This is a genomic window from Vibrio profundi, assembly GCF_043642225.1.
Taxonomy (GTDB): Bacteria; Pseudomonadota; Gammaproteobacteria; order Enterobacterales; family Vibrionaceae; genus Vibrio; species Vibrio profundi_A.
Genome location: NZ_JBHZSF010000003.1, coordinates 252,171 through 309,841 on the forward strand (window position 1 = coordinate 252,171; position 57,671 = coordinate 309,841).

Sequence of the window (57,671 nt, forward strand, 5' to 3'; positions counted from 1 at the left end):
AACCAATAGCGGGTTGGTGAAATAGCTGAAATTCCATTGGCCACTCAATAGTTGGAAATGGCTGCTCAGTTCACGCTGAAACGTTTTTGCATTTTTTTCTGATGCGTACGAGAAGAAGTAAGCACGTGGTGCCATACGGTTCTCATGTAAGTTCAGGAAGTTTTCCCAGTTGTTCACGTTGCCTCTCTCTCGGCCTATTTGAATGCTAGCCGACGTTCTTATGCGTAATTGGGTCGTAGTGAATACGAGTATTTTTTGGACTGAAGTAATTATTAGTAAAAGTTTTACTAAATGAAATTAGTGAAAACGTTTTACTTTAACTTCATCACGTTTTTCGAGCGAATTTCTAGGTTCGATGTGATCGAGATAGAAGAATGTCATTTGGTTGGAATTTGGGATGGAACGGGTAAGGAATATGCAATAAGGGGAATTAAAAAAGCCACAGAAAGAATCTGTGGCTTTTGAGGGAGTTACCGCTTTAGTAGCGTAATTATTTGGTTGTGTCCCTTAGCTTCAACTTGCTAGGAACATAGACTCGTAAAGGGATCGTGCGGCCATCTCTTGGTTTCTCTAGCAATAAGTTAACCCCTTGAATCCCCATCATCTCTGAGTGAATTCTTACTGTCGATAGAGAAGGAAAGGTGAACTTAGCCGTTGGAATATCGTTAACACTGATCAGTGCGATATCGTTTGGAATGTTAAGTCCGTGCTCGTGAATGGCACGTAAAACGCCAATCGCAATTGAATCTGAGGCAATGAATAATGCCTTAGGGTAGTCACCCGTTGCGAGCATTTCTTTAGCCAGCTTGTAACCTGATGAACTCGAAAAGTCGCCACGGTAAATGTCTTGCTCACTCACGACTTGCTTTAATTGTCCATATTCAGCAAATGCGACTTCGCGAATGTCTGGTGTATCGACGTCATCTTGCCCGCCAATAAACCCAATGCGTTGGTAGCCTTGCTCTACGAAGAAGTTGGTGATTTCTTTGCTGATGCGCGCGAGGTCGATATCGACTGAATCGTAAGGCTGGTTATGGTCGGTAAAGTCTACGTAACAGATGTTGTCGGTCAGCTTTTTCGCCTGCTCTAACACTTCTGGCGTTGTGCGGCCGACTAGCAAAATACCACTCACATGGTTTTTCTCTAAAGATATTTTGCTTTCATAACAGCTAGTTAATTCAACTTTGAGCTTGTCACATTGTGTTTCAATGCCATGTCGAATCGATAGGTAATACGGGTCGTTAACCTCGGCATCTTGCTTATAGTTGTATAGCGCAAGAAAGTGGTGATGTTGTTTTTTGTTTGATACCGCTTTACGAGAACTACTGGTTTTGTATTCGAGCTTTTCAGCAATTTCAAAGATACGCCTTTTCGTTTCTTCCTTAACGCTTAGGGTCGGATCATCATTGAGTACCCGTGAAACGGTTGCGAGTGATACACCTGCTTCAGTTGCTATATCTTTTAACGTTGCCATTTTTACATCCTGTTATTTGGTGCTAAAAATTCACGCATCTTATAAATGCGTTGTTACACCTAAAGTTTTTATGCATCTATTGTAATCAAACTGAACATGATTGCATTAACTTTTAGTAAAATTTCTCGAATTAATCAGCATGTTTTATTAATTACATTTCAATAATTTAAATCCTTTTAATTCAATAAGTTAGTTTTAGATTGTATTTGTGTTGTGATTGATATTTATACAGCAAGTGTTGGTGAGTTTTGTGTAAACGTTTACACAATGAGGGATCGATCACAGATCATTTTAAGATTTGGTTGCTACAATTTCACGTATTGAAGGCATTGTTGCCTTGGTATCTGAGACTAAGAGAGGCGTATAGTGAAAGTTCTGGTAACGGGCGGAATGGGTTATATCGGAAGCCATACTTGTGTGCAGATGATGCAAGCCGGAATGGAACCGATCATCGTAGATAACTTATGTAACAGCAAAGAAGCAGTACTGCAGCGCATCGAAGCTCTGACTGGTGAAAAGCCCACTTTTTATTTCGGTGACATTCGCGATGAAGCTTTTCTCGATACGGTTTTCTCTCATCACGATATTCAAGCGGTGATTCATTTTGCAGGCTTGAAAGCCGTTGGCGAATCGGTCGCTAAGCCTTTGGAGTATTACGATAATAACGTTAATGGCTCTCTGGTTTTGGCTCGTTCTATGCGTAAAGCCGGAGTGAAAAGCATTGTCTTTAGCTCGTCAGCGACCGTGTACGGCGACCCTGAAACTGTTCCAATTACTGAAGACTCCCCAACTGGCGCTACCACTAATCCATACGGCCGAAGTAAGTACATGGTCGAGCAATGTTATTCCGATCTATTTGCGGCTGAAGGCGATTGGAGCATCACATTATTACGCTATTTCAACCCGGTTGGCGCTCACCCTTCAGGCACGATGGGCGAAGATCCACAAGGTATTCCAAATAACCTGATGCCGTTTATTGCTCAGGTGGCTGTTGGTCGCCGAGATAAGTTAGCTGTCTTTGGAAACGATTACCCAACACCGGATGGAACGGGAGTTCGCGATTACATCCATGTTATGGATTTAGCCGATGGTCACGTTGCTGCTTTGCAAGCGGTTGGAGAAAAAGCAGGTTTGCACATTTACAACTTAGGTACAGGTAAAGGTTCAAGTGTACTTGAGATGGTCGAAGCGTTTGCCAACGCCTGCGATAAGCCAGTTCCTTATGAAATTTGCCCACGTCGCCCGGGTGATATTTCGGAATGCTGGGCGAGTACAGCCAAAGCCGAGCAAGATTTAGGTTGGAAAGCGACGCGTTCTGTCGCGGATATGACGGCAGATACATGGAACTGGCAATCAAATAACCCCCAAGGCTATTCCCCTACGTAATTGGAGCCGCAGCGTTGTTAGCAGCGCTTACCAATTCCAATCACATAGAAGATCTATGCTCATGGACATTGGAAAGCTTGCTGCCTAGCTGCAACTTCAATTTCTTTGGTGAATGCAGATGAAGAAAGAGACCTGATATCTCGTTCCTCGATACTGAAATGATGAACTCAAATGCCATTCCCTAAAGCGAGGAATGAGCGTGATAGGCAATTTCCTTGTAGAAGAATTATTTGTCTTGGTGAATTGACCAAGGTACACAATTTAAGAGTAATGTAAGTATGTCAAAAGTTGAATTTAACCCAGTTGACCACCCTCACCGTCGTTACAACCCACTGACCGGCCAGTGGATTTTGGTTTCCCCGCATCGTGCTAAACGTCCATGGAGTGGCCAAGATGAGAAGCCATCCACCGAGCAACTGCCTGCGTACGACAAAGAGTGTTTTTTGTGTCCGACTAACACTCGCATCTCGGGTGATGAAAACCCAGATTACGAGGGTACTTACGTATTCAGTAACGATTTCGCGGCGTTGATGCCAGATTCGCCTGATGCGCCAGAATCCGATAATCCGCTATTTAAAACACAAGGTGTTAGAGGGCTAAGCCGCGTTATCTGCTTCTCACCGGATCACAGCAAAACTTTACCAGAGCTGCCCGTTAATAAAATTCGTGGCGTGATTGATACTTGGAATGAACAAATTGAAGAGCTAGGTAAAGACTACCTGTGGGTTCAAGCGTTTGAAAACAAAGGCGAGACCATGGGCTGCTCTCAGCCTCACCCACATGGCCAAATCTGGGCGAACAGCTTTTTACCAAACGAGATTGAGCGAAAAGAGAAGCTGTTAAAAGAGTACTTCGCGCAACAAGGTTCGAATCTTCTTGTTGATTATGTAGAAGCAGAAATGAAAGACGGCTCTCGCACTGTGGTTGAAACTGAGCATTGGATTGCCGTCGTGCCTTACTGGGCGGCATGGCCGTTCGAAACCATGTTGCTACCTAAAACGCATATTCGCCGCATGAGCGAATTAACTGACGAGCAGCGTGATGATTTAGCGGTCGCGATTAAGAAGCTAACCAGCCGTTACGACAACCTGTTCCAATGCTCTTTCCCTTACTCGATGGGTTGGCATTATGCCCCATTCTTTGAAGAAGGCACGGATATCGATCATTGGCAATTACACGCTTTGTTCTATCCACCATTGCTGCGAAGCGCTTCGGTACGTAAGTTCATGGTCGGCTACGAAATGCTCGCAGAATCGCAACGTGATCTAACGGCAGAGCAAGCTGCACAACGTCTGCGTGATTTGAGTGACGTTCATTACAAAGAGCAGTAATCGCAAAGAATTAAAGTGGTGCCATAAAGGGGCCATAACTAATTGAACAAAGAGTTTAAGCAGAGAGTTTACTTATGTCTGATCTAATCCAAAACGTGAAAACATCTTTTGAGCAAGTCCTTGGTTACCAAGCGACTCACATCGTTCAAGCACCAGGTCGTGTGAACCTCATTGGTGAACATACCGATTACAATGATGGTTTTGTCTTACCGTGTGCCATTAACTACCAAACTGTAGTCGCAGCAGCCAAGCGTGAAGACAACATGGTACGCGTCGTGTCGGTCGACTACGGCAATGCCGCCGATGAATTCGATTTGACCGAAGAGATCACCTTTCAAGAAGACAAGATGTGGGCGAACTACATTCGTGGCGTAGTGAAATGCCTAAAAGGTCGTGGTTTTGAATTTACCGGAGCGGATATCTCTGTCACAGGTAATGTACCTCAAGGGGCGGGATTAAGTTCTTCAGCTGCACTTGAAGTGGTTATTGGCCAAACTTTTAAGGTGCTATATAACCTTGAGATATCGCAAGCGGAGATAGCGTTAAATGGTCAACAAGCGGAAAACGAATTTGTTGGCTGTAACTGCGGCATTATGGATCAAATGGTGTCTGCTGAAGGTCGAGAAAGTCACGCGATGCTTTTGGATTGCCGTAGTCTTGAAACTCAGGCGGTATCAATGCCTGAAGATATGTCCGTGGTGATCATTAACTCAAACAAGAAGCGTGGGTTAGTCGACAGCGAATACAATACGCGTCGTGAACAGTGTGAAGAAGCGGCTCGTATTTTTGGTGTGCCTGCTTTACGTGATGTAACGATAGAAGAGTTTAATGCAAAAGTTACAGAGCTAGATGAAATGGTGGCGAAGCGTGCTCGCCATGTTATTACAGAAAACGACCGTACAATCAAAGCGGCTCAAGCGTTGCGTAATCATGACATGAAGCGCATGGGAGAGTTGATGGCTGAGTCTCATGTTTCTATGCGTGACGATTTCGAAATTACTGTTCCAGAGATTGATGCGCTTGTAGAAATGGTTCAACAAGTCATTGGCCATGAAGGCGGAGTTCGAATGACTGGCGGCGGTTTTGGTGGCTGTATTGTGGCCTTGGTAAAACCGGATAGAGTCGCTGCAGTAACGGAAGTGGTAGAGTCTAAATACCATGCTGAGACAGGCTTGCATGCATCCATTTATGTTTGCCAAGCCAAAGATGGTGCGGGCCTGGTCAAGTAGCCACGATTTAAATGGAGGGAGGGCCGTTGTGCTTTCCCTCTTCGTTATGCTGTTGAATAAGAGTGAAGTGGGACAAGGCGATATATGTCTGAAGATACGCGAGTTTCAAATTTGGCTGAGTCGATGACTCGTGATATGGCTGCAGATGGTCACGCAGCAAATGTTGTTGTGCTAAGAAATAGTCACGGCATGACAGCGACTTTTATGGATATAGGGGCAACTTGGTTAAGTTGCACGTTACCGATCAATGGCGATGCTCGTGAAGTCTTGCTTGGGGTGTCAAATCTTAAAGACTTCTACGCTCAGCAATCTTATATGGGTACGACGGTAGGGCGATACGCGAATCGAATCGCGCAAGGTCAGTTTGAAATTGATGGCGTTCACTTTCAGGCCTCCACCAATCAAGCGGGAAATGCGCTTCATGGAGGGACGGAAGGGTTTGATAAGCGACGTTGGGATCTTGTCGAGCAAACCAAACAAACCGTCGTTTTCTGCTTAGAATCTCCGGATGGAGACCAAGGATTCCCTGGAAATTTGAGTGTGTCGGTTCGGTATGAATTGAATGAAGACAACCAAGTCTCTATTCACTACTTTGCTAAAACGGATAAGTCGACCATAGTGAACCTAACTAACCATGCCTACTTTAATTTATTAGGGGCAAATGACGGTTTTGATTGTTTAGGGCACACTGTGAGCGTCAATAGTCAGCAATATCTGCCGACGAATGAAGTGGGGATTCCATTGGGGGCGCTACATTCGGTTGTCGATACCAGTTTCGATTTAACGGAGCCGACGGTTATCGGTGAGCAACTGTTGACTCATCCGCAGCAAAGAGTGGCAAAAGGGTACGATCACTCATTTTTATTAAATGAGCAATGCAAGCAAGGTGCTTGTGCTGCTAAGGTAAGCACACCTGATGGTAGCGTTACCTTACAAGTTTTTTCTAGCAAGCCTGCTATGCAGCTCTATACTGGTAATTGGTTAGCGGGAACACCGAATCGAACCAAAGGAAGTTACCAAGATTATGCGGGCTTAGCTTTGGAAACCCAGTTCTTACCAGACTCACCTAACCATCCGGAGTGGAGGCAAGAAAGTTGTATTCTGACACCTAGTCAAGAATACGCGTATACCACTTGCTATCAGTTTGAATTTTCGGGGGATTCTTCGAACTAATTCTGCTTCGAGCTCAAATTGGTCAAGCTAATTGTGGTTACAATTAGTTGTGAGGCTGATAAGAAAAGCCCCAACAGATCTTTATGTTGGGGCTTTCTTTTATCTGCTATTTGAGCAAATCTCATATTTGAGTTGCTCTTGCCGTTACACCTTATCTTTCATCCATTCCATCACGAAATCTGTAAACGCGGTGAGCTTTGTACTTTGACGTAACTGCTGAGGGTACAAAATATACACACTGCTTTTCGAGATAAAATAATCGCCGAGCACTTGAACGAGCTTTCCCGACTTAAGGGCGGGCTCAACCAAATAGCAGGGCATTTTAATCACGCCTTTTCCTTGTTCAGCGGCTTTCAACAGTAAGAAGTTATCGTTGATCAAGGTGTCCCCTTGTGTCTCGATGGTAATGCTTTTGTTCCCATCAAAAAACTGCCATGTATTGAGGTTTGGGTCACACATGCAGTTGTGGTGTTGCAATTCATCCGGGTGCTGAGGTGTGCCTCTATATGCCAAGTAATCAGGAGAAGCGCAGCAAATGTGTTGATACGGCATAAGCTTCTTGGCCACCATATTTTCAGGTGGGTTAGATGTGGCTCGAATGGCTAAGTCAAAATGGCTTTTGGCGAGATCTTCTCGGTTATAGCCAACATCTAAATCAAATTCTATGTCGGGGTACTTCTTTTGAAAATCTCGACATATATCGACGAGGAATCGGTGGCTAAAAATAGTCGGAGCGGTGATTCTTAGTAACCCGTTTACTTCACTTTTGGTGTGGTCTAACTCTTTTTCCATCTGAACAATCGACTCATTAATGGATTGCATTTTGGCTAGGATCTTTTCACCAGCGGGGGTCAGGCGAACACTGCGAGTCGAGCGGATCAGTAAACTGGTTGCGAGCTCTTTTTCGAGTTGATTGATCTGTGAAGAAAGGTAACTGCGAGAGATCGATAAATTGTCGGCTGCTTTTGAAAAACTCAGCTGCTTGGCGACTTCGCCGAATAAAGCATAGCGCTCAAATCGTTTGTGCATCTTATGCATAAAGGGGGCTCATAAAAATCAACGTTACTTCGTTATCGTTCAGTATAGGAAATTAAAGAATTGTTATTGTACTCTATATCGAATTATCTTTTCTTGTTTTCGGGTTTAATCAGCTTACTGGTGGTGCGTATACTGGCATCAGAAACGTAAACGGCTAGGTATTTAGCGGATACAAAAATAGGGGATTACCGTGCAAGAACAACATTCAGTATTTTCACCTTTGATTCAAGGTTATTGGCGCATGGCCGAATGGGGGATGACGACTCAGCAACAGTTGTCTTTTCTGAAGCAACACATTGAGCTAGGAGTGACCACGGTTGATCATGCCCCCGTTTATGGTGGCAATGCCTGTGAGCGTATGTTTGGTGAAGCTTTGGCATTAGATCCTACGGTGCGTGACCAAATTAAAATTGTGTCGAAGTGCGGTATCTACCCAGAGCAGACAAGCACAACGAACCCGCGCGTGTCACATTACAATAGTAGTAAAGACGCGATTCTAACTTCTGTGGACGAGTCTTTATCACGCTTGCAAGTTGAGCGTCTCGATGTGCTGCTACTGCATCGCCCTGACTTACTTATGGATGCAGATGCAGCAGCAGAAGCGTTTGCAACTTTGAAAGCGCAAGGCAAAGTTGAGCACTTTGGTGTGTCCAACTTTACGCCAGCTCAGTTCGAGTTACTTCAATCTCGTTTAGACACGCCACTGGTCACCAACCAAGTCGAGATCAACCCAGTTAACCTACAAGTTACCGAAGATGGCACACTGGATCAGCTGCAGCAAGCTCGTGTCACACCTATGGCATGGTCTTGTTTAGCGGGTGGACGCATTTTCAGTGAAGATAGCGAACAGATGTTACGTTTACGTCAAACCTTGGCTGGGGTTGGCGAAGAGATAGGCGCAACGTCGATTGACCAAGTTATTTTTGCTTGGGTAAGAAAGCTGCCATCGAACCCTGTTCCTATTTTGGGGAGCGGAAATATCGAGCGAGTACAAACTGCGGTAGCTGCGTTGGAGTTAACACTGACTCAAGAGCAGTGGTATCGAATTTGGGTTGCGTCGAAAGGTCATGGCGTTGCCTAACCTGAATTAAAACTGAAAATGGCATTACCCCGTGGTAATGCCATTTTTGTACGCAGATTTGCGTAACCTTGGGAGCAAGTAACGCCCTTCAGTGCTTGGTTAGACTTTTTCTACTGAATTTCGACGCACTAGAGTCGGCGAGAACTTCATCGTGTCGCTCGTGAGTGACTCTTGTTTAGCCCGGCTAATCGCTAATCGCGTGGCCTTTTCAGCCATCATCTGGATTGGGTAGCGAATTGTGGTCAGTTTAGGGTGGACGTAGCGAGCGATTAACCCATCATCGAACCCCACAATCGACATCTTTTCCGGCGCTTGAATGCCATTTTCATCCAGTACTGACAACGCACTGGCTGCCATATAATCGTTATAAGCAACAATTCCGGTGATAGGTAAAGACTTGGTCAGTAAGTTCGTCATCGCGTATTCGCCACCTTCGTTGCTTGGCTCTGCGTATTCAATATAGCTAGGCGATAACTCGATATTATGATCGTTAAGTGCCGCTAGGTAGCCTTCGACTCGTTGTTCCGCATCTTCAATTTCGTGAGACGAGGCAATGCAGGCAATATTGGTATGGCCGTGGCGGATGAGGTATTCCGTCGCTAGGTAAGCGCCTTTATGGTTGTCCAAGAATATACAGCGATCTTCTATTTCTTGAATGTGGCGATTGATAACCACTAAACCTTTCACTTCTTTGGCATAACCAATCAACTCTTGATCCGATAACCCTTTGGAGTGGATAACAAGCGCATCACAACGGCTATTGATCAATAACTCAATCGCTTGTCGTTCTTCTTCCTGATTGTGATAACCATTGCCAACCAAGATGTGCTTGCCATTCTCACGAGCCACATTGTCGACCGCTTTTACCAAGGTACCAAAGAAAGGGTCGGACACATCGCCGACCAAGACGCCAACGGTATTGGTACTTTGGCTGACTAATGCTCGAGCATTCGCGTTGGGACGGTAGCCTAATTTTGACATTGCTTTGGTGACAGACTCAATCGAGTTTGCACTTGCCTTTGGTGATTTATTGATCACTCGGGACACCGTTGCGACAGAGACTCCTGCCTCGCGGGCGACATCTTTGATAGTTGCCATGGTTAACCTCTAAACTGAACTTTGTTCATTAAACACTGGCTGTGTAACTAAGGCAATCATCCTCTTATTTTACTTCCAGTTTTGAGATCTTTACCGCTTGTAATTAATGACCTTAATGGTAGTGTAAACGTTACTTATTTTTACTAAATTTTACTTAACTTTGCTGTTTGAATAATTGAGAGGAAAGAATGGATACAATTGCTTACGGTGACTTCGCGAAATTAGACATTCGTGTCGGGAAAATCAAAGAAGTAACTCGACATGAAAATGCTGATAAGTTGTACATTGTTCAAATTGATGTAGGCGATAAAAGTCTACAGACAGTGACAAGCTTAGTGCCTTATTACACTGAAGAAGAACTGATGGGGAAACAGGTGGTGGTCTTGTGTAATCTCGCGAAGGCAAAGATGCGTGGTGAGACGTCTGAGTGTATGTTGCTGTGCGCAGAAACTGATGATGAATCTGAAAGTGTGCTGCTGACACCAGAACGTTTGATGCCAGCAGGCGTTAAAATCGTTTAATTTGCTGTGCGAACGCGAGACACCAACTGATCAATAAGCGGTTGATGATGCTGAGCAACGCCCGCTAAATTCCCATATTTAGGCTGGTGGCGATCATCTTCGAAAGGGTGATGCCAGCCTTGTGTGTGCTCAATAAAGTGTCTCGCAAAGTTTTCAGATACTTCCAAACATCCAGCTAGTACTGTATCGACATAAGTTTGCATGATTGGGCTATTGGTACACGGAGCTTCAGGCTCATCTTTCACGTAGACCCAGATAGAATGGGCGGTGTTAAATGGAATGTCAGATTCAATATCATCCGCGGTAATTTGAATTCGGTGATAGCCTTTTTCACGACGATCAAACTCCGCCAATGCTAGCTCATCAATTTCTAGCAGTACTCCATTGACCTGACCATTACCTTGATTGACCACAAGTGGTGACAACACATAACTGTCGTCGATTTTTCCCCAGTGGCGCACTAAGCCATGAGCAATGACTGGAATGGCTTGCCCTGTTTGTCCGGTTAGCTGCCTCGATGCCGAATTGATTAAACTTCCGTACCCAAAAATATACATAACACCCCTTGTCATACTGGCTAAAATCATAGTGTGAACACCCCATTATTACGCGTTGATGGGGCGGACTACAATCGCCAGTTTGAGTCTGTTGCTACCTATTGTGTCATATTGACAGCTTCTAGTTTGTCATATTGACTCTATTTTGAAAGGTGAACTTGGCTTTTTCATTGATATATAAGACTTTTTATTGTTGGCTCGGAACATGCATTGTTAGTAACCATGATGTTCTAAGTGATGAGCAATGTGAAAGACATCACTGATTCAATGAATAGTATTTGGAGTGGGTTTGTTAAATATCACTGATAAAAGCGTTGAAGATAAAATTCCTGCGTATCTGCGTTTAGGGTTCCGTCCGTTTTTCTTTTTAGGCAGTGCTTACGCCATAATTGCCATCGTAGCTTGGGTTTGGATGTTCCAAAATGGTCAGCCAAGTGCATTGCAAGTCCCAGCATTGTGGTGGCATGTTCATGAAATGCTGTTTGGGTTCTCAATGGCCATCGTGGTTGGTTTTGTATTAACGGCGGTACAGACTTGGACTGGCGTCAATGGGACAAAGCATTATCGGCTTGCGGCATTAGTAGCTTTATGGCTCGCTCCGAGAGTTTTATTCTGGACGCCTGCACCGTTATGGCTTATCTCATCCATAGAGGCGATCTTCTTAATGTTTGCCGCTTACGAAATTGGTTTTCGCGTCGTCAAAGCGAAAGGCTGGAAGAACCTGTTCTTTGTGCCTCTTTTTGTTTTGGCCGTGGTCGCGAACTTCGCGAGTTATGCCGCCATTAAAGGGATGCCACCTTTCCCGGCGTCTGCAGTGTGGCAAGCCATGTTGTGGTGGTTTACCTTATTGCTATCAGTAATGGGTGGGCGAGTTATTCCATTCTTCACGGCTCGTAAGTTTAACTTTGAGAAAGCGCAACCACTTCCAGCTTTAGAGTGGGCAGCCAACTTAATGCTAGTTGGGCTGTTTGTCTTGAGCTTCTTCCCACTTACGTTCAGCCAATTTGGTCAGCCAATGATGGTGCTCGCGGGCATCTTCCAATTGGTGAAGTTTGTTCGTTGGAAACCTTGGTTAACGCTTTCTGAACCATTAGTGTGGGCGCTTCATACTGCTTACGTTTGTATCCCTTTAAGCTTATTGCTGAGAGGCTTGCTCGATAACCCATTTGCCAACCACAACATGTTGCACCTATTCGCTATTGGCGCTTTAGGTGGATTGATCTTAGCGATGATTGCACGCGTGACCATGGGGCACACCGGAAGAGCGATTTATAAAGGGCCGAACATGGCGCTACCATTTTTCGCGATTTTGTTAGCGGCATTGGTGCGCAGTGTAGGTGTGGCTTTCTTCCCAAGCTATTTTATCGAAATGGTTAATATCAGTGCTGCGCTGTGGGTGTTCGCATTTGTGATGTTCATGAGACATTTCGCCATGATGCTACTCACACCTCGGGTTGATGGTCATCCAGGTTAATCGATAGAGAAGGGAAGCAGGTGCTTCCCTTTTTTTTCGGTGATTAATGGATGCACTCACGGACTTTAGCGATAAGGTCTTCTTTCACATAAGGGGCAATGAAACTCGCTTCGATGGCATTGATACTAAATTGCGCGAGCTCTTGATGTGATAAAGAGTGCGCTTGTGCAACGGCGGCGAAGTTATCATTCATATATCCACCAAAGTAGGCTGGGTCGTCTGAATTGATGGTCACACATAAGCCTTTTCTAAGTAGTTCTACAATATTGTGTTGCTGCATGGTTTCAAATACTTTGAGTTTCGTGTTTGAAAGCGGGCACACGGTCAGTGGAATCCGCTTCGCAGCCAGTTCTTGGACAAGTGCTTCATCTTCAGAGCACCTCACCCCATGATCGATACGGGTGATGCTTAACATCTCTAAGGCGTCACTGATGTTTTGAGCTGAACCTTCTTCACCAGCGTGCGCGACCGTTAAAAAACCATGTTCAATGGCTTCTTGAAAAACGTGCTTAAATTTTTCTGGAGGATTTCCTTGTTCAGAAGAATCTAAACCGACGGCAATGATTTTATCTTTGAAAGGTAGAGCTTGCTTTAATGTTTCAAAGGCGGCCCCTTCATCAAGGTGACGTAAAAAACACATGATGAGTTGGCTACTAATACCTAACTCGTGGTCGGCTTTTTGTAATGCTCGAGTGATACCGTTAACTACGGTTTCGAATTTTATGCCTCGCTCGGTATGAGTTTGTGGATCGAAAAAGATTTCGGTGTGGACCACATTGTCTTGTTGGCATTTAAGAATATATGCCCAAGTTAGGTCAAAAAAATCTTGTTCATGGATCAGCACTTCTGCACCCTGATAATAAATATCTAAGAAAGACTGAAGATTATGAAATTGGTACGCGTCTCTTACTTCTTGTGGGGTTTTAAATGGAATGGAGACGTTATTACGCTTTGCCAGTTCGAACATAAGCTCAGGCTCTAGCGTTCCTTCAATATGCAGATGCAGCTCAACTTTCGGTAGATTTTCAATAAAGCTATCCATAGCAACTCCTTAGCTATTTTTGTTATTGGGAGTAGGGTTGTTCGTCTTACTTTCACAAGGGTTAAGTTGTGATAAATAGGTATACCTATCAGCATAGTTCATCTGACTTTTTTTGATAAAAATCGAACGAATACGGAGACTTAATCAAAAGGTAATCCACTACATCACCTTATTGAGGGATTTTCGTGGTTTTGTAGTGTGATCCGCTGCAAATATTTGCAGCAATATCTATGGAATTGTGCTCTAATACCGCGCTTACCAAGGGATGGTGTTAAAGATGCTCAGCTTAGATGGAGTTATCAAAGTTGACCGATCCCTTAATGATCTCCCTTAGGAAATGAAGAACATGTCTAAGAACAAAAAATTTGATGTCCGCCTTTCAGAAAAACGCAATGGCTGGTGTGCAGAAATCACTCGTCAAGTGACATCTCGCTCTACAAAAGTGTCTAAGCGTGAAACGGGTTTTGAAACTGAAGCTCAAGCGAAAGAGTGGGCAGAGAAAGAACTGGTTTCTTTCGTACAAAACCAAGCTGAGCGTAACGAACGTAAAGCTGAACAGCGTAAAGAGCGTGATGAATTACGTCATGCAAAAGAGCTAAAAGCAGAGCAAGCCCGTGAAGCACGCGCAAAAGCTCGCGCAGCGGATGAGTTTGACGCTGAATAATCGCATCAATAGCATTAAAAGAAAGCCCTGATTAGTCAGGGCTTTTTTGTATTTGAAAGGTTTGTCTCAATTAGCGGTTTGAGCGATTAGTTATTGAGTTCTGTTAGCCAATCAATGTCCGCTACTTCTTCAATATAGCTCTCAACACTCTGCTCTACGTCGTCATCATCTTGCTTGAAGTAGGCGATATGAAATACAGCATCTCCCTCATTAACTAAAGGCAGAGTTTGTTGGCCAATGACGATTCCGCCTTTCGCCGTTTTCATTTCAATCTCTTGATGGCCAAGAGGTGAACTGATGTAGGCAATGGTTTGTCCTGCTTCGACCTTTTCTCCTAAGCGCACCATATTTCTTACGATGCCGTCTGCTTCCGCTCGAATCCAGCTGGTGGATCGACAAATCACCGGAAGAGGAAGCTTCTTACGATTAGCACGCAGCATACCGATTTCTTTCATTACTTGATGAACGCCAAGATAACCCGCGCGTATAGCCAAATGATCAAATCGTAATGCTTCCCCACCTTCATAAGTTAAAACGGGAATGCCCAGTTTTTCTGCTTCGCTGCGAAGTGAGCCGTCACGTAGGGCAGAATCGATAATCACAGGTGTCGCAAACGCATTCGCGATACGTAATGTTTCTGGGTTCGACAGATTGGCTCGAATTTGTGGCAAGTTCGTTCTGTGAATCGCACCTGTGTGTAAATCCAATATGTAGTCGCACTGCTTCACGACATTTTCGAAAAAGGTATACGCAATACGCGATGTTAATGAGCCTTTTTCACTACCGGGGAAGCAACGGTTAAGGTCGCGACGATCTGGCAAATAGCGAGATTTATGTATAAACCCAAATACGTTCACAATCGGTACCACAATCAGCGTACCTTTCAGCTTTTTAGGATCGATCGCGTTGGTGATCTGCCTAGCGATCTCTACTCCGTTTAATTCATCCCCGTGGATGGCGGCGTTGACCATTAAGGTTGGGCCAGGTTGGCGTCCATGGATTATTTCTATTGGGATAGAAAGCGGTGAATGAGTATAAAGTTGTGCCGCTTTTAGTTCTATGTCTAGCCTTTGTCCTGACTGCACTGTGTAGCCAAGTAACTCAAACGGTTGATTAGGTTTAATTCTTGCCATGGTTGATCTCTAACTAAAGTCTTGCAAATGAAGATGCAGCCAATGTTCAGATAGGCAGTTCGTGACTGTGGCTAACTAAGATTGAGCAGCCTGCGAAATGTATCAATCGATTATTTTTAGACCTAATCAATTTATTTCTTGTGACGATAACGCATTTTTATGGTGGCTATATTGTGGGAAGCGTGAGTGACAGAGTTGTTGAAGGTTGGAGTGCTTTCTGTGTGAAACATTAAGTGGGTGAATAGGTATGACTGGTGTAGTGGTAAGTTGGGTGAATGTGATTTCTCATTTATGAGAACTTGATTTTCCCATGACATTTTCATGATTGACACTATGCAATTTGGCGCTAATATCCCGCGCCAATTCGACATTGTTCGAAATTAGATACTAGGTTCGATTTTAATTATTAGAGGTCATCATGAAAAAAACTATCGCTAAGATTGTCGCGTTATCCGTTGCCGCTATGGCGCTGTCAGGTTGTGTCGGTAGCAATGCCGTTACCGGTTACCTAATGAAGTTCAACTTGAAAGCTGTCGATAACCGTTATGCTCGTGGTGGTCTTAACATTCTTCTAGCGCCAGCGTACGGTCTTACCGTGGCAGCGGACTACTTAGTATTTAACTCATTAGAGTTTTGGACGGGCAGTAACCCATTAACAGGTGCACCGCATATCTTCGATTCAAAAGTCGACACTATGCTCGATATTAATGACCAATTAGATAAGTCATTAACGGAAGCGCCTGTTGGTCCAATCACCCAAGTTGATATGATCGATAAAGGTCAAATGCAGCAAATTGATGAAAACACGATTCAAATGGACATTACTTACCAATCTGGTGAGCGTGCGACGTTGATCGGTGTTCGTGATGGTGAAATGGTTACGTATTTCATTGATGGTGAAGTGGTTGCTCAAACTTCAATGGAAGAGCTTGAAAGATATGCGGCTACTCGTGCATAACCCGGCGAGCTAAAGAGGCTTTAAGCCACCTAAATAATCAGACCTAATAAAAACAGGCACTCAATGAGTGCCTGTTTTCTTATTAGAACAATTTGTAGCTAGAAAGGTTATGCCTTTTCAGGGATAGCTTCTAGTAATGCGACCATTTGGTTCCAGAACAGCTCTACAGTGTCGATCTTCACTTTCTCGTCAGGCGAGTGAGGGAATTTGATCGTAGGGCCAAAAGAAACCATATCCATATTCGGGTACGGTTCTTTGAATAAGCCACACTCTAGACCAGCATGAATAACCATGATGTTTGGCTTGTGTCCGTAGATGCCTTCATACATGTCACGGAAGATGTGCATGATTTCAGAATCTGCATCTGGCTTCCAACCTGGGTAAGCGCCTGAAAATTCTATGTTTGCGCCTGCAAGTTCAGCAACGGAGTGAAGCATGCTCTCAACTTGAGAACGACCAGAATCGATCAGTGAACGAATTAGGCACAGTACAGTAATTGTATTTTCTTCTGTAGTAATTACACCAACGTTCAAAGATGTCTCAACAACACCTTCAATTTCGTCGCTCATGCGAATCACGCCGTTTGGACATGCGTTCAAGGCTGCGATGAAGCGCGCTTGCTCTGCCTGAGCCATTACGCCTTGCTCGGCCGTCACTTCTTCGTTGAACGTAACGATGCTGTCTTCAATTTTGCCAAGCTCAGTAGAAAGAAGCTCAGTATAGAAGTTATATAGAGAAGCTAGCTTTTCTTGATTCTCTGCAGGTACTGCGACAGTAACGAAACCTTCGCGTGGAATGGCATTACGTAAGCTACCACCTTTGAATTCAATCAAACGTAGATCAAGCTCTTGTGCGTGACCTGCAAGGAAACGAGCAAGTAGCTTGTTTGCATTTGCGCGACCCGTATGGATATCACAACCAGAGTGACCACCTTTAAGGCCTTTTAACGTTAGCTTACGAGTAACGTAGCCAGCTGGAATTGCGTCGCGAGTGATGTTGAATGTCATTGCGCCGTCAATGCCGCCAGCACAACCCATGTAAACTTCACCTTCTTGCTCTGAATCTGTGTTTAAAAGGATATCGCCTTCTAACCAACCCGCTTCAAGGCCAAAAGCTCCGGTCATGCCTGCTTCTTCATCGACAGTCAGTAGAACTTCTAGTGGACCGTGTTTGATTTCATTTGATGCGAGTACTGCTAAGCAAGAAGCCATACCCATACCGTTATCGGCACCCAAAGTTGTACCTTTCGCAGTTACCCATTCGCCGTCAATATAAGGTTGAATAGGATCTTTGGTAAAGTCATGAACCGTGTCTTCGTTCTTTTGAGGAACCATATCGATGTGTGCTTGTAGCACAACACCTTTTTTGTTCTCCATTCCCGGTGTTGCAGGCTTTTCAATGAAAACGTTACCCGTTGGATCGCGGCGAACATCTAAACCTTGCTCTTTAGCCCAAGAAATAATGTACTGAGCTAATGCTTCTTCATGCTTTGAAGGGTGTGGGATAGAGCAAATTTTATCGAAAAACTGCCAAAGTGGAGCAGGGGATAAGTTGCTAATTTCAGAATGGAATTCAGACACGGATGACTCCTGTTGTGTTTAATAGCCATATCATTGGCGAATTCATTACCCATTATTAGAGTAATGAACTACATATGAAGATCTAACTTTGTGGGCGACAGCATATCATTACCGCGGTGGGACGAGTAGGGATTCTCTAGGGGAAATGTTTCAATTTTTGAAAGCACCTCGCATCAGAACTAAAGAGAAAGACACCGAGTAATCGTTTGCTTGCATAAAAACCACCTACCAAGCGTTTTTTATTGTCATTTTTGTAATTAACTTTCAGTTTTGGTGTGTGTTTTGAGTATTTTTTAATTTATTTGTGATGCGCATCAAATAAAACTTGTAATCTTTTTTCGTGGTAGGTATATTAACACCAACTTCAGAGAGAAGAGTAAATGCTCAAAGGATGAGTCCGTTTTATCGCCTCCATGGAACTGAGAAATCAAAATTGTATTTAATTGATTTAATAAGGTGATAGTTATGAAAGGTTTACCATCTGCAATGTTCTGGCTTAACAACTCTGTTTACACTGGCAACTTTGCATACCCAACAAGCTTTGGTTACTAAGACCAAGTGCATGTGACTTGAACGTTATGTTCACCCCTATATATTGGAATTTTTTTACAACCGTATTGGTTGAGTAATTCTACCGCCACTCAAATTGAGTGGCGTTTTTTTTGCCTGCAATAAATGTCGCCTACTTTTTAATCTCCGATTCGCAACTTTAATTGTTATTACTATTTCTGTTGAAGAATAGTGGGCTTTTACTACGCTTATCCGTTCTATTTCCCGGACTAATTACCTACTAATTTGCCTCGCGGTATAAAAAAACACCATGTAACTCACCTCGACTAAATCTCGTTTTGTTATTGATTTTATTTAAATTTTTAATGTTGAGTAGAAGGTTTTAATCGTGTGGTTTCATAGTGCTCTACAATTAATATCGATTAGAGCCTTAATTCTATCTGGAATTTGTTATTTGATAACTTTATAATCCGAGGCCAATCGATTACGCAACCGTTTACTTTTTACCCTTATAGGATTCGATTATGCTCGAAAGGCTATTCAAACTCAGTGAACATGGCACAAATGTGCGCACTGAAATCATTGCAGGTATGACTACATTCCTAACAATGGCTTACATCATTTTTGTAAACCCAGCGATGCTGTCTGATGCAGGAATGGATCATGGTGCTGTGTTTGTTGCAACGTGTTTAGCTGCGGCTATTGGTTGTTTCATTATGGGTTTCGTTGCGAATTACCCAATTGCTCAAGCTCCGGGTATGGGGTTAAACGCCTTCTTTACTTATGCCGTTGTTCTAGGCATGGGCCACACTTGGCAAGTTGCACTGGCTGCGGTATTTGTTTCTGGTGTGCTATTCATTTTATTAAGCGTGTTTAAGATCCGTGAATGGATCATCAACTCGATTCCTATGTCACTACGTACTGGTATCTCTGCTGGTATTGGCTTGTTCTTAGCTTTCATCGCGCTGAAGAATGCAGGCATCGTTGTAGATAACCCAGCAACACTAGTATCTATGGGGGCGATAACGTCAGTACCTGCAGTATTAGCGTCTATTGGTTTCTTCCTAACCATTGCTTTAGTTCATCGTGGTGTGAAAGGTGGCGTGATGATCGCTATCCTAGCGGTAACGGTTCTTGGCCTTATCTTTGGTGACGTTCAATACGGTGGCATCATTTCTGCTCCACCAAGTATTGCCCCAACTTTTATGCAGCTAGATTTCTCTGCTGTATTTGAAATCGGTATGATTTCAGTGGTATTTGCATTCTTGTTTGTTGACCTATTCGATACAGCCGGAACGCTGGTTGGTGTAGCTCAAAAAGCAGATCTTATTGGTAAAGATGGAAAAATCCCTCGCCTAAACAAAGCATTACTTGCTGACTCTACGGCTACAACTGTAGGTGCTATGTTAGGTACTTCAAACACAACTTCTTATATTGAGAGTGTTTCTGGTGTTTCTGCTGGTGGTCGCACTGGTTTGACAGCAGTTGTGGTTGGTATTTTCTTCTTACTTGCATTATTCTTCTCGCCATTAGCGGGTATGATTCCAGCATATGCGACAGCAGGTGCACTTTTCTATGTAGCAATTCTTATGCTATCTGGTCTGGTTAGCATTGACTGGCGTGATCTTACAGAAGCTGCGCCAGTTGTCGTGACGTGTCTATTGATGCCACTGACTTTCTCTATTGCAGAAGGTATTTCTTTAGGTTTCATTGCTTACGCGGCAATCAAACTAGCAAGTGGAAAAGGCCGTGACGTATCCATGAGTGTTTGGGTAATGGCTGCAATCTTTATTTTGAAATACGTTTTAACTGCTGCTTAATTCGTAAACCAACAAGCTTATAACTATTAGGTTTAAAAACTATGTCGACTAAATTCATTATCTCTTGGGACAACATGCAAACATATTGTCGCCAACTAGCTGAAAAACAAATGCCAGCTGAGCAGTGGAAAGGTATCTGGGCGGTAAGCCGCGGTGGTTTAGTACCAGGCGCTATCTTGGCGCGTGAGCTAGGTATTCGTTACGTTGATACTATTTGTATTTCAAGCTACGACCACGATCATCAGCGCGACATGACAGTAGTTAAAGCTCCTGAAGGTGACGGTGAAGGTTTCTTGATCGTTGAAGACTTAGTAGATAGTGGTGACACTGCACGTAAACTACGTGAAATGTACCCTAAAGCGAAGTTAATTGCTGTATGTGCTAAGCCATCTGGTGCTGATTTGCTAGACGACTACGTAGTCGATATTGCTCAAGACACATGGATTGAACAACCTTGGGATACAGGCATCAACTTCGTTGAGCCAATTAATCGCAAGCAAAAGTAAGCGTTAGCTATTATTTATTGAAAATGACCCTCCATCGGGTCATTTTTTTTTATATGATTAGGCAAACACCTAATCAAGAAAGCCCATGTCTGAAGAAACTAGTAAAAACCTTTCTGAAACTCTGTTCGTCAAACACAAACAAGCCAAAGAAACTTCGATGCTGACGCATTACATGCCGAGTTCAGAAGAGTTGCTTGACGAAAAGATGAAGCAAGATAACCATTCATGGTATCGAAATCTACGTCGATTCCAGTGGATATGGCAAGGTGTGGACCCCATTGAACAAGAAGCCGTCTTGGCTCGAATCGCATCCTCCACCAACTCTCGTACCACTGATGAGTGGTTAGATACCGTGATGGGTTATCGCACAGGAAACTGGGCGTATGAGTGGACCAGAGTGGGAATGCAGCATCAGAAAAAAGCCAATGATCTAAAAGGAGAGGATGCAGCGAATGAAATGTTTTCGGCATCTTTGTGTTTTAGTATCGCTGGCTACCCGCATTTAAAGAACGATAATCTTGCGATCCAAGCGCAAGTGCTTGCCAATGCTGCTTATGATGAGGCAACAAGGCTGACTGATTTTGTTATCAAACAAATAGAGGTGCCTTATAAAAATAAGAAGATTAGAGCGAACCTGCATTTATCGGATACCTCTAAACCTCAACCTGTGGTCATTGTGAGTGCTGGATTAGACAGTTTGCAAACCGATATGTGGCGTTTGTTTAGGGATTATCTTGCTCCTAAAGGCATTGCGATGATGACTGTTGATATGCCGTCGATAGGGCACAGTTCTCATTGGAACCTCACCGAAGATTCCTCTTGCCTCCATCAAGCCATTCTTGATGAACTACCACGTATTCCTTGGGTTGACCACTTTAAAGTTGGACTATTTGGCTTCCGCTTTGGCGGAAATGCAATGGTGCGCTTGTCCTTTTTAGAGCAAACTAAAGTGAAAGCATGTGTATCGTTAGGCGCTCCGATCCACGATGTATTGGCGAACCCTAATAAATTAAAAGCAATGCCAAAGATGTACTTAGATGTGCTTTCTTCTCGTTTAGGCAAAGCGCCCGTCGATATTCATAGCCTTTCAGGGCAAATGATGGCTTGGTCATTAAAAGTACAAGGATTGCTCTCTAACAGTAAAACGCAAGTACCCATTTTGGCATTGTCATTAGAGGGGGACCCGGTCTCTCCGGAAAGCGATAATCGGTTGGTGGCGCTGTTTAGTCAGTACGGTAAGGCTAAGAAAATTAGTGCAAAATCGATCAGCAAAGGTTATGAGCAATCCCTCGATTTGGCGATAAAGTGGCTTGAGGACGAATTATTTAGGTGACATTTCTCCTAAATTAGTTAAGCATGATATACGTATGCTATAAGTATATGATCCTTGGTAAAAAACATAACTACCGCCAAGGATAGTCATTCTTAACATTGAAACGGAGATTCAATATGTCAGAAGTGGCAAAAAATCCAACTCATTATCGTTTGTTGTCTGCGCTAAAGGCCATTGGGCCATATCTACGTGAACCTCAGTCTGAAGAAGGTCACTATCTTTTTGATTGCTTATCTGTATGTGTGAATGATAAAAAATCACCAGAAGAACGTGAGTTCTGGGGATGGTGGCTAGAACTTGACAAGTCGGAAGATGGATTTTCGGCGAAGTACAATGTGGGTAAATACAACTTAGCCGGCGATTGGGACTCTCAATCACTACCGAAAAAGGCGGTAGCAGAAGTAAACCGTACACAAGAAGCATTTCATCAGAAACTCGTCGACGTACTTTCTAGTCAGTTTGAACTTGACGTGACTCTGGATAAAGAGTCTGTTGAATTCGTCTGATTTCGACCCTAAAAGCTAGCATTTCTAGCTGTATTCCTACCAAACGAATAAAAAGGTGCTAAATAGCACCTTTTCTACTTGTGAATTGATGTTTTGATTGCTAAAACATCACCTCTTAACGGTTTTTTATTTAAAAGACTTCATGACATCCAATCATCAAAGCGGGACCACAATGCAGGCTAAAACTGTTGTTGTAAAACTGGGTACCAGTGTCTTAACTGGTGGAACCTTGGCGTTAGATCGAGCTCATATGGTAGAGCTTGTGCGTCAATGTGCTGAATTAAAAAAACAAGGCCACTCTGTGGTCATGGTTTCGTCTGGCGCAATTGCAGCTGGACGTGAGCACTTAGGCTACCCCGCACTCCCCAACTCAATGGCGAGCAAACAGCTGCTTGCTGCAGTTGGGCAAAGCCAGTTGATTCAAGCATGGGAGTCATTATTTGCTATTTATGGCCTTAAAATTGGCCAAATGTTACTAACTCGTGCCGATCTCGACGATAGAGAGCGTTTTTTGAACGCAAGAGATACCATTAATGCGCTTGTTGAAAACGACATTATTCCAATCGTTAACGAGAATGATGCCGTGGCGACGAATGAGATTAAGGTGGGTGACAACGATAACCTATCTGCTCTAGTGGGGATTTTATGTGGTGCAGACAAGTTATTGCTGCTAACAGACCAAAAAGGCCTGTTTACTGCTGACCCACGAAAAGACCCACATGCTGAACTGATCAAAGAAGTGAAAACTATCGATGATACATTGCGTAAAATTGCAGGTGGCAGTGGGACCACTCTTGGCACTGGTGGTATGGCAACCAAACTGCAAGCTGCAGATATTGCTCGTAGAGCGGGCATTGAAGTGATCATTGCAGCTGGTAGTGCTGAAAATGTTGTATTTGACTCGTTAAGCGACAATCCGCAGGGCACTCGTTTTCTGCCTTTAGAAGAAGCGCTTGAAAACCGTAAGCGTTGGATTCTGGCAGGGCCCGCTTCAATGGGCGACATCGTCATTGATGATGGGGCTGTAAATGCCGTTATTAATAAGGGCAGCAGCTTGCTGGCCAAAGGTGTAGTGAAAGTGAGCGGCCAGTTTTCGCGTGGTGACGTTACCCGAATTACAGATAGCCAAGGAAAGGTTATCGCTCGTGGTATCTCTAGCTACTCAAGCCAAGACTTAGCGAAAATTACAGGGAAACACAGTAAAGATATTGGTGAAATCTTGGGTTATGACTATGGCTCAGAGGTGATTCACCGTGATGATCTCGTTGTTATCCAAGAATAAATTCAAGAACACTTAACAAATTTAGGGAGAGTTAAACGTGGATTTAACCAATATGGGTATTGCAGCGAAAGAAGCTGCATTTCACCTCGCAACTGCGTCTACCGCACAAAAAAATAAAGCATTGGCGATTATCGCGGATGAATTAGAAGCAAACTCAAAAGCAATCTTAGAAGCGAATGCTAAAGACATCGAACTCGGCCGTGAAGCTGGTTTAACAGAAGCACTGCTTGACCGTCTCCTTCTTAACGAAGAGCGTCTAACAGGCATCGCTAATGATGTCCGTAATGTTATTAGCCTGAATGACCCTGTGGGCAGTGAAATCGACAGTAAAGTACTTGAAAACGGCATGTCTTTATCTCGCCGTCGTGTACCTTTAGGTGTTGTTGGTGTGATCTATGAAGCTCGCCCGAATGTAACGATTGATATTGCTGCGCTTTGTCTGAAAACCGGTAATGCCAGTATTTTGCGCGGTGGTAAAGAGACCTTCTTCTCGAATATGGAGTTGGTGAAAGTTATCCAATCGGCACTAGAAAAAGCTGAACTACCAGCAGCCTCTGTACAGTACATCGAGAAGCCGGATCGTGAACTTGTGTCTCAGCTACTTAAGCTGGATGACTACGTTGATATGATCATTCCGCGTGGTGGTGCTGGACTACACAAAATGTGTAAAGAAAACAGTACTATTCCAGTGATCATCGGTGGCTTTGGTATTAGTCATATTTTTGTGGATGAAAGCGCTGACTTAGAGAAATCGTTAGATGTCGTTGAAAACTCAAAAGTTCAACGCCCTTCAGCGTGTAACTCATTAGATACTTTGTTGGTTCACAAAGACGTTGCTGCAGAGTTTTTACCAAAGCTTGCTGAACGTTTTGCCGATAAAGTGACGCTTGTTGCTGAGCCAAAGGCAAAAGCTTTGTTAGGCAACGCGAAGTCGCTGAGAGACGCTGGCGACGGTGATTTTGATACCGAGTGGCTAAGCTACACTTTGGGCGTTAAAGTTGTCGATGACGTTCGCGGAGCAATTGATCACATGCGTGTTCATAACGCGAGTCACTCTGATGCGATCATGACAAATAGCCTACAGAGCTCAGAGTTATTCATTAATTCGGTGGGTTCTGCGGCTGTTTATGTCAATGCGTCAACGCGCTTCACCGATGGTGCTCAGTTTGGACTAGGTGCAGAAGTGGCCGTGTCTACTCAAAAATTGCACGCTCGTGGTCCAATGGGCTTGGAAGAACTGACTAGCTATAAGTGGGTTGGAAAAGCGGATTATTTAGTTCGAAGTTAAACCTGTTTCAGTGAAGTTTTGCGTAGCAAGAACGAAAGAAAAAGCCTCAAGCAATTTGGAGCTAATCTTACTGAGCGGAGGTTTGCTTAGCTCAATATAGTGAGCAGTTAACAAAACTTGATGCGTAATCTTAGTAAAGGGCCTTAAAAGGCCCTTTTTCTTTCCTAACGTTTGGCAATTCCGTTACAATATTAACAATTGTTTGGGAGGTGATATGCATTGTCCTTTTTGTTCTGAGAACGACACTAAAGTAATTGATTCAAGACTTGTTGCTGATGGGCACCAAGTGCGTCGTCGTCGTCAATGCTTAGCATGTAGTGAACGTTTTACGACGTTTGAATCCGCAGAATTAGTCATGCCAAAGGTGATTAAATCCAATGGTAACCGCGAACCGTTTAATGAAGACAAAATGGTTGGAGGCTTTCAAAGAGCCTTGGAAAAACGCCCGGTAAGTGCAGATTCTATAGAGCTTGCAATTAGCACGATAAAATCTCAATTGCGTGCGACAGGGGAACGTGAAGTTCCAACGGGTATGATTGGTAACCTAGTGATGGACCAATTAAAAGAACTCGATAAAGTCGCGTATATTCGCTTTGCTTCTGTTTATCGCAGCTTTGAAGATATTCGAGAGTTTGGTGAAGAGATCGCCAAGCTAGAAGATTAAGTCTCTCGAAGGTTAAATCACGATTTTCATGCCTAAATATACCCCCTTAGATTTTCAAATGATGTCGCGAGCGATTCAACTCGCTAAACGTGGCATCTATACCACAGCACCTAACCCAAATGTGGGTTGTGTCATTGTTAACAATGGCCAAATTGTTGGTGAAGGTTATCATCACAAAGCGGGTGAGCCTCATGCTGAGGTTCATGCTCTTCGTATGGCTAAAGAGCAGTCGGAAGGCGCGACAGCTTATGTCACGTTAGAGCCTTGTTCACACTACGGCCGAACACCTCCTTGCGCAGAAGGCTTGATTAACGCCAAAGTCGCGAAAGTCATTTGTGCGATGGAAGATCCTAACCCTAAGGTCGCGGGACGTGGAATTTCTATGTTGCGTGATGCTGGAGTAGAAGTTGAAGTCGGACTGCTTGAGCAAGATGCGATTGCACTGAACCCTTCGTTTATTAAGCGCATGCAAACAGGCATGCCATTTGTTCAAGTAAAGATGGCAGCGAGCTTAGATGGGCAAACCGCTCTTGCTAATGGTAAGAGTCAGTGGATTACATCGAAAGAAGCGCGACAAGACGTACAGAATTACCGAGCAAAATCTGGTTCAATACTGTCTACGAGTCAAACTGTCATTGAAGATAATGCTTCATTAAATGTTCGCTGGACAGAGTTACCGGTTAGCTTGCAGCAGAGCTACCCTGCTGAGTTAGTCAGGCAGCCAGCACGAATTATCTTAGATCGCAAAAATGAACTTCATGCTGACCTTAAGCTTTTTCACTTAACCACTCCGATTATGCGTGTGGCAGAGCAAGAAGCGGATATTAACATTGGTCTAGATGAGTGTGGTCAGCTGAATCTCCGTGAGCTGTTTTCTGAACTCCCTAAGCGCAATATTGACCATGTTTGGGTCGAAGCAGGGGCAACACTCGCAAGCAGTCTGATAAAACAACAACTCGTCGATGAGTTGGTGCTTTATCTCGCTCCTAAATTAATGGGGAGTGACGGACGAGGTTTATTAGGGACTTTAGGTCTGACTGACATGTCGGACGTACTTGACCTAGAAATTAAAGATGTTCGCCAAGTTGGCCAAGACATTCGCATTGTTGCTCAGCCGTTATGGAAAGCATCAGAGATAAATTAAGAGTAAGAAGATGTTTACAGGAATTGTGGAAGCGGTAGGTACACTAAAAGCGATTTCTCCGCGTGGAGAAGATATTACTATTACCGTGAGTGCTGAAAACTTAGATATGTCTGATGTTAAGTTGGGCGATAGCATTGCGACCAATGGTGTGTGTTTAACTGTGGTTGAGTTTAACGAAAACAGCTACAGCGCAGATTTATCATTAGAAACGTTAAAAAGAACAGGTTTCGTTGATTACCAAGCTGGCGATAAAGTGAACCTAGAAAAAGCCATGTTACCAACAACTCGTTTTGGTGGTCATATCGTTTCGGGTCACGTGGATGGTGTTGGCGAAATCATTGAACGAAATCAAGTGGGTCGCGCCGTTGAGTTTTGGGTAGAAATGCCGTCAGAACTATCAAAATACGTTGCTCAAAAAGGCTCAATTACCGTTGATGGTATTAGCTTAACGGTAAACGATTTAAGAAAGAATGCATTCAAATTGACGATTGTTCCTCATACATCGTCTGAAACCACTATCGATCAGTTCCAAGTCGGTCGAAAAGTGAATCTTGAAGTGGATGTACTTGCTCGCTACATGGAGCGTCTTCTACAAGGTCAGCAAGAAGAGTCGCAACCAGAGTCAAAACTGACAATGGAATTCTTGCAGCAAAACGGTTTTGCGTGATCTCCTCCGTTTAGACCAATGTGAAACTCAATTAAAGTAGGTTCTAGGAAGCAGAACCTTTCAATAGGAATAGAGCAATGCCAATTAGTACTTCTCAAGAAATTATTGATGATATTCGCCAAGGAAAAATGGTTATCCTTATGGATGATGAAGATCGTGAAAATGAAGGCGATCTGATCATGGCGGCAGAGCACATTACGCCAGAAGCGATTAACTTCATGGCGACTTACGGTCGTGGTTTAATTTGTTTAACGATGACTAAAGAGCGTTGTGAACGTTTAGGATTGCCTCCTATGGTTCAAGATAATAATGCTCAATACACCACAAACTTCACCGTTTCTATTGAAGCGGCAGAAGGCGTAACGACTGGCATTTCAGCTTCAGATCGCGCTGTAACCGTTCAAGCAGCAGTGGCTAAAGATGCGAAAGCGGCAGACTTAGTCCAACCGGGACACATTTTCCCTCTGACTGCGCAAGAAGGTGGTGTGTTAACTCGCGCTGGTCATACTGAAGCGGGTTGTGATTTAGGACGCCTAGCGGGTTTAGAACCGGCTTCTGTGATCGTGGAAATCCTTAATGACGACGGTACGATGGCTCGTCGTCCTGACTTAGAAGTGTTTGCTGAAAAGCACGGTATCAAGCTAGGTACCATTGCAGACTTGATTGAATACCGTAACAACACCGAAACGACGATCGAGCGCGTTGCTCAGTGTCAACTGCCTACCGAATTCGGCGATTTTGAATTAGTGACATTCCGTGACACGATCGACAACCAGATTCACTACGCGATGGTTAAAGGCGATGTAAAAGACTCAGCGCCGCTAGTACGTGTTCATTTACACGATACATTTACCGATCTATTGCATTCAGACCGTAGCACAGAGCGCAGCTGGACTTTAGATAAAGCAATGCAGCGTATTGGCAGTGAAGGTGGGGTGCTGATTATTCTGGGTAACGAGGAGTCAACAGACTCTTTGATACACAAAGTGAAAACCTTTGAAGCACAAGACAAAGGTGAAGCCCCGACAATGGCTAAGAAACAAGGCACTTCACGCCGTGTTGGCGTAGGTTCGCAAATTCTAGCGGATCTTGGTGTATCTGATATGCGTTTATTGTCTTCTAGCTCAAAACGTTACCATGCACTTGGTGGTTTCGGTTTGAATGTGGTTGAATACGTGTGTGAGTAAAGAATTGAGAAAAGCGGTTTTCGCTTTTCTATAGATATAAAAGGAAGCGAGTGGCTTCCTTTTCCATTTTTAATAGTAATTTCAAAGAGACAAGTTGCCAGGGGCTAGAAACTTAAATATCCATTAGATATTGCTCACAGTTTTATGCTAGAATCCGGCGATTCTCACTTGATGAACATAGTTAAAGGAAGGCTTATGAAAGTGATCGAGGGTGGCTTCCCAGCGCCAAATGCAAAAATAGCTATCGTTATAGCTCGTTTCAACAGTTTTATTAACGAAAGTCTACTTTCTGGTGCAATCGATACTTTAAAACGTCATGGACAAGTAAGCGAAGACAACATCACTGTTGTTCGTTGTCCTGGTGCCGTTGAACTTCCACTTGTTGCTCAACGCGTAGCAAAAACAGGTAAGTTCGATGCGATTGTATCTTTAGGTACAGTTATCCGTGGCGGTACGCCACACTTCGACTATGTTTGTAGTGAATGTAATAAAGGTTTGGCGCAAGTGTCTCTGGAATACTCTCTTCCAGTAGCGTTTGGTGTTCTTACTGTTGATACGATCGATCAAGCTATTGAACGCGCAGGAACCAAGGCTGGTAATAAAGGTGCAGAGGCTGCACTAAGCGCACTTGAGATGATCAACGTTCTTTCTGAAATCGATTCCTAATGGGGGCCAGTGTGAAACCAGCCGCACGTCGTAATGCACGTCAATTTGCTCTACAAGCAATTTATTCTTGGCAAATAACTAAAGAAAATGTTGCCACAGTTGAAGAACATTTCTTATCTGGTGGTAAGTATGATGAAGAAGAGCATCATGCTGCAGAACCTGCTCTAGCTATGCCAGAAACAGACGTTGCATATTTCCGCGACCTACTGACTGGTGTTGCTCTAAGCCACATGGAACTAGATAGCAAACTTCGTCCATTCGTATCTCGCCCAATGCAAGACTTGGATCTGATGGAACTTGCTTTATTACGTCTTGCTATGTACGAGATGACTCGTCGTGAAGATGTACCTTACAAAGTGGTTATTAACGAAGCTATCGAGCTTGCAAAAGTATTTGCAGCGGAAGACAGCCATAAGTTCGTTAATGGTGTGCTTGATAAAGCTGCACCACACGTACGTAAGAAGTAACCCTTCGTATATCGAATATAAAAGGTCAGCATATGTGCTGGCCTTTTTTGTGTTTAAAAACTAAGTAAAATAACCACTTACTTAAACTAAGAGTTAGGGATTGACGTTATGTCTGGCGAATTTAACTTAATTGAAAAATATTTTGTTAACCGACAACCTCAACGTAAAGACGTATACCTTGCCGCAGGGGATGACTGCGCATTGGTTAAGCCTCCAAGCAATGTTCATATTGCAATTAGCACCGATACTTTGGTCGCCGGTACGCATTTCTTGGCGGAGGCTGATCCTAAGTGGGTAGCACATAAAGCACTCGCTTCGAACATTAGTGATTTAGCTGCGATGGGCGCAACTCCTGCGTGGGTCTCTTTCGCCTTGACCATGCCAGAAGTGGATGAAGAATGGTTATCACCTTTCTGTGAGTCATTTTTTAAATTGGCAGACTATTTTGGTATTCAACTAATTGGTGGTGATACAACGAAAGGTCCTCTGAGCTTAACATTAACGGTGCAAGGGTTCGTCGCGGAAGATAAAGCATTGCGCCGAGACGGTGCAAAAGTGGGGGACTGGATTTATGTCACCGGGAACTTGGGTGATAGCAAGGCCGGACTTGATATTATTCTTGATGGTGACCTAAAGAGTAGACCCGCGGCCAGCCAGCTAGAAGAACGCCATTTTATGAGTACTCCTAGAGTTCTCGTCGGGCAAGCTTTATGTGGCGTCGCATCATCGGCAATTGATATTTCAGATGGCGTTATAGCTGATCTAAAGCATATCCTAAAGCGCTCTCAAGTAGGGGCAAGTATCGATGTGAGTCAATTACCTATCTCTGAAGAGCTCTTGGCTTTTACGGGCTCTGAATCGGCGGCTCAGCAATATGCGTTAACAAGCGGTGAAGAGTATGAACTTTGTTTTACCGTACCTGAAGAGCAGCGAGGGTCATTAGAAAGTGTGTTGAACCACACTGGAACTCCGATTACTTGTATTGGTCAAATTAGACCAATAGATCATTTCGAATTACACAATAATGGCAAACCACTTAACTGGGATTTAAGCGGTTTCGATCACTTTAAGGCTTAACGATGTCTAATCCACTCTCTTTGATTTCTTTGAAAAACCCATGGCACTTATTAGCGACAGGTTTCGGCAGCGGTTTGTCTCCGATTATTCCTGGCACTATGGGTACTTTGGCGGCGGTACCGTTATATCTATTGCTTGTTCAACTTCCTTTATCCGCCTATCTAGTAGTTGTGTTGATCAGCTGCGTTATTGGCGTGAAAATTTGCCAAGTAACCTCTGATGATATGGGAGTGCACGATCACGGTTCGATTGTTTGGGATGAGTTTGCTGGCTTTTGGATCACGATGAGCCTTGTGCCCATGCTAAATATTCCAACAAATGATTGGAAGTGGCTCATTACTGGCTTTGTATTGTTCCGTTTTTTCGATATGGTTAAGCCTTGGCCTATTGGGTGGCTTGATAAACGCGTACATGGCGGCTTAGGTATCATGATTGATGATATCGTTGCTGGTGTGATGGCGGGTGTTGCGCTTTACGCGGTGGCCAAATTCTCAGGTTGGTTAGTTTAATCACTTACATTCTTATATCGAAAATAAAGTAAGGTAAACAAATGTCTAAAAAGGTTTATTGCATCGCTCAGTTTCTGCCAAAAGAAGGCAAATTGGATGAATTGTTTGAAGTGCTTAAAGCGCTAGAACCAAATTCGATGCGTGAAGATGGCTGTATCCAGTACACAGTGACACGTCATATCCTAAGCTCTTTTGCTGAAGGTGAGAGCTTCCCAATTGCATTCAACGAAATTTGGGTGGATAACGAAGCGTTTGAAGCGCACTGTCAACGTTCTGAAATTCAAGAGTTCTTCCAACAACAGTGTGTTGCAGAAGACGGCTTAGTTGAGAAGTTCAACGTTTGTGTATATTCCGATGAGCCAAACAACTACGACGCACCTCAGTTCAACAATAAATAATGACGCTCGCTACACCAGCTTAAGTTGTTGGCAAAGAAAGAAAAAAGGTTGACCATTGGTCAACCTTTTTAGTTTTTATCTTTTGCGTAATACTATTTAGCGAGGTATTGCTCAATCGAACGTTGGATACCAACAGCATCAAGGCCTAGCTCTTGGTGAAGCTCATCTTGAGTGCCTTGAGGAACAAACTTATCAGGCAAACCTAAGTTCAATACTGGCATAGGCAGCTTCTCTTGCATCAAGAACTCTAGTATGCCAGCACCAGCACCACCGGCTATCGCATTTTCCTCAATTGTGACTAATACGTCATGAGTACTAGCAAGTTGTTTGATCAACTCTTCATCCAGAGGTTTAACGAAGCGCATATCGGCAACCGTTGCATCGATAGCGTCTGCTGCTTGTAAGGTATTCTCTAAGAAAGTACCGAAGCTTAATACAGCAACTTTAGCGCCATCTTTCGCTTTAGAACTTTCACGAACAATACGGCCTTTACCAATTTCTAATACAGTGAAAGTGTCTTGAATTTCAACACCCATACCGCCACCACGAGGGTAACGAACGGCACTCGGCCCGGTATGTTGGTGGCCTGTGTACAGCATTTGACGACATTCGTTTTCGTCACTTGGTGCCATGATCACCATGTTTGGAATGCAGCGCATGAAGCTTAAATCAAAAGCACCTTGGTGCGTCTGACCGTCTGCACCCACCAGACCTGCGCGGTCAATGGCAAACATGACTGGTAAATCCATGATGGCGACATCGTGGATCAGTTGATCATAGCCACGCTGTAAGAACGTCGAGTAGATAGCGACAATCGGCTTATTGCCCGCAATCGCCATACCGGTCGCGAGCGTCACAGCGTGTTGCTCGGCGATAGCGACATCAAAGTACTGTTCTGGGTACTCTTTTGAAAAGCGAACCATGCCAGAGCCTTCACGCATAGCAGGGGTAATCGCCATCAGCTTAGGATCTTGTGCGGCCATATCACAAAGGAAGTCACCAAAGATCTTTGAGTAAGTCGGCTTAGAACTGCTACTTTTAGGCAAGCTAGAGTGTGCAGGATCGAACTTAGGTACACCGTGGTAACCGATTGGATCTTTTTCAGCCGGCTCGTAGCCTTTGCCTTTCTTCGTCATAATATGCAGGAATTGTGGGCCTTTTAGCTCACGCATATTCTTCAGTGTTTTGATCAGCTCGTTGACATCGTGACCATCAATTGGGCCGATGTAATTGAAGCCGAGTTCTTCAAACATAGTGCCTGGAACAACCATGCCTTTTAAATGTTCTTCAGTGCGACGAACCAGCTCTTTAATTGGTGGAACACCTGAAAGAACTTTCTTGCCGCCCTCACGAATTGACGTGTATAGGCTGCCAGAAAGCACTTGAGCCAAGTGGTTATTTAATGCACCAACGTTCTCTGAAATCGACATTTCGTTATCATTTAAAATGACGAGCATGTCGTTATGGATATCACCCGCGTGGTTCATTGCTTCAAAAGCCATACCTGCGGTAATTGCACCATCTCCGATGATGCTCACAACCTTACGGCCTTTGCCTTCTTTCTCTGCACTGATTGCCATACCAAGCGCAGCACTTATCGAAGTTGAAGAGTGTCCAACGGACAAAGTGTCAAATTCACTTTCTTCACGCCACGGGAAAGGGTGAAGCCCACCTTTCTGACGAATTGAAGGCAATCGGTCACGGCGACCAGTCAGGATTTTGTGAGGGTATGCTTGATGCCCAACATCCCAAACCAATTGGTCAAAAGGTGTGTTGTATACGTAGTGAAGAGCAACAGTTAATTCAACTGTGCCTAAACCAGATGCTAAATGTCCGCTAGATTGACTAACGGAGTTGAGCAAATAGCTACGTAGCTCATCACATAGCTTAGGAAGCGTCTCTTTTGGAAGCAGACGCAATTCCTCTGGCATATCTGCCAAAGCAAGTGTGGGGTACTTTGAAATATCAAGAGTCATAGTATTGCGCGCTTATTGTCTTAGTTCTTGCGCTCGATGACGTATCGGGCGAACTCTTCGAGTAACTGAGTATTGTATGGGATTGCGTTCAAAGCTTGAAGCGCTTCATGTAACAGAGTGTGAGCTTTTTCTTGAGCGCCCTCTAATCCTAGCAAAGAAGGGTAGGTGCTCTTGTTTAATTCTTGGTCAGAACCTTGTGGTTTACCTAACGTCTCTGTATCGCTAATGATGTCTAAGATGTCGTCTTGAACTTGAAAAGCAAGGCCAATGGCGTCAGCGAATTTATCCAACTGAGGCAGGATATCTATTCCTTTTTGGCCTGCAGCCAATGCGCCTAGTCGGATGGCGCATTTCATGAGCGCCCCGGTTTTGTTTCGATGAATCTCTTCTAATTCATCTAACGAAACAGAACGATTTTCAGCTGCGAGATCAAGTGCCTGACCAATACACATTCCTTGAGCGCCAGAGGCTTCTGCAAGAGCTTGTACCATTTTAATCCGACAAGTTTCACCGTGTTCATTTAACTCACCTTCAGCAAGGATGGTAAATGCTAATGTTTGGAGTGCATCACCAGTTAAAATGGCGGTCGCTTCATCAAACTTTATGTGGCAAGTCGGGTGACCTCTGCGTAACGCATCGTCATCCATAGCGGGTAAATCATCATGAATTAGTGAATAGGCGTGAATGCATTCGATAGCGGAAGCTGGCGTGTCGAGTGCTTCTTTAGAACAGCCAAGCATCTCCCCAGTGATATAAACAAGAAATGGACGTGCTCGCTTACCTCCCAATAGTAAACCATAACGCATTGCGTTAATCAGAGGCTGTTTTTGGTGAGGGAGGCGGTCAAGCCATAGATTTAATTGGTCGTTATTACGTTCTTGATAAGACGTTAAAGTCTCGATCATAGGGGATCTCATACAATTATTTATTCTGGTTGCGGATTAAAGTCACTAAGCTCTGCATTTTCATCGTTTTGCAGCAGGATACTAACTCGTTGCTCTGCATCGTTTAGTTTGCTTTGTCCAGCACGAGCGAGTGCGATACCACGCTCAAATTTTTTCAGCGCATCATCTAAGGCTAGATCACCATTTTCTAGTTGATCAACCAAGCCATCGAGTTCTTCAATTGCCGCCTCGAAAGACATATTTTCTGGTTTCTTAGTCGCCATAATAATTCTGCGTTAGTAAAGATGAACGAACGTTACCTTAGGGCGTTAAGATGGTCAAATTTAACCAATAAAAATTGTTAGAAAATTGGTATAAAGACGGTCATTAATGGAAGGGACAATCAAATTTACAACTTGGAGCTCTAAACTAAGCTTAAGGAAGAGTAAGCTAAGGAGTAAATTGGTAATAGCCATAGAAAAATTGTGCTACTAACATCAAGATTTAACTAAAAGATCTTCTTTACTTGCCGATAAGAAGATTATTCTCAAAGAAGACGCATAAAACAGCATGAGGAGTGCTTTGTGGATTTAGCAACCCTATTAGGTCTAATTGGCGGATTCGCCTTCGTAATCATGGCAATGATTCTTGGTGGTAGTATTGCGATGTTTATCGACGTGACTTCCATCCTTATCGTTGTTGGTGGTTCGATATTCGTAGTGTTAATGAAGTTCACCATGGGCCAATTCTTCGGTGCCGTCAAAATTGCCGGTAAAGCGTTTATGTTTAAGTCAGATGAGCCAGAAGATCTTATCGCGAAAGTGGTTGAGATGGCTGATGCAGCACGTAAAGGTGGCTTCCTTGCATTAGAAGAAATGGAAATCACGAACAGTTTCATGCAAAAAGGCATCGACTTACTGGTTGATGGTCACGACGCTGACGTGGTTCGCGCGGCACTGCAAAAAGATATCGCACTGACCGATGAACGTCATGAGCAGGGTGGTAAAGTATTCAGTGCATTTGGTGATGTAACCCCAGCGATGGGAATGATCGGTACTTTGGTTGGTCTGGTTGCGATGCTTTCAAACATGGATGACCCTAAATCGATTGGCCCAGCAATGGCGGTTGCACTTTTAACGACACTTTATGGTGCGATCCTATCGAACATGGTTTTCTTCCCTATTGCTGACAAACTGGCACTGCGCCGTGATCAAGAAACGCTAAACCGTCGCTTAGTGATGGATGGTGTGCTTGCGATTCAAGATGGTCAGAACCCGCGTGTAATTGATGGTTACTTGAAGAACTACATCAATGAAGGTAAGCGTATTCTTGATGGCGATGGCGACTAAGTAGGGCTTAAGGTATGGAAGAAGAAACTCCCTGTAAATGTCCCCCTCCCGGCCTTCCGTTATGGATGGGAACCTTTGCCGACTTGATGTCGTTGCTGATGTGTTTCTTCGTACTTCTGCTTTCGTTTTCGGAAATGGACGTACTGAAGTTCAAACAGATTGCAGGCTCGATGAAATTTGCCTTTGGTGTACAAAACCGCTTGGAAGTGAAAGATATTCCTAAAGGTACCAGCATTATTGCGCAAGAATTCCGTCCTGGTCGCCCTGAGCCGACACCCATTGATGTCATCATGCAACAGACCATCGATATCACCCAGCAGACATTGGAATTCCATGAAGGTGAGTCCGATAGAGCGGGCGGTACTAAGCGCGATCAAGGTAAGTTAACGGGTGGTCAATCCCCTGATACTTCGACCAAGAATAACCAGAACTCCGAATCAGAGATGCAGCAACAGCAAGCTGAAGCTCAGTCTCAAGAGATGGAAACCTTGATGGAGAGTATTAAAAAAGCGCTAGAACGTGAGATTGACCAAGGTGCGATTGAAGTTGAAAACTTAGGTCAGCAGATTGTTATTCGAATTCGTGAAAAAGGGGCGTTCCCATCAGGTTCGGCGTTTTTACAACCTAAGTTCCGTCCTTTGGTAAGACAGGTCGCTGATCTTGTCAAAGATGTGCCGGGTATTGTGCGAATTTCGGGTCACACGGATAACCAAAGATTAGATTCGGAACTGTACCGTTCTAATTGGGACCTTTCTTCACAGCGCGCGGTGTCTGTCGCACAGGAAATGGAGAAAGTTAGAGGTTTCTCTCATCAGAGATTAAGAGTGAGAGGCATGGCTGATACTGAAGCGTTAGGGCCGAATGATACTGAAGCGGAGCGCAGTTTAAACCGCCGCGTGGAAATCAGCATCATGCAGGGTGAACCACTTTATAGTGAAGAAGTCCCAGTCCCTGGCAATTAGTAAAAGAATGGATAAATATAAGCCCAAGTGAATACTTGGGCTTTTCTTTTTCTAGGCGAGTAATGCAGACGGAAGGCTCGCAATCTTTTCCTTGCTTAGCATTCTCATGTATAATTCGCGCCCTTAGATTTAGATAATGATCTATTGTGCATCTAGAGCCTAGTAAAGACGTTCGATTACTTGGCGGTGAACCCTTTAATTGTTGTGAAAATATTATGAAATTTATTGTTAAGCCCCATCCGGAAATTTTTGTAAAAAGTGAGTCGGTGCGTAAGCGCTTCACAAGGATTCTAGAGTGCAATATCCGTAACATTATTCAACGTCGTACAGAGAACGTTGCGGTATTCAACCGTCGTGATCATATCGAAGTGACTTCTGAAAGTGACCAATACTTCAATGAAACGTTAGAAATTCTAACGCACACTCCGGGTATCCATCACTCTCTAGAAGTTCAGCAATCAGAATTTAAAGACTTGCACGATATCTTCGAGCAAGTGCTAGAGCGTAGCCGTGGTGACATTGAAGGGAAGACTTTCTCTGTCCGTGCTAAACGTCGTGGTAAACACGAGTTTACGTCTATTGAACTAGAGCGTTATGTTGGTGGTGGCCTTAACCAAGCAGTAGAATCTGCGAAAGTTAAGCTAAAAGACCCAGAAGTAACGGTTAAGGTTGAAATCGCTAACGACAAACTAAACCAAATCATTGCGCGTCATAAAGGTTTGGGTGGTTTCCCTCTTGGTACTCAAGAAGATGTATTAAGTTTGATTTCAGGCGGTTTTGATTCAGGCGTATCGAGCTATTTACACATCAAACGTGGTTCCAAAGTTCATTACTGCTTCTTCAACCTAGGCGGTCCGGCACACGAAATCGGTGTTAAGCAAGTTTCTCACTACCTGTGGAACAAATTTGGCTCTTCTGCAAAAGTGAAATTTATCGCTATTGATTTTGAACCTGTTGTTGCTGAAATCTTGGAAAACGTCGACGACGGCCAAATGGGCGTTGTACTTAAACGTATGTTCATGCGCGCTGGTGGTATGGTTGCTGAGCGCTTTGGCATTGAAGCTCTCGTTACCGGTGAAGCTTTAGGTCAAGTATCTAGCCAAACGCTAACTAACCTTCGTCATATCGATAATGTGACAGATACTTTGATTCTGCGTCCTTTAATCAACTGGGATAAAGAAGACATCATTGATTTGTCTCGTATCATAGGTACGGAAGATTTCGCAAAAGTTATGCCTGAATACTGTGGTGTAATTTCTAAGAAGCCGACAGTGAAAGCGAAAAAATCGAAACTGGAAGCGGAAGAAGCGAAGTTTAACTTTGAAGTGCTTGATCAAGTGATTGAGAATGCGCGTATCATCGACATTCGCGATATCGAGAAAGAAAGCCAAGAGCAAGCGCCAGAAGTCGAGCAGGTTCAGGCTGTAGAAGCTCATGCGGTGGTACTGGATATTCGTAGCCCAGATGAAGAAGATGAGAACCCATTAGAAATTGATGGTGTTGAAGTTCTTCACCTGCCGTTCTTCAAATTGGCAACAAAGTTTGGTGACCTTGACCAATCGAAAGAATACTTATTGTATTGCGATCGTGGTGTTATGAGCCGACTACAAGCGCTTTACTTGCAAGAACAAGGGTTTGCAAACGTAAAAGTTTACCGCCCATAGTTAAGTAATTGCTTGGAATTGTTAAAAAACGCTCACAGAAATGTGGGCGTTTTTTTATTCTCGGATAAGTTAAGCTTGTTCTTAACTGATGGTTTTGTAAATTATTTGCTGCAGATAAAAAAACACCGCCATAAAGGCGGTGTAAAGAAATTTGACAGACAGGTCAAAATAAATACAGGAAGTATATGCCTCGTTACAGGGGATATCTGTAACAAAACATTTGGTAGAATCCTACCTAACTCGAAAAGTACGAGTTTGCAAACACAACATCGCAACAACTAAGCCAATTGATTCTAGAGAGAATCAAGCCGTTCAGGCTAGCGCTGCGGGATGAAATATAGAATTTCTCTAGCCGCTAGACAATGGACAATTTATAATGTTTCAGATAAAAAAAACTAATGCATTACTAGAGAGTGATTATGTCTCGTAGATTACCTCCATTAAACTCGCTTCGAGTATTCGAAGCCGCTGCTCGTCATTTGAGTTTTACGCGAGCCGCTGAAGAGCTTTTTGTGACTCAGGCGGCAGTGAGTCATCAGATTAAAGCGCTAGAAGAGTTTCTATCCTTAAAGCTATTTCGTCGCCGAAATCGCTCTTTGTTACTGACGGAAGAAGGGCAAAGCTACTTTTTAGACATAAAGGATATTTTCACGTCGTTGGCTGAAGCAACGGATAAAGTTCTAGAACGCAGCGAAAAAGGCGCATTAACGATCAGTTTGCCTCCAAGCTTTGCGATTCAATGGCTTGTGCCTCGCTTGGCTGATTTTAATCAGCAACAGCCTGATATCGATGTGCGTATCAAAGCCGTTGATATGGATGAAGGCTCGTTAACCGACGATGTTGACGTGGCGATTTATTACGGTAGAGGCAACTGGCCCGGATTAAGAGCCGATAAGTTGTATCAAGAATACTTGATACCCTTGTGTTCACCTTCCTTACTGTTAGGCACTAAGCCATTAGAATCTTTGAAGGATTTGGCATGCCATACGTTACTGCATGATACGTCTCGTAAAGACTGGAAACAATTTGCTAAGCAAAATGCGATAGAAGGCGTCAATGTAAACCATGGCCCAATTTTCAGTCACTCGACGATGGTGCTGCAAGCTGCAGCTCATGGCCAAGGTGTTGCGCTCGGGAATAATGTATTGGCTCAACCAGAAATTGAGGCAGGGCGCTTAATCGCCCCTTTTGATGAAGTGCTAGTCAGTAAAAATGCGTTTTATGTTGTGTGCCATGACAAACAAGCGGACATGGGGCGTATTGCAACATTCCGTGATTGGATGCTAGCGAAAGCTCAAAGTGAACAAGAGGACTTGCTCGATGAATAACATGATTATTGATGGTGCTGAAAACAACAAAACGTTTGTTTTTGCTCATGGTGCCGGGGCGGGAATGGATCATGACTTCATGGATTCTGTCGCGAAAGGATTAGCTGGAAAAGGCATCAGAGTGGTTCGATTTAATTTCCCTTACATGATTAAACGAGCAGAAGACGGGAAACGTAGGCCGCCTGATAGAGCTCCAAAATTGCTAGAAGCTTATCAAGTGATTATTGATGCAGAAGAAAACGAGCGCATCGTCATTGGTGGTAAGTCGATGGGAGGGCGTATGGCAAGCCATCTTAGTGGACTAGGCAAAGTTGCCGCTGTAGCTTGTTTAGGGTTTCCCTTCCACCCACCGGGTAAACCTGAAAACTATAAAGGTGAGCACTTAGCAGAATTAGAAAAGCCTTGTCTAATTTTGCAAGGTGAACGAGATACATTTGGTAAAAAAGAAGAGTTCAGTGGATTTGAATTATCGCAATCGATTCGTGTTGAGTTTATTCCAGATGGTGACCATAGCTTCAAGCCTCGTAAGAGTTCAGGTTATACGGAGCAACAGAATATAGAGTTAACCGTCGAAAAGTTGTCTCAGTTTATTGATGAGGTTCTGGATGAAAAGTAAGTACCTACTAATGTTTGGGGGGCTTTCTGGAATGGTGTCAGTCATGCTTGGCGCTTTCGCAGCCCACGCCCTAAAAGTGAAACTGCCTGAGTATTTGCTTGGCGTGTTTGAAACCGGCGTGCAGTATCAGTTTATCCATACGTTGGCGATTTTGGCTTGTGGGCTTTTGTTACAGATGAAACTTAGCGCTAAAGCACAAAAATATTTTTTCATTGCCGCAATTTGCTTTATCATCGGCATCCTTTGTTTTAGTGGCAGCTTATATGCGTTGGCGCTGACAGGAATTAAATGGTTTGGCCCTATCACTCCACTGGGTGGGCTACTATTTATTATTGGCTGGGGAATGTTCTCCTTTGCTGCTTTAAAAATGAATGAGGTAACTAAGTGAAACACGTACTACTCTATTGTCGCTCTGGTTTTGAAAAAGAATGTGCAGGTGAAATTCAAGACAAAGCTACACAACTTGAAGTGTTTGGTTTTCCTCGTTTAAAAAACAATACGGGATTTGTATTGTTTGAGTGCTATCAAGATGGCGAAGCAGATAAGCTGATCAAAAACATCGATTTTCAATCGCTGATTTTTGCACGTCAGATGATTGCAGTGGCGGTTGAAATTAAAGACTTGCCGAAAGATGACCGCATTTCTCCAATTCTTGAAGAACTGTCAGAAAAAGATGGTTTCCCTCGTTGTGGGGACATTCGTATCGAAACCCCTGATACCAACGAAGCCAAAGAGCTATTAAAGTTTTGTCGTAAGTTCACCGTGCCAATGCGTCAAGCTTTGCGTGGTAAAGGGTTAATGACGGCAAAAGACAATGCAAAGAAGCCAGTGCTTCACGTATGTTTTATCGCTCCTGGTCATTGTTTTATTGGTTATTCTTACCCAACCAATAACTCACAGTTCTTTATGGGGATCCCACGTCTGAAATTCCCATCGGACGCGCCTAGCCGCTCAACCTTGAAGCTTGAGGAAGCGTTTCACGTATTCATCCCTCGCGATGAGTGGGATGAACGTTTAGCTCCGGGCATGTGGGGCGTTGACTTAGGTGCTTGCCCTGGTGGTTGGACTTATCAGCTCGTTAAGCGCTCTATGTTCGTTCACTGTGTCGATAACGGCATGATGGCAGATAGCCTAATGGAAACTGGGCAAATTAAGCACCACATGGTGGATGGCTTTAAATTTGAACCAGACCGTAAGAACGTTACTTGGATCATTTGTGACATGGTTGAAAAGCCAGCGCGTGTTGCACACTTAATGGGTGAGTGGATCATCAAAGGTTGGGCAAAAGAAGCCCTATTTAACCTCAAGCTGCCTATGAAAGGTCGCTATGATGAAGTGCTACAAGATATTGAAAATCTGAAAGTATTCCTTAACGACAACGGCGTGAAATACAAGATGCAAGCTAAGCACTTGTATCATGACCGTGAAGAGATCACAGTGCACATTCAGTGCTTATCTAATATCTCTCCGCACTAAGTAAACGATGATGTTAAACGCTCCTTTTTAGGAGCGTTTTTTGTTTTCAGAGCCCATCTCTTTTAAAGTCAGTTCACCTTTATCAAGCGCTACTCTGGTGTTGGCCACATCTCCCATAGCATTGCTTCCATCGAGTTTTCGATATCGTCAGAAGTGTGAGCAAAGAAGTCTAAGTTAGTTCGCTGTTCAACTTCATCAATGGTGGTGACAAAGTCGACTAGCTCGCTGCCTGAAACATCACGATGGGGGACGATAAACGCAATAGCATCGTTGTAATACGGGTCTAACACTACTTTGTAGAAGGCACTTGGAATTATGACTCCATCCCCAATAGATGCTTCATTACCTTCATAGATAGGACCAGTGACCACATACAGTTCTTGATACTCGTTCGCCAGATCTCTAACGTGCTCTTCCAGCAAGCGCCATCCTACACGGTTAAATCCAGGCAACTGTGGGGACATGTTGCTTAGCAGAAAACTTTCTTGCATTGATTCTTGACTGAAGTCCATCGCCGCTGATGGTGCAAGGTGTCCGCGGTCATATCCAGATTTGGAATAGTCGCTTAACGTGGATTGGGCATACTCTGGTAATTCGGCATCTACCTTGAAGTTATTACTGCGTTTGAATTGGGCGTTAACACTGTCTGCGGTGACATGATAAGCCACCCAATCAGCGTTCTTAGTTTGATAGTTGTAGCCGACCGCGTATCCAGTACGACACAGGACCTGATCGGAATTTTCAGAAGGTAAGCCTTTAGCAAGGTGCTCACCGCAACTCTCGGTGGCGTTAGCAAAAGGTGTGATAGTGAGTAAGAGGGTTGTGAGTAATAGTATCTTTTTCATTGTGTTTCTCCTTATTGGAGCAATGAAATTAAATACTTATATCAATAAGACTGTGATGAAGGCTAAATGTTAATCAATACTCGGTAAGGTATTGATTAACATTATGATTAGGTTGTGAATGTAACGGAGAACACAACAGAAAAGATAAACATCTAGGAGCTTTAATCTGGGCTGCCGGAAAAGCGAATATCTTGCAAATTAAAGCCCAGTTCAATATCTGTTTTGAGTGCTGATACTTGTTTACATAGGCGTGCTGACTCAATGTGCTCGTCAAACTTTTTGCGGTATTTCGCAGGAAGGTCGTCAGCTGAAAACGCTTCTTCGATATCTTGGTAGCTAGTTAAGATCTCTTTCGCGGCTTTGGGCCCCACGCCTGGGATCCCCGGTACTTGGCTAGAACTAACGCCGGTTAGCCCCCAGTAGTCCGCCAGCTGTTCAGGTTTAACCCCAAATTCTTTTTCGATGAAAGGTTTATCTAACCAACGGTGCTGGAAGTAATCGCGGATTTGCAATGTTGGTGAAAGCAGCTGGCAATACCCTTTATCCGTTGAAATTATGGTGACCTTTTCTCCGTGGCTCGCGACTTTGGTTGCCAGTGTTGCAACTAAATCATCCGCTTCATCACCATCAGACAAGAGTGAGTCGATACCAAGCTCCCACCAAGCTTGTTGAATGGAATCCAATCCATTCATTAATGGCTCAGGCATTGGTTTACGATTCTGCTTATAGTTAGGAAGAACTTTGGCACGCCAACCACGATCTTGTAAATGATGATCAAATACCGCGATGATATGAGTCGGCTGAGATTCCGACAAAATCTTATTAAGGGTGCGAGTGGTCGTGGTGATGGTTCTTGCGATATCGGTCGGGTCTGGTTGAGCAGAGTGCACTCGGCGAATTAGGTTAAGCGCATCGATAATCACAAGATGAATAGACATAACATTCCAATAAAAAAGGGGCTTACGGTTAAGCCCCTTATCATAACGTATCTACTAACTAGTTGAAATGTTGTCACCAGCTAGCGTAAGGCTTGGTTAGCCTAGCTTTCTGTCATTTGGAAATCTTATAACAAGGAACGTAATCCGTTCCGCCTGGCAACTTCATACGTTGTTGTTCGACGAAGTCATTAAGCAGTTTGTCCATTTTTTCCATTAAAGAGGCATCGCCATCAATAATGAATGGCCCGTGGCGTTCGATCTCTTGAATCCCCTCGGCCTTCACATTACCAGCAACAATACCGGAAAATGCTTGGCGCAAGTTAGCTGCTAGATTTTCTGGTCGTTGATTTAGGTGAAGATCAAGATTTGCCATGCTTTCATGGGTGGGGTCAAACGGCATTTGGAACTCAGGAGCAATTTTTAGTGACCAGTTGTAGCTGTAGGCATCACCTGTTTCTTTTCGGTGCGCGCGAACCTCTGGCATGGCTTGGCTCATGATTTGAGCGGCTTTTTCAGGATCATCAATGACGATTTGGTAATGTTTTTGCGCCGCTTCCCCTAATGTATCCCCAATGAACTTATCGATTGAGCGGAAATAAGCTTCACTTTCTTTAGGACCCGTGAGGACAATTGGTAATGGTTGGTCTGCGTTTTCAGGGTGCATCATGATCCCAAGGATATAGAGTAGCTCTTCCGCGGTACCTGGGCCCCCAGGGAAAATGATGATGCCATGCGCCATACGCACAAAGGCTTCTAAACGCTTTTCAATGTCTGGCATGATCACCAGTTCATTGACGATTGGGTTTGGTGGCTCTGCCGCAATAATCGATGGTTCGGTTAAACCTAAGTAGCGATGATCGGTATAACGCTGTTTTGCATGCCCAATCGCCGCCCCTTTCATTGGGCCTTCCATTGCGCCCGGGCCACAACCAGTACAGATATTAAGTTCGCGCAGCCCCATTTCATGGCCGACTTCTCTCGTATATTGGTACTCGGTTGGGTTGATAGAGTGTCCACCCCAACAGACCACAAGGTTAGGTTCAATACCTGGGGTTAACGCCCCCGCATTCCGTAAAATACCAAACACCAAATTGGTAATGTGAGTGGCATTGGTGAGGTTTAGACGCTGATTGTCCGCTAAGTGCATATTAACGTACACAATGTCACGCAGTACTGAAAATAGGTGTTCTTGAATACCCTTAATGATTTCGCCATCAACAAAGGCGTGATCTGGTGGGTTACTCAGTTCAAGCTTGATCCCGCGCTCTCTGCGCACCACATTGACGTCAAACGACTGGTATTTGTCCAAGAGTTCTTTTGAATTATCGGTGTGGCTGCCAGAGTTTAATACCGCTAACGTACAGTTGCGATACAGTTGGTAGAGTTCACTTGATGCCGTTTTTTTAAGGCGCTCAACTTCAAGTTGAGAGAGCAAATCCATGCTTCCGGCTGGGCTGATATGAGTGATCATAGTGCCTCCTTATTCGGTGAAAAGGAAAGCTAATTATCAATGACGAAAATTATATGCCCTCGTATTCGCGGGCAGAATTTAAGAATAGCGAGATAATTTAGCAAACTGTTAACAGTTAGCTTAGCAAAGATTAGAAGAATTGCGTTGTGATAAGTGTTTGAAAAATTGTAGTTATTTGAACAATTAAACAGCAGTTAGTGCCAAACTAGTTGGTTTGAACCTAATTTTTTGGCTTTATTGAGGGTTTTGTTTAAACGCTCTAGTACTTCTTCTGGCGTATCGGATTCTTTGAATTGAGTACTCGATGCACACAGGGTAATTGTGATTTGCTGGTCGCGGAATTTGAAAGGTAAACGACTGACTTGAGTCTGAATATTCTTAATCACTTGATGACAATAGTCGTCGTCTTGCTCAGGAAGAATCAGTACAAATTCTTCACCAGAGAATCGAGCAACGGTGTCGGTATCACTCACTTCTTTCTTAATGGTACGAGCAATAATCTTTAACGCTTTATCTCCGGCGGTATAGCCAAAGCTGTCATTAATCGCCTTAAAGTTATCGATATCGAGCATAACAACACGAAGAGAGTGCTGAGAGCGGATCCAACGACGGTACTCTAGCTCAAGTCGGTCAGTAAGCGCTGTACGGTTATAAACTTTAGTGAGCGGATCCAGCAACATGCGCTGTGCCTGATCTTCTAAGCGGCGGCGGTAATCTTGAGTGACTTCAAATAGGCCATCAAGCTGAGCTTTGCCGTAATTCATTCGCTCGATCAGTGCTTGCTCTTTCTCTTCAGCGTGGCTTAAACGCTCGGAAAGTGAAGCGATTTGGCTTAGAAGAGGATTGATCGTGCTTTTTAAAGAATCAATTTCTTTAGCATTTTTGACCGATATTTGGCTTTTGCTGACAAGAGCGCTTAGCTCATTATTTAAACCGTTTCTATGTTCAAAGTAGCTTTGGCTTTGATCGGTATTCTGAGCGACAGTTTTTATGGTTGCTGATAAGGAAGCGTTGAGTTGTTCGATAAACTGTTCGGACGTTTTGCGTTCTAGGTTCGTCCCTTCGATGACTAGCTTGAGCGTTTGTAACGTTAACTCGAAGAGGGTTTGCGTAGAAACGCCAAGCAGAAGCTTAGCTCGGATATCGATAAGGATTTCACCAGATTCACCTTCAAAATCCAGCTCAGTAATTAAGTGCTGAAGCTCGACCGCTAGGTTAGACAGTAGTTCTTGCTCTGGGGAGTATTCGCTATCGGAAAAGTTGGCTCGTGAATTGGTTGCCATGATTTTGATGGCGCGCTCGTAAATACTCAGCAGTTTCATGGCATGGTCAACTTTTTCACTGCCATTGCTTTCGGAGAAGCTGAGTAGATTACGTAAATCACGTTTTAGTTGTGCTGGAAGACCGGTGATTCTCTGTAAAGTCTCACCACTATGTTTAATGCTGTCGTCCAGATAGCCGTTTTGTTTTTCCATAGCCAAGGTTTTTTGCTTGAGCATCCTTTCTAATACAGCAAGCCGAGGAATAAGCGAGCTAATGTCTTTTTGTTGTTCTAACTCTTCCTTTAAGGCAATCAGGCTTTCGTCTAGGCGCTGGTTATTACCAACACATGCACCACTGAGTGATGACACTATACGCTTAAGTACCTTTTGTTCTCGCTTAAATCTGAATGAAGTATCTCGTTGTGTCAAACGCACTTGTTCCAACTGAGACTTCAGTTGGTGCAGCTGAGCTTGAATATCTTGTTCGAGAATACCCATAGAAAAATAAACTTATACCACTTAGATCAATCGTGATCGTATTAATGAAATGCGAATAAACGATAATAACAAAACTAAAAGTAACGTCACTCTATTCACGTACCAAGTGGGTGATAATTATTCATCTTTTAGCATTTTTTTGAGGCTGTCCTCATTCTGGTAGGAAGATTGTATTTTTATTAATCCCTGATTAATGGCGTGTTTACATGCTTCTCTTATGTTACCAGTTGCAAGGCTTGCCGCAGGCGCGTTCTCAATTGCCTTTAAATATACCCATTGGCTATTGCGCTCTTTGAGGCTGATCTCCCGTGCCAAGTTCGTCGACATTAACAGCAAGTCTAATAACTCTTGGTCGTTGATAGCGGTGTATGCGCGAGGCAAGAATGGGTAATCTGCGATGCCCATTCGGATGTTTCGGTTTGCTTTTCTTTCCGGCTCAAATTCAGAGATCCAAGATTGGATCTTTTGGAAGATCATTTCTGGGGATTTATTACGGTCCGAGTTTGGCTCGATATAAAGTAAATTGGCATCTGAGAAGTGGTAGATACGAGCTGGCCCGTCGAGCTTTGATTTCAAAAACGCACCGAATGCTTCCTCAAGTTCAAGACCTGCTTTATAGCCATTCTGAATATACATGTTGCGTAAGAATGGCAAATCGATCATCACAAAGCGCAAACGATCATTGAGTGGCTCGTGGATTAACTCACCCATTTGCCATTGCTCAAAGGTTTCATTAGTCCTCTGAAGGGACGTTGACAACTTGGCGTTTAACATACGCAGGTTACGTAGCTTAGAACGCGAATGCGTATACAAATCTTTGCTCAGCCCATCAATTTGTTTGGCTTGGCTTTGGATAATGTAGCCACGTCGTAGAACGAAGAAGAACAAGATGATGCTAAATAGAAAGAGCGCAAAGGCGATCTTTTGAAATTTGCGATGCTCTAGTTTGTATTCTTCTAGCTCTTCTTCTTGGCCTGAATAGTGAAGCGAGCGCTCAGCAAACTCTTTTTGTTGGCGGAATGCATCTTCGCTGACTCGGTTAAGGTTTTGCTGTTCTAGTGCGATAAGCAAGTTGTAGTGCTTAATATTTGTCAGAGAAAGTTTGTATTCCCCTGCTTGTTCATAGCCAAGTGAAAGCAGGTAGTAAGCTTGCTGAGTAATACGGCTGTTGTTGAGTGTGTTAGCGATCTCAAGCCCTTCTAGCGCATCTGCGATGACTTGGTCACTCTTTTGCAGGTGGTACGCTAACCCCGCTGACATCAGGGCGGCTTTAGCTTGTAACTCTGGGATATCGGCGTATTCCAATAACTCTAAGGCTCGAGACAAATACTGCTCCGACAGCGGGTAGTTGTATAAGCGCAAGTACGTCGCTGCAAGACTCAGGCGGATTTCGATGACTTGAGCGATATTTCGATCAGTACTCTCGTGGTCAAGTACATTGAAAAAGTGAACCAAGGCTAAATTGTATTTTCCTTGGAAGTAATACACGTCACCCATTTTCTTAAGAACGGTGGCGAGGATCGGAGAATCTTCGTAGTTGTCGTAAAAATCGGCGGCTTGGGAGAGGTGATCCAGTGCTTTATCTAACACTTGGCGTTCAAAGAATAGTTGCGCCAATAAGCGGTTCACTTTAGCAAGTCGGGCACTGAGGTTGCTTTCTACCGATTTCCAATAACCAAAAAGTAACTCGGTCAGTGCACTGTTATAGCGCTTATGGTTGAGGTAAAACTCGCCGATCGAAATATGGTAATCAATCAACGTTTTTTCAGAGTGGCGACTGCCTAAGTAATTTTTTGCATTCTTATAGAGGCTTTCTGCCTCTGCCATATTGTTATCGTACGAAGAAATCTTGGCTTTGAGCATAGTTAGGCGGTAAGTCACGCCATCGGTAAGTTGAAGCGTTTTAGATGAAGCCAAAAGGCGTTCTTCTATTTTGCGTAATGTTTGCTTTGCGACTAATGACTTTTGATCATTTAGCCAAAGCAATTCCGTCTGCAATATTTGAACATCAAGTTCTAGGTAAGGCAGTTGATATTTCTTTGCCAGCTTATCTGCGAGTGCGAGCGTTTGAATCGCGCTACGAACGTTGCCGAGATTATATTCAGCACGCGCAAGGATTTTGTAGGCATCGATACTCCCGCCTGGAGTTCTTATCGAGTTGTCAGCGTCTTCACGCGAAATTGCAGTCGGACTTTTCTCACTTTGATCGGTAAGTTTGCGTTGGTTTAGATAACTTGTGGCTATCTGTTTCGATTGGCTTGGATCAATCTCAATTAACTTATTGGCTTCATTAAGTAATGTTGATGAATAGACCGTCGCATTGACTGCCGCACTTATTGTTAGGCAGAGAAAGCCAACCAAATGAAACCAACGCATTTTCATAATCCTTTGTGATGTAGTGAGGCAGTATTACTACTGACGAGCCATACGTTTGTTGTGGCTAGGCTTATCTTGTTCAGTGGAGCGATACGGGTTGATATCGAGACCGCCACGACGAGTGTAACGTGCATACACCGTGAGTGAGCTTGGTTTACAGTGTTTCATGATGTCAGTGAAGATACGTTCAACACATTGCTCGTGGAACTCGTTATGTTCGCGGAAAGAGACGAGATAACGCAGCAATGCTTCGCGATCAATCTTAGGTCCGTGATACTCGATCTCAACGCTGCCCCAGTCAGGCTGATTGGTAATTAGGCAGTTGGATTTTAGCAGGTGGCTATGCAGCGCTTCGCTGACAGTTTCAGAGCCCGCTGCATTTTCTAGTAATGCATCATCAAATTCATAGCTACCGATTTCAATGTCTTGGTCATCGATGCAGTCGCCTTTCATAGTGACGATTGGCTGGTTTGTGTAATCTGTAACGGTATTCACATTGACCAATACCGTTTCTCCAGCACAATTCGATAAGTCTTGGATAAGACGCTGCTCGACTTCGTTCCAGTCATTGAATTGTGTTTGGTTGTAACTGTTTAGGTATAGCTTGAAAGATTTTGATTCAATTAAGTTTGGGCTGGTTGCAGGGATATATACTTCACCAACCGCAACTTGTGGTAAGCCTTTGCTATTCAACCAGGAAAGCTCGTACATGGTCCAAATATCATGGCCAACAAACGGTAAGTCACCGCCTAGCGCGAGATCATCGCGGTTTAGGCTACGCGGCACAGGTTGTAATAAGCTTGCATCGTATTGGTTAGAGTACTCAGTTTTTTGACCTAGGGTTAAGCCCGCTAGTTCTTTGGCATCAGAATATTTGCTCATACTTTCGCTTTAAATTCGATTAGAATGGGGCCAATTTTACTGAATCCCCTTAACTGTGTCATTAAGTCATCGCTCAGTAGATGCAGAAAGGTGAAAGATTCCATTTAATATAATCGCGTTAGGAGATTTTCATGGCTCAATGTGCCCAAGATGCACTGTTTTCTTTTAGTCAGCGTTACGTTGAAGCGTGGCAAGAGCAACACAAAAGCTTACCTCGTAATGAAGAGTTAGTGGACATCGTTTCCCCCTGTGTAGAGGGAAGAGTCGAAGACGCTGTGCTATGGAAAAGTTACCCTCGTGAACAACATGCCGATTTTTCAAATGTAGAGACAGGTATTGAGCTGACTCTACACGACGACATCAAAACGTTTTACGGCGTGCAGTACAGCGCAGACATGAATGCGACGTATCAAGGTAACGAGCTGACGTTGCTTCAGATTTGGAGTGATGAAGATTTCGAATGTTTGCAAGAAAATATCCTTGGCCACTTAGTCACGCAGCGTCGATTAAAGCTTAAACCGACCGTGTTTATTGCAGCCACAGATGCTGAGTTGGATGTTATCTCTATCTGTAATTTAACTGGCAATGTGATTTTGGAACGACTAGGTACTAGTAACCGAGATGTGCTGGCAGAAACATTAGCCGAATTCTTACAACAATTAGAGCCAGCGGTATAAACGATGTATGTAGTTGAATTGCAGTTTGAGTGCTTTGACAACACCACAGTGAGTGCGGTTGATAAGGCCATTAACGGTTTGATGGATGCACTTCGTTATAACGGGCAAGTGCTTGGACGTGAGTTCCCGGTCGTAATGGGAGAAGGCGAATTTTTTGTTCGTGTGGTTTGCCCTGAGCAAGATAGCCTACATCCAAGAAACCATTCTGATTTTGTTAAAGTTTGCTTTGATCGCTTATCGGAAGCTAGCCTACTAGCGCCCAAAATGCGTTTGCTCGGGCGTGATTTAAACTCAGAAGAAGTGGCTGAAGAAGAAACGCCAAGCTGGCAAGTGTTATACACCACGTACGTGCATACTTGCTCACCTCTACGTAGCGGCGAAACCCTCCTTCCAATCCCTTTGTATCGAAATGCGCCAACCTCAAACGGCGACCATAAAGCGGTGGTTAAGTGGCAAACTGAGTGGCAAGCGTGTGATGAGATCCAGATGGCCGGAGGCTGTCGCGCTGAGCATGCTTCTTTGCATGAAATTTGCGACGCTGACAGTGTGCTATTTAAGCGTGGGTGGGATCTACGTGGCCGTATTGAATACTTATCAAAAGTGCCGACTTATTATTACCAGTACCGAGTCGGTGGCAAAAGCTTAGCGGAAGAGCAAGCGCGAAAGTGTCCGAAGTGCGGTGGTGATTGGCTGCTTGAAGAGCCTCTGCATGATATTTTCCATTTCAAGTGTGACGATTGCCGAATCGTTTCGAACATGTCTTGGGATCATATCAAGTAACCTTGATAACAAGTGCAGGCGCTGTTGAGTTGTGAGCGGTAATAAAAAAGCCGATATCTTTCGATATCGGCTTTTTTGTGTGTTACGTACTAGGTTGTGATGTCATGGGTGACAAACGTATTACCAACCTTTTACTACGCCACCTTGGAAGATTTCAGAAGCTGCGTTGTACACTTCTTCTGTTTGGTATGCTTTAACGAAGTTCTGTACGTTTTCAGCATCTTTGTTGTCTTCACGTGCAACGATTAGGTTTACGTATGGAGACTCTTTATCTTCAACGAAAATACCATCTTTTTGTGGAGTTAGGTTGATAGAGCTCGCATAAGTCGTGTTGATGATTGATAGTGCAACATCATCAAGAGAACGTGGAAGTTGTGCTGCGTCTAGCTCAACGATAGTAATGTTCTTTGGGTTACCTACGATATCACGTACCGTTGCAAGTAGGTTTGCGCCTTCACGTAGTTCAATAAGACCTTGTTGCTCAAGAAGAAGCAGAGAGCGACCTAGGTTAGTTGGATCGTTTGGTACTGCGATACGAGCGCCGTCTTGGATTTCGTCAACAGATTTAACTTGCTTTGAGTAACCCGCGATAGGGTAAACAAACGTGTTGCCCGCGATAGTTAGCTTGTAGCCACGGTCTGCAACTTGTTGGTCTAGGTATGGTGCGTGTTGGAAAGCATTGATGTCGATAGAACCATCATCTAGCGCAGCGTTTGGCGTTACGTAGTCAGTGAAAGTCACTAGTTCAACGTCTAAGCCGTATTGCTCTTTCGCTACTTTTGCTGCAACTTCAGCAACTTGAGCTTCAGCGCCAGCCATAACGCCAACTTTAACTTTTGAAGTGTCTGCTTCTTTCTCACCGCAGCCAGCTAGAACTAGAGCAGAGGCAGCAGCTGCGATAGTCAGTAAACCTTTAAGGCTAAATTTCATAATAATCTCCTTTTTATAAACTTATGTATTTGTTCAGATTCGATGAATGTCAGGGGCTATCGATTATCTGTGGTCTACGCGGCGCACAATTGCATCACCGATAGACTGAATAATTTGTACTAACACAATTAGCATCACGACAGTGACAGCCATAATAGTGACGTCATAGCGGTGGAAACCGTAGCGAATAGCCACATCACCGAGACCACCACCGCCTACCGTACCTGCCATAGCAGAGTAGCTAACCAGCGTGACGAGAGTAATCGTAACGGAGTTAACAATCGTTGGCAGTGCTTCAGGCAATAGAACTTTATTGATAATTTGTGTTGGTGTTGCACCCATAGATTGCGCTGCTTCTACAAGCCCGGTAGGGACTTCTAGTAGTGCACTCTCAATCAAACGAGCGACAAAAGGAATCGCGCCAATGGTCAGAGGAACGATCGCGGCTGTTGTGCCAATGAAAGTACCGATCAGCATTTTCGTTAATGGGATAATCGCGACCATTAACACTAGGAAAGGTACGGAACGACCCACGTTGACGACAGCGCCAAGAATGCTGTTGAGCTTAGTATTCTCTAGTAAGCCACCTTTCTTGGTTGTATGAAGAATGACTCCAAGTGGGATTCCGACTGCAAAGCCGACGATTCCCGCAACCGCAACCATATAAATGGTTTCCCATGTCGCACTCAGTAGAAGGTTACCGTTTAGGCTTAGCCAACCTGTGATTTCATTGAAACTAAAGGACATAACCAAGCACCTCTACTTTTACATTGTGTTCACGCAAGAATTCGATGGCTGCGTTGTCATCTTGCTCATTACCAAAGAGCTCGGCGACCATCATGCCAAACTTTACGCCACCGGCGTAATCGAGGTCGGAGCTTAGGATGCTAACGTCGATATTAAATTTACGCGCGATTTGCGTCATCAGAGGTGCATCCACCGTTGCACCAGTAAACTCTAGACGAACCAGTGGGTAACTGCCTTCAACGCGAGTTTCTTGCAAGCGCACTTGGTAATCTTCAGGGATTGATAAATCTAATGTCGAGCGAATGAATTCGTGCGCCAGTTCCGTTTTCGGATGCGCAAAGATCTCGCCAACCGTTCCTTTTTCTACCAATTCACCACCGCCAATGATCGCCACTTCATGACAGATGCTTTTTACGACATCCATTTCGTGAGTGATAAGCAACATAGTGATGTTTAGCTTACGGTTAATTTCGCGTAGTAGCTCAAGAATAGATTGAGTTGTTGCTGGGTCTAACGCGCTGGTGGCTTCATCACACAACAGAACTTTAGGGTCAGACGCTAATGCACGAGCAATGGCAACACGTTGTTTTTGACCGCCACTCAAATTCGCAGGGTAGGTATCGCGTTTGTCGGCTAATCCAACCAGTTTCAAAAGCTCAGATACCTTAGTTTCAATAGCAGATTTATCTTTACCTGCTAGTTCTAAAGGCAGCGCAACATTGTGAAAAACAGTACGAGAAGACAACAAATTGAAGTGCTGGAAGATCATACCAATGTTACGGCGAGCTTCACTAAGCTCCGATTTTGACAGCTTAGTTAGGTCAACACCATCAACGATAACCTCACCGTTAGTTGGTGCTTCTAACATGTTTACACAGCGAATCAGCGTGCTTTTCCCTGCACCTGAAGAGCCGATTACCCCAAAGATAGTGCCTTGCGGTATATGTAGGTTGATATCAATTAAGGCATTGATTTCCTTAGTGCCTTGATAGAAAACCTTGTTTACTTGATTAACTTTAATCATGGAATTACCTGTGCAGGGAGAACAGAATAAAATGTCGAGTCATATCTCGATTTGCAGTTGATGCTATGGCGTTACGTGATCTAAGTCAATAGATATTTTTACGTCTAGACGTCTAAAAGGTAATTAGATAGTGATGAAGGAAATAAAGCGTGTAATAATTAATAATTATAGAGAGTTGACTGAGAACTGAATTTTGTCAAAACCGGCTGTTTTTTTGGATCGTGACGGCGTGATCAACGTCGATCATGGTTATGTACATGATGAACATGACTTTGAATATATTGATGGTGTTTTTGAAGCCGCAAAAGCTTTTAAAGACATGGGTTACTTGCTTGTATTGGTAACCAATCAGTCGGGGATTGCACGTGGGATGTTTAGCGAAGATCGCTTTTTGTCACTGACTCAGTGGATGGACTGGAACTTTGTTGATAACGGCGTCGAACTGGATGGCATCTATTACTGTCCTCATCACGCTGAGCACGGTGTTGGTGATTACAAACAAGATTGCGACTGTCGTAAACCTAAACCAGGCATGTTCATCTCTGCTCGTGACTTCCTAAAAATTGATATGGCAAATTCTGTCATGATCGGTGACAAAGCAGAAGATATGATGGCGGCAGAAGCCGCGGGTGTAGGAACAAAAGTGCTAGTGAGAACCGGTAAACCTGTTACCGAAAAAGGCGAATCAATCGCAAGTGTGGTACTAGATAGCATTAAAGACGTTCCGGCTTATTTAAAAGGTTAACTCTTACGCGTCATTTACATGAATGGCAAAGTGAAAGTAGACATAAATAGGAGCTTCGAATGAATAACTGGTTCATTACTGCTTTTTGCTCAATCCTGCTGGTTGGGTGCTCTCAATCTGCCTCCATCAATGGAGAGATAAAAGAGAGCCAATTCGTGACTTATCAATGTGAATCCGATAAGACGTTTGACGTCGCATACCTTCCTGATGAAAAGGCGGTTTTACGCTTACCTAAGCATGAATATCGTCTAACGCAAGTTGCGGCAGGGTCGGGCACAAAGTACATTCTTGATGATGGCACTGCTGAATTACTTAACAGTGTGACGCTAAGAACAAAAGGCGATATCGCGCGTTTAGAGCTTGGCCGTGTTATCTATAAAAATTGCCGCTTATAGCGGTAGGTCAAATCCATTCGGGAAGTAAGAGTATTCTTACTTCCTTCTCTTTCCCACTAAACTTAGACTTCTATGAGCAAAAAACTCACAATTCTTGATATAGCAAAGCTTTCTGGCGTCGGTAAATCGACCGTTTCTCGTGTGCTGACGAACGATCCAAAGGTGAAAGCGGCTACGCGTGAAAAAGTAGAACGCGTGATACAAGAGTCGGGGTATGTTCCTTCTAAATCTGCACAATCGATGCGTGGTGGAAGCCAAAAAGTCATCGGCGTGATCATCTCGCGTTTAGACTCTCCATCGGAAAATAAAGCGGTAGGCACTATGCTCAACCACCTTTATGGGGCTGGGTATGATGTGGTGATCATGGAAAGCCAATTCGATCGAGATAAAACCAATGATCATCTGCAGGTCCTCAAGCGTCGTAATGTGGATGGGATCATCGTTTTTGGATTCACCGACTGTGATATTGAAGCCATAGAAGCGTGGCAGCATCGCGCTGTTGTTATTGCACTCGACACCGAAAATGTCACTTCAATTAATTACGACAATCAAGGTGTAATAGAAAGTGCTCTGGCTCATTTAACGTCTCAAGGTTTAACTGACATTGGCTTTATTGGGGTCGATCCGAGTGACAAGTCTACCGGTGAGCTGCGGTTAAATGCTTACCTTGAATGGTGTTCAAAAACGCAAACCGAGCCGAACTTTCAAACTGGTCAGCTTCATCATGAAAGTGCTTACCAGCTAGTGGACAAAGTGATTGCCCAAAACACTCAAGCGATCGTATGTGCGAGTGATACGCTTGCGCTTGGTGTGATTAAACGCTTACAAGAACTGCAGCGCGAAGACATCGCGGTGACTGGGGTGGGCGGAAATGATCTTTTATCTTTCTTATTTCCTAACGTCTATAGTATCGATCCGGGTTACCAATCTGCGGGCGAGTTGGCAGCTAACTTATTGATATCTCAGTTATCTGGTCTCGTTGAAGTCTCTCACCATACTCAAAATCCCATTTTATAATCTTCAAATATAAGCCATTAATTTCAAAGTGAATTAAAATTAGATTGTGATCTCTTTCAATTAATGGGACTGTTCCCATTTTAATTGTTTTATCATTTGGGCAATATAATAACCACTTAATGGGAATGTTCCCATTTATAGTTCAACAAGTCCGGATGACATGATGTCTGGGTGATGAAAGTAATTAGGAACCAGGGTGGGAATAGTATGAGTAAGATTGCGAAGCAAGACGTTGCGCGTCTTATAGAGTTGATTGGTGGAGCCGACAATATTGCGAGTGTGAGCCATTGTTTAACTCGCTTACGTTTTGTATTGAATGATACGAAACAGGCGGATACCGCTAAGTTGGAATCGTTAAGCTTAGTTAAAGGCTGTTTTACGAATGCCGGACAGTTTCAGGTTGTTATTGGCACTGAAGTTGACGATGTTTACAAAATGCTGATCGAGCAGACGGGTAAGCAAGCCGCTTCTAAAGATGAGTCTAAACTGGCTGCTCGTCAAAACATGAATTTCTTAGAACGTGGTATCTCCCATTTAGCCGAAATTTTTGTACCACTTCTACCTGCGATCATCACCGGTGGTTTGATTTTAGGTTTCCGTAATGTGATTGGTGACATTCGCATGTTCGACGGAAAAACCTTAGTTGAAATTAGCCAGTTCTGGGCAACCGTTCATTCATTCTTATGGTTGATAGGTGAGGCTATCTTCTTCTTCCTACCTGTTGGTGTGTGTTGGGCTACGGTGAAAAAGCTTGGAGGAACACCAATTCTTGGTATTACTTTGGGTGTCACGTTAGTTTCTCCTCAGTTGATGAACGCCTATATGATAGGTAAATCCGTGCCTGAGGTCTGGGATTTTGGGTTCTTCGTTATTGAGAAAGTGGGTTATCAAGCTCAAGTGATCCCTGCCATGTTGGCTGGTGTAGCCTTGGCGTTTATCGAAACAAACCTTAAACGAATCGTGCCAGCGTACTTATACCTAGTTGTGGTTCCTTTTGTTTCTATCATTCTGTCAGTGATTTTAGCGCACGCGTTTATCGGTCCATTTGGACGTATTCTTGGCGATG

At 43.8% G+C, this 57,671-nt stretch carries 57 protein-coding genes (2 of these 57 cut by a window edge); 37 read left to right on the forward strand and 20 right to left on the reverse strand.

The window, feature by feature from the left end; genetic code table 11:
• Together ebgA and ebgR are read right to left on the reverse strand one after the other, a co-directional pair.
• On the reverse strand, positions 1-177 hold the 5' end (the start) of the coding sequence (ebgA, locus tag ACHUFI_RS07695; RefSeq protein ID WP_394247840.1) for a beta-galactosidase subunit alpha. 2,940 nt of this gene lie to the left of the window's left edge; only the first 177 of its 3,117 coding nucleotides appear in the window; its start codon is at positions 175-177; its stop codon lies off the left edge, out of view.
• Between the two features lie 313 nt (positions 178-490).
• Positions 491-1,474, reverse strand: coding sequence for a transcriptional regulator EbgR (gene ebgR, locus ACHUFI_RS07700; protein ID WP_394247842.1), 984 nt, complete (start codon positions 1,472-1,474; stop codon positions 491-493).
• 366 nt (positions 1,475-1,840) lie between these two features.
• Between ebgR and galE the strand changes: the two genes are divergently transcribed.
• From galE to galM, 4 genes are all read left to right on the forward strand, one after another.
• Positions 1,841-2,860 carry a UDP-glucose 4-epimerase GalE gene (galE, locus tag ACHUFI_RS07705; protein ID WP_394247844.1) on the forward strand — a complete coding sequence of 340 codons (1,020 nt, stop codon included), beginning with the start codon at positions 1,841-1,843 and terminating at the stop codon, positions 2,858-2,860.
• Positions 2,861-3,138: 278 nt separating this feature from the next.
• Positions 3,139-4,191, forward strand: coding sequence for a UDP-glucose--hexose-1-phosphate uridylyltransferase (locus ACHUFI_RS07710; RefSeq protein ID WP_394247846.1), 1,053 nt, complete (start codon positions 3,139-3,141; stop codon positions 4,189-4,191).
• A gap of 74 nt (positions 4,192-4,265) precedes the next feature.
• Positions 4,266-5,420 carry a galactokinase gene (gene galK / locus ACHUFI_RS07715; RefSeq protein ID WP_394247848.1) on the forward strand — a complete coding sequence of 385 codons (1,155 nt, stop codon included), beginning with the start codon at positions 4,266-4,268 and terminating at the stop codon, positions 5,418-5,420.
• Between the two features lie 84 nt (positions 5,421-5,504).
• On the forward strand, positions 5,505-6,593 hold the full coding sequence (gene galM / locus ACHUFI_RS07720) for a galactose-1-epimerase (protein ID WP_394247850.1): 1,089 nt from the start codon (positions 5,505-5,507) through the stop codon (positions 6,591-6,593).
• Positions 6,594-6,737: 144 nt separating this feature from the next.
• Here galM and ACHUFI_RS07725 read toward each other — a convergent pair whose 3' ends face one another.
• Positions 6,738-7,631, reverse strand: coding sequence for a LysR family transcriptional regulator (locus tag ACHUFI_RS07725; RefSeq protein WP_394247852.1), 894 nt, complete (start codon positions 7,629-7,631; stop codon positions 6,738-6,740).
• A 241-nt stretch (positions 7,632-7,872) separates the two neighbouring features.
• Here ACHUFI_RS07725 and ACHUFI_RS07730 point away from each other — a divergent pair, with 241 nt between their 5' ends.
• Positions 7,873-8,712, forward strand: coding sequence for an aldo/keto reductase (locus ACHUFI_RS07730; RefSeq protein WP_394248092.1), 840 nt, complete (start codon positions 7,873-7,875; stop codon positions 8,710-8,712).
• Positions 8,713-8,811: 99 nt separating this feature from the next.
• Here ACHUFI_RS07730 and ACHUFI_RS07735 read toward each other — a convergent pair whose 3' ends face one another.
• A complete protein-coding gene (locus ACHUFI_RS07735) occupies positions 8,812-9,810 on the reverse strand; it encodes a substrate-binding domain-containing protein (protein WP_394247854.1) in 999 nt (332 codons plus the stop codon).
• Positions 9,811-9,998: 188 nt separating this feature from the next.
• Here ACHUFI_RS07735 and ACHUFI_RS07740 point away from each other — a divergent pair, with 188 nt between their 5' ends.
• Positions 9,999-10,331: a tRNA-binding protein gene (locus ACHUFI_RS07740; protein WP_394247856.1), complete on the forward strand. Its 333-nt coding sequence runs from the start codon at positions 9,999-10,001 to the stop codon at positions 10,329-10,331.
• On the opposite strand, the gene ACHUFI_RS07745 is transcribed toward ACHUFI_RS07740, so the two are convergent.
• Entirely contained in the window at positions 10,328-10,888 is a 561-nt protein-coding gene (locus ACHUFI_RS07745) for a gamma-glutamylcyclotransferase family protein (RefSeq protein ID WP_394247858.1), read from the reverse strand. The genes ACHUFI_RS07740 and ACHUFI_RS07745 overlap by 4 nt on opposite strands.
• 289 nt (positions 10,889-11,177) lie before the next feature.
• Here ACHUFI_RS07745 and ACHUFI_RS07750 point away from each other — a divergent pair, with 289 nt between their 5' ends.
• Complete coding sequence (locus ACHUFI_RS07750) at positions 11,178-12,362, forward strand: NnrS family protein (RefSeq protein WP_394247860.1); 1,185 nt, start codon at positions 11,178-11,180, stop codon at positions 12,360-12,362.
• A 43-nt stretch (positions 12,363-12,405) separates the two neighbouring features.
• Here ACHUFI_RS07750 and ACHUFI_RS07755 read toward each other — a convergent pair whose 3' ends face one another.
• Complete coding sequence (locus ACHUFI_RS07755) at positions 12,406-13,404, reverse strand: adenosine deaminase (protein WP_394247862.1); 999 nt, start codon at positions 13,402-13,404, stop codon at positions 12,406-12,408.
• A gap of 346 nt (positions 13,405-13,750) precedes the next feature.
• Between ACHUFI_RS07755 and ACHUFI_RS07760 the strand changes: the two genes are divergently transcribed.
• Positions 13,751-14,068 carry a DUF3622 domain-containing protein gene (locus ACHUFI_RS07760; protein ID WP_394247864.1) on the forward strand — a complete coding sequence of 106 codons (318 nt, stop codon included), beginning with the start codon at positions 13,751-13,753 and terminating at the stop codon, positions 14,066-14,068.
• A gap of 86 nt (positions 14,069-14,154) precedes the next feature.
• On the opposite strand, the gene ACHUFI_RS07765 is transcribed toward ACHUFI_RS07760, so the two are convergent.
• The gene (locus tag ACHUFI_RS07765) at positions 14,155-15,201 is read right to left on the reverse strand and encodes a succinylglutamate desuccinylase/aspartoacylase family protein (RefSeq protein WP_394247866.1); all 1,047 of its coding nucleotides are present in this window, start codon (positions 15,199-15,201) and stop codon (positions 14,155-14,157) included.
• Between the two features lie 418 nt (positions 15,202-15,619).
• Here ACHUFI_RS07765 and ACHUFI_RS07770 point away from each other — a divergent pair, with 418 nt between their 5' ends.
• Positions 15,620-16,159, forward strand: a complete 540-nt coding sequence (locus tag ACHUFI_RS07770; protein ID WP_394247868.1) for a DUF3332 domain-containing protein — start codon at positions 15,620-15,622, stop codon at positions 16,157-16,159.
• Between the two features lie 107 nt (positions 16,160-16,266).
• Here the strand turns inward: ACHUFI_RS07770 and ACHUFI_RS07775 are convergent, their stop codons facing one another.
• Entirely contained in the window at positions 16,267-17,739 is a 1,473-nt protein-coding gene (locus ACHUFI_RS07775) for an aminoacyl-histidine dipeptidase (RefSeq protein ID WP_394247870.1), read from the reverse strand.
• Between the two features lie 1,034 nt (positions 17,740-18,773).
• Here ACHUFI_RS07775 and ACHUFI_RS07780 point away from each other — a divergent pair.
• From ACHUFI_RS07780 to ACHUFI_RS07850, 15 genes are all read left to right on the forward strand, one after another.
• The gene (locus ACHUFI_RS07780; RefSeq protein WP_394247872.1) at positions 18,774-20,069 is read left to right on the forward strand and encodes an NCS2 family permease; all 1,296 of its coding nucleotides are present in this window, start codon (positions 18,774-18,776) and stop codon (positions 20,067-20,069) included.
• A gap of 41 nt (positions 20,070-20,110) precedes the next feature.
• Positions 20,111-20,575, forward strand: a complete 465-nt coding sequence (gene gpt / locus ACHUFI_RS07785; RefSeq protein WP_394247874.1) for a xanthine phosphoribosyltransferase — start codon at positions 20,111-20,113, stop codon at positions 20,573-20,575.
• 85 nt (positions 20,576-20,660) lie between these two features.
• Entirely contained in the window at positions 20,661-21,908 is a 1,248-nt protein-coding gene (gene frsA / locus ACHUFI_RS07790) for an esterase FrsA (RefSeq protein WP_394247876.1), read from the forward strand.
• 116 nt (positions 21,909-22,024) lie between these two features.
• Positions 22,025-22,414 carry a sigma factor-binding protein Crl gene (crl, locus tag ACHUFI_RS07795; RefSeq protein WP_394247878.1) on the forward strand — a complete coding sequence of 130 codons (390 nt, stop codon included), beginning with the start codon at positions 22,025-22,027 and terminating at the stop codon, positions 22,412-22,414.
• Positions 22,415-22,556: 142 nt separating this feature from the next.
• On the forward strand, positions 22,557-23,696 hold the full coding sequence (gene proB, locus ACHUFI_RS07800; protein WP_394247880.1) for a glutamate 5-kinase: 1,140 nt from the start codon (positions 22,557-22,559) through the stop codon (positions 23,694-23,696).
• A 37-nt stretch (positions 23,697-23,733) separates the two neighbouring features.
• The gene (locus tag ACHUFI_RS07805; RefSeq protein WP_394247882.1) at positions 23,734-24,984 is read left to right on the forward strand and encodes a glutamate-5-semialdehyde dehydrogenase; all 1,251 of its coding nucleotides are present in this window, start codon (positions 23,734-23,736) and stop codon (positions 24,982-24,984) included.
• Between the two features lie 214 nt (positions 24,985-25,198).
• Positions 25,199-25,648: a transcriptional regulator NrdR gene (gene nrdR / locus ACHUFI_RS07810; protein ID WP_394247884.1), complete on the forward strand. Its 450-nt coding sequence runs from the start codon at positions 25,199-25,201 to the stop codon at positions 25,646-25,648.
• 28 nt (positions 25,649-25,676) lie between these two features.
• The gene (ribD, locus tag ACHUFI_RS07815) at positions 25,677-26,792 is read left to right on the forward strand and encodes a bifunctional diaminohydroxyphosphoribosylaminopyrimidine deaminase/5-amino-6-(5-phosphoribosylamino)uracil reductase RibD (protein ID WP_394247886.1); all 1,116 of its coding nucleotides are present in this window, start codon (positions 25,677-25,679) and stop codon (positions 26,790-26,792) included.
• Positions 26,793-26,802: 10 nt separating this feature from the next.
• Positions 26,803-27,459, forward strand: coding sequence for a riboflavin synthase (locus ACHUFI_RS07820; RefSeq protein WP_394247888.1), 657 nt, complete (start codon positions 26,803-26,805; stop codon positions 27,457-27,459).
• Between the two features lie 77 nt (positions 27,460-27,536).
• Entirely contained in the window at positions 27,537-28,646 is a 1,110-nt protein-coding gene (gene ribBA, locus ACHUFI_RS07825; RefSeq protein ID WP_394247890.1) for a bifunctional 3,4-dihydroxy-2-butanone-4-phosphate synthase/GTP cyclohydrolase II, read from the forward strand.
• Between the two features lie 195 nt (positions 28,647-28,841).
• Complete coding sequence (ribH, locus tag ACHUFI_RS07830; RefSeq protein ID WP_004741508.1) at positions 28,842-29,312, forward strand: 6,7-dimethyl-8-ribityllumazine synthase; 471 nt, start codon at positions 28,842-28,844, stop codon at positions 29,310-29,312.
• Positions 29,312-29,779, forward strand: coding sequence for a transcription antitermination factor NusB (gene nusB, locus ACHUFI_RS07835; RefSeq protein WP_394247892.1), 468 nt, complete (start codon positions 29,312-29,314; stop codon positions 29,777-29,779). Before ribH ends, nusB begins: the two co-directional genes overlap by 1 nt.
• Before the next feature lie 108 nt (positions 29,780-29,887).
• Positions 29,888-30,856, forward strand: coding sequence for a thiamine-phosphate kinase (gene thiL / locus ACHUFI_RS07840; protein WP_394247894.1), 969 nt, complete (start codon positions 29,888-29,890; stop codon positions 30,854-30,856).
• Positions 30,857-30,858: 2 nt separating this feature from the next.
• Entirely contained in the window at positions 30,859-31,365 is a 507-nt protein-coding gene (gene pgpA / locus ACHUFI_RS07845) for a phosphatidylglycerophosphatase A (RefSeq protein WP_394247896.1), read from the forward strand.
• Between the two features lie 41 nt (positions 31,366-31,406).
• Complete coding sequence (locus ACHUFI_RS07850) at positions 31,407-31,763, forward strand: putative quinol monooxygenase (RefSeq protein WP_394247898.1); 357 nt, start codon at positions 31,407-31,409, stop codon at positions 31,761-31,763.
• 92 nt (positions 31,764-31,855) lie between these two features.
• On the opposite strand, the gene dxs is transcribed toward ACHUFI_RS07850, so the two are convergent.
• Genes dxs through xseB form a run of 3 tightly spaced genes read right to left on the reverse strand, consistent with a single transcriptional unit; the run spans position 31,856 to position 34,907 of the window.
• Positions 31,856-33,739: a 1-deoxy-D-xylulose-5-phosphate synthase gene (gene dxs / locus ACHUFI_RS07855; protein WP_394247900.1), complete on the reverse strand. Its 1,884-nt coding sequence runs from the start codon at positions 33,737-33,739 to the stop codon at positions 31,856-31,858.
• 20 nt (positions 33,740-33,759) lie between these two features.
• A complete protein-coding gene (gene ispA, locus ACHUFI_RS07860; RefSeq protein WP_394247902.1) occupies positions 33,760-34,644 on the reverse strand; it encodes a (2E,6E)-farnesyl diphosphate synthase in 885 nt (294 codons plus the stop codon).
• Positions 34,645-34,664: 20 nt separating this feature from the next.
• Entirely contained in the window at positions 34,665-34,907 is a 243-nt protein-coding gene (gene xseB / locus ACHUFI_RS07865; RefSeq protein ID WP_137355554.1) for an exodeoxyribonuclease VII small subunit, read from the reverse strand.
• Between the two features lie 300 nt (positions 34,908-35,207).
• Here xseB and pomA point away from each other — a divergent pair, with 300 nt between their 5' ends.
• From pomA to rlmM, 7 genes are all read left to right on the forward strand, one after another.
• Positions 35,208-35,972: a flagellar motor protein PomA gene (gene pomA, locus ACHUFI_RS07870; RefSeq protein ID WP_394247904.1), complete on the forward strand. Its 765-nt coding sequence runs from the start codon at positions 35,208-35,210 to the stop codon at positions 35,970-35,972.
• A 14-nt stretch (positions 35,973-35,986) separates the two neighbouring features.
• Positions 35,987-36,934 carry a flagellar motor protein MotB gene (locus tag ACHUFI_RS07875; protein ID WP_394247906.1) on the forward strand — a complete coding sequence of 316 codons (948 nt, stop codon included), beginning with the start codon at positions 35,987-35,989 and terminating at the stop codon, positions 36,932-36,934.
• A 215-nt stretch (positions 36,935-37,149) separates the two neighbouring features.
• Complete coding sequence (thiI, locus tag ACHUFI_RS07880; RefSeq protein ID WP_394247908.1) at positions 37,150-38,598, forward strand: tRNA uracil 4-sulfurtransferase ThiI; 1,449 nt, start codon at positions 37,150-37,152, stop codon at positions 38,596-38,598.
• 419 nt (positions 38,599-39,017) lie between these two features.
• On the forward strand, positions 39,018-39,926 hold the full coding sequence (locus ACHUFI_RS07885; RefSeq protein WP_394247910.1) for a transcriptional regulator GcvA: 909 nt from the start codon (positions 39,018-39,020) through the stop codon (positions 39,924-39,926).
• Positions 39,919-40,542, forward strand: coding sequence for an alpha/beta fold hydrolase (locus ACHUFI_RS07890; RefSeq protein WP_394247912.1), 624 nt, complete (start codon positions 39,919-39,921; stop codon positions 40,540-40,542). The genes ACHUFI_RS07885 and ACHUFI_RS07890 overlap by 8 nt, the downstream gene beginning before the upstream one ends.
• Positions 40,532-40,930 (forward strand): DUF423 domain-containing protein, encoded by a 399-nt coding sequence (locus ACHUFI_RS07895; RefSeq protein WP_394247914.1) that lies wholly within the window; start codon positions 40,532-40,534, stop codon positions 40,928-40,930. Before ACHUFI_RS07890 ends, ACHUFI_RS07895 begins: the two co-directional genes overlap by 11 nt.
• Positions 40,927-42,018 carry a 23S rRNA (cytidine(2498)-2'-O)-methyltransferase RlmM gene (rlmM, locus tag ACHUFI_RS07900; RefSeq protein WP_394247916.1) on the forward strand — a complete coding sequence of 364 codons (1,092 nt, stop codon included), beginning with the start codon at positions 40,927-40,929 and terminating at the stop codon, positions 42,016-42,018. The genes ACHUFI_RS07895 and rlmM overlap by 4 nt, the downstream gene beginning before the upstream one ends.
• A gap of 89 nt (positions 42,019-42,107) precedes the next feature.
• Here the strand turns inward: rlmM and ACHUFI_RS07905 are convergent, their stop codons facing one another.
• From ACHUFI_RS07905 to queF, 6 genes are all read right to left on the reverse strand, one after another.
• A complete protein-coding gene (locus ACHUFI_RS07905; RefSeq protein ID WP_394247918.1) occupies positions 42,108-42,863 on the reverse strand; it encodes a DNA/RNA non-specific endonuclease in 756 nt (251 codons plus the stop codon).
• Positions 42,864-43,024: 161 nt separating this feature from the next.
• The gene (xni, locus tag ACHUFI_RS07910; RefSeq protein ID WP_394247920.1) at positions 43,025-43,801 is read right to left on the reverse strand and encodes a flap endonuclease Xni; all 777 of its coding nucleotides are present in this window, start codon (positions 43,799-43,801) and stop codon (positions 43,025-43,027) included.
• Positions 43,802-43,913: 112 nt separating this feature from the next.
• Entirely contained in the window at positions 43,914-45,272 is a 1,359-nt protein-coding gene (gene ppnN / locus ACHUFI_RS07915) for a nucleotide 5'-monophosphate nucleosidase PpnN (RefSeq protein WP_394247922.1), read from the reverse strand.
• Between the two features lie 194 nt (positions 45,273-45,466).
• Positions 45,467-47,032: a GGDEF domain-containing protein gene (locus ACHUFI_RS07920; RefSeq protein ID WP_394247924.1), complete on the reverse strand. Its 1,566-nt coding sequence runs from the start codon at positions 47,030-47,032 to the stop codon at positions 45,467-45,469.
• 117 nt (positions 47,033-47,149) lie between these two features.
• Positions 47,150-49,408 carry a tetratricopeptide repeat protein gene (locus ACHUFI_RS07925; protein WP_394247926.1) on the reverse strand — a complete coding sequence of 753 codons (2,259 nt, stop codon included), beginning with the start codon at positions 49,406-49,408 and terminating at the stop codon, positions 47,150-47,152.
• 36 nt (positions 49,409-49,444) lie between these two features.
• Positions 49,445-50,290: an NADPH-dependent 7-cyano-7-deazaguanine reductase QueF gene (gene queF / locus ACHUFI_RS07930; RefSeq protein ID WP_394247928.1), complete on the reverse strand. Its 846-nt coding sequence runs from the start codon at positions 50,288-50,290 to the stop codon at positions 49,445-49,447.
• Between the two features lie 131 nt (positions 50,291-50,421).
• Between queF and syd the strand changes: the two genes are divergently transcribed.
• A complete protein-coding gene (syd, locus tag ACHUFI_RS07935) occupies positions 50,422-50,967 on the forward strand; it encodes a SecY-interacting protein (RefSeq protein WP_394247930.1) in 546 nt (181 codons plus the stop codon).
• 3 nt (positions 50,968-50,970) lie between these two features.
• A complete protein-coding gene (locus ACHUFI_RS07940; protein ID WP_394247932.1) occupies positions 50,971-51,747 on the forward strand; it encodes a Zn-ribbon-containing protein in 777 nt (258 codons plus the stop codon).
• 120 nt (positions 51,748-51,867) lie between these two features.
• Here the strand turns inward: ACHUFI_RS07940 and ACHUFI_RS07945 are convergent, their stop codons facing one another.
• The 3 genes from ACHUFI_RS07945 to metN all read right to left on the reverse strand — a co-directional run bounded on the left by ACHUFI_RS07945 (position 51,868) and on the right by metN (position 54,448).
• Positions 51,868-52,677: a MetQ/NlpA family lipoprotein gene (locus ACHUFI_RS07945; protein WP_394247934.1), complete on the reverse strand. Its 810-nt coding sequence runs from the start codon at positions 52,675-52,677 to the stop codon at positions 51,868-51,870.
• 63 nt (positions 52,678-52,740) lie between these two features.
• Positions 52,741-53,424: a methionine ABC transporter permease gene (locus ACHUFI_RS07950; protein ID WP_394247936.1), complete on the reverse strand. Its 684-nt coding sequence runs from the start codon at positions 53,422-53,424 to the stop codon at positions 52,741-52,743.
• Complete coding sequence (metN, locus tag ACHUFI_RS07955; protein WP_137355573.1) at positions 53,414-54,448, reverse strand: methionine ABC transporter ATP-binding protein MetN; 1,035 nt, start codon at positions 54,446-54,448, stop codon at positions 53,414-53,416. Before metN ends, ACHUFI_RS07950 begins: the two co-directional genes overlap by 11 nt.
• A 193-nt stretch (positions 54,449-54,641) precedes the next feature.
• On the opposite strand from metN, the gene gmhB reads away from it, so the two are divergent.
• The 4 genes from gmhB to treB form a co-directional block, all read left to right on the forward strand.
• Positions 54,642-55,193, forward strand: a complete 552-nt coding sequence (gene gmhB, locus ACHUFI_RS07960; protein ID WP_394247938.1) for a D-glycero-beta-D-manno-heptose 1,7-bisphosphate 7-phosphatase — start codon at positions 54,642-54,644, stop codon at positions 55,191-55,193.
• 59 nt (positions 55,194-55,252) lie between these two features.
• On the forward strand, positions 55,253-55,588 hold the full coding sequence (locus ACHUFI_RS07965) for an MliC family protein (protein WP_394247940.1): 336 nt from the start codon (positions 55,253-55,255) through the stop codon (positions 55,586-55,588).
• Positions 55,589-55,660: 72 nt separating this feature from the next.
• Positions 55,661-56,605 carry a trehalose operon repressor TreR gene (gene treR, locus ACHUFI_RS07970; protein WP_394247942.1) on the forward strand — a complete coding sequence of 315 codons (945 nt, stop codon included), beginning with the start codon at positions 55,661-55,663 and terminating at the stop codon, positions 56,603-56,605.
• A 207-nt stretch (positions 56,606-56,812) separates the two neighbouring features.
• Positions 56,813-57,671, forward strand: partial view of a PTS trehalose transporter subunit IIBC gene (treB, locus tag ACHUFI_RS07975; RefSeq protein ID WP_394247944.1) — the 5' portion only. It continues 569 nt past the right edge of the window; the window shows 859 of its 1,428 coding nt (coding positions 1-859); the start codon lies at positions 56,813-56,815; its stop codon lies off the right edge, out of view.

Coding starts and splice junctions, on each gene's coding strand:
- metN (WP_137355573.1), bottom strand. CDS start 54,448: ATGATTAAAGTTAATCAAGTAAACAAGGTTTTCTATCAAGGCACTAAG.
- ACHUFI_RS07905 (WP_394247918.1), bottom strand. CDS start 42,863: ATGAAAAAGATACTATTACTCACAACCCTCTTACTCACTATCACACCT.
- ACHUFI_RS07965 (WP_394247940.1), top strand. CDS start 55,253: ATGAATAACTGGTTCATTACTGCTTTTTGCTCAATCCTGCTGGTTGGG.
- ACHUFI_RS07950 (WP_394247936.1), bottom strand. CDS start 53,424: ATGTCCTTTAGTTTCAATGAAATCACAGGTTGGCTAAGCCTAAACGGT.
- ispA (WP_394247902.1), bottom strand. CDS start 34,644: ATGATCGAGACTTTAACGTCTTATCAAGAACGTAATAACGACCAATTA.
- dxs (WP_394247900.1), bottom strand. CDS start 33,739: ATGACTCTTGATATTTCAAAGTACCCCACACTTGCTTTGGCAGATATG.
- ebgR (WP_394247842.1), bottom strand. CDS start 1,474: ATGGCAACGTTAAAAGATATAGCAACTGAAGCAGGTGTATCACTCGCA.
- ACHUFI_RS07780 (WP_394247872.1), top strand. CDS start 18,774: ATGCTCGAAAGGCTATTCAAACTCAGTGAACATGGCACAAATGTGCGC.
- syd (WP_394247930.1), top strand. CDS start 50,422: ATGGCTCAATGTGCCCAAGATGCACTGTTTTCTTTTAGTCAGCGTTAC.
- ACHUFI_RS07945 (WP_394247934.1), bottom strand. CDS start 52,677: ATGAAATTTAGCCTTAAAGGTTTACTGACTATCGCAGCTGCTGCCTCT.
- nusB (WP_394247892.1), top strand. CDS start 29,312: ATGGGGGCCAGTGTGAAACCAGCCGCACGTCGTAATGCACGTCAATTT.
- xseB (WP_137355554.1), bottom strand. CDS start 34,907: ATGGCGACTAAGAAACCAGAAAATATGTCTTTCGAGGCGGCAATTGAA.
- ACHUFI_RS07895 (WP_394247914.1), top strand. CDS start 40,532: ATGAAAAGTAAGTACCTACTAATGTTTGGGGGGCTTTCTGGAATGGTG.
- frsA (WP_394247876.1), top strand. CDS start 20,661: ATGTCTGAAGAAACTAGTAAAAACCTTTCTGAAACTCTGTTCGTCAAA.
- ribBA (WP_394247890.1), top strand. CDS start 27,537: ATGCCAATTAGTACTTCTCAAGAAATTATTGATGATATTCGCCAAGGA.
- ribH (WP_004741508.1), top strand. CDS start 28,842: ATGAAAGTGATCGAGGGTGGCTTCCCAGCGCCAAATGCAAAAATAGCT.
- ACHUFI_RS07820 (WP_394247888.1), top strand. CDS start 26,803: ATGTTTACAGGAATTGTGGAAGCGGTAGGTACACTAAAAGCGATTTCT.
- ACHUFI_RS07940 (WP_394247932.1), top strand. CDS start 50,971: ATGTATGTAGTTGAATTGCAGTTTGAGTGCTTTGACAACACCACAGTG.
- thiL (WP_394247894.1), top strand. CDS start 29,888: ATGTCTGGCGAATTTAACTTAATTGAAAAATATTTTGTTAACCGACAA.
- ACHUFI_RS07710 (WP_394247846.1), top strand. CDS start 3,139: ATGTCAAAAGTTGAATTTAACCCAGTTGACCACCCTCACCGTCGTTAC.
- ACHUFI_RS07885 (WP_394247910.1), top strand. CDS start 39,018: ATGTCTCGTAGATTACCTCCATTAAACTCGCTTCGAGTATTCGAAGCC.
- queF (WP_394247928.1), bottom strand. CDS start 50,290: ATGAGCAAATATTCTGATGCCAAAGAACTAGCGGGCTTAACCCTAGGT.
- ACHUFI_RS07890 (WP_394247912.1), top strand. CDS start 39,919: ATGAATAACATGATTATTGATGGTGCTGAAAACAACAAAACGTTTGTT.
- proB (WP_394247880.1), top strand. CDS start 22,557: ATGACATCCAATCATCAAAGCGGGACCACAATGCAGGCTAAAACTGTT.
- ACHUFI_RS07760 (WP_394247864.1), top strand. CDS start 13,751: ATGTCTAAGAACAAAAAATTTGATGTCCGCCTTTCAGAAAAACGCAAT.
- ACHUFI_RS07850 (WP_394247898.1), top strand. CDS start 31,407: ATGTCTAAAAAGGTTTATTGCATCGCTCAGTTTCTGCCAAAAGAAGGC.
- ACHUFI_RS07730 (WP_394248092.1), top strand. CDS start 7,873: ATGGCCGAATGGGGGATGACGACTCAGCAACAGTTGTCTTTTCTGAAG.
- galK (WP_394247848.1), top strand. CDS start 4,266: ATGTCTGATCTAATCCAAAACGTGAAAACATCTTTTGAGCAAGTCCTT.
- ACHUFI_RS07765 (WP_394247866.1), bottom strand. CDS start 15,201: ATGGCAAGAATTAAACCTAATCAACCGTTTGAGTTACTTGGCTACACA.
- ACHUFI_RS07770 (WP_394247868.1), top strand. CDS start 15,620: ATGAAAAAAACTATCGCTAAGATTGTCGCGTTATCCGTTGCCGCTATG.
- ACHUFI_RS07920 (WP_394247924.1), bottom strand. CDS start 47,032: ATGGGTATTCTCGAACAAGATATTCAAGCTCAGCTGCACCAACTGAAG.
- ACHUFI_RS07725 (WP_394247852.1), bottom strand. CDS start 7,631: ATGCATAAGATGCACAAACGATTTGAGCGCTATGCTTTATTCGGCGAA.
- ppnN (WP_394247922.1), bottom strand. CDS start 45,272: ATGATCACTCATATCAGCCCAGCCGGAAGCATGGATTTGCTCTCTCAA.
- ACHUFI_RS07875 (WP_394247906.1), top strand. CDS start 35,987: ATGGAAGAAGAAACTCCCTGTAAATGTCCCCCTCCCGGCCTTCCGTTA.
- ACHUFI_RS07925 (WP_394247926.1), bottom strand. CDS start 49,408: ATGCGTTGGTTTCATTTGGTTGGCTTTCTCTGCCTAACAATAAGTGCG.
- pgpA (WP_394247896.1), top strand. CDS start 30,859: ATGTCTAATCCACTCTCTTTGATTTCTTTGAAAAACCCATGGCACTTA.
- crl (WP_394247878.1), top strand. CDS start 22,025: ATGTCAGAAGTGGCAAAAAATCCAACTCATTATCGTTTGTTGTCTGCG.
- ACHUFI_RS07745 (WP_394247858.1), bottom strand. CDS start 10,888: ATGTATATTTTTGGGTACGGAAGTTTAATCAATTCGGCATCGAGGCAG.
- nrdR (WP_394247884.1), top strand. CDS start 25,199: ATGCATTGTCCTTTTTGTTCTGAGAACGACACTAAAGTAATTGATTCA.
- ribD (WP_394247886.1), top strand. CDS start 25,677: ATGCCTAAATATACCCCCTTAGATTTTCAAATGATGTCGCGAGCGATT.
- galM (WP_394247850.1), top strand. CDS start 5,505: ATGTCTGAAGATACGCGAGTTTCAAATTTGGCTGAGTCGATGACTCGT.
- gpt (WP_394247874.1), top strand. CDS start 20,111: ATGTCGACTAAATTCATTATCTCTTGGGACAACATGCAAACATATTGT.
- treR (WP_394247942.1), top strand. CDS start 55,661: ATGAGCAAAAAACTCACAATTCTTGATATAGCAAAGCTTTCTGGCGTC.
- thiI (WP_394247908.1), top strand. CDS start 37,150: ATGAAATTTATTGTTAAGCCCCATCCGGAAATTTTTGTAAAAAGTGAG.
- xni (WP_394247920.1), bottom strand. CDS start 43,801: ATGTCTATTCATCTTGTGATTATCGATGCGCTTAACCTAATTCGCCGA.
- ACHUFI_RS07755 (WP_394247862.1), bottom strand. CDS start 13,404: ATGGATAGCTTTATTGAAAATCTACCGAAAGTTGAGCTGCATCTGCAT.
- ACHUFI_RS07735 (WP_394247854.1), bottom strand. CDS start 9,810: ATGGCAACTATCAAAGATGTCGCCCGCGAGGCAGGAGTCTCTGTCGCA.
- ACHUFI_RS07740 (WP_394247856.1), top strand. CDS start 9,999: ATGGATACAATTGCTTACGGTGACTTCGCGAAATTAGACATTCGTGTC.